39 protein-coding genes and 2 pseudogenes (2 of these 41 cut by a window edge) are annotated in these 57,671 nt (G+C 71.2%); 21 read left to right on the forward strand and 20 right to left on the reverse strand.

All coding sequences use genetic code 11. The features are described 5' to 3' along the window. The 3 genes from EKG83_RS13920 to EKG83_RS13930 form a co-directional block, all read right to left on the reverse strand. Positions 1-1,057 carry the 5' portion of an ATP-binding protein gene (locus tag EKG83_RS13920; RefSeq protein WP_051766760.1) on the reverse strand. 1,313 nt of this gene lie to the left of the window's left edge, so the window shows 1,057 of its 2,370 coding nt (coding positions 1-1,057); its start codon is at positions 1,055-1,057; its stop codon lies off the left edge, out of view. Positions 1,058-1,409: 352 nt separating this feature from the next. Beyond that, entirely contained in the window at positions 1,410-2,933 is a 1,524-nt protein-coding gene (locus EKG83_RS13925) for an alkaline phosphatase D family protein (RefSeq protein WP_153278064.1), read from the reverse strand. 13 nt (positions 2,934-2,946) lie between these two features. Next, entirely contained in the window at positions 2,947-4,584 is a 1,638-nt protein-coding gene (locus EKG83_RS13930) for an FG-GAP repeat protein (protein ID WP_153278065.1), read from the reverse strand. Between the two features lie 286 nt (positions 4,585-4,870). Here EKG83_RS13930 and EKG83_RS13935 point away from each other — a divergent pair, with 286 nt between their 5' ends. Further along, positions 4,871-5,839, forward strand: coding sequence for an ArsR/SmtB family transcription factor (locus tag EKG83_RS13935; protein ID WP_033434550.1), 969 nt, complete (start codon positions 4,871-4,873; stop codon positions 5,837-5,839). A gap of 211 nt (positions 5,840-6,050) precedes the next feature. On the opposite strand, the pseudogene EKG83_RS49980 reads toward EKG83_RS13935, so the two are convergent. Beyond that, positions 6,051-6,215, reverse strand: a pseudogene (locus EKG83_RS49980) (IS701 family transposase); the annotation flags it as partial. A gap of 378 nt (positions 6,216-6,593) precedes the next feature. On the opposite strand from EKG83_RS49980, the gene EKG83_RS13940 reads away from it, so the two are divergent. After that, the gene (locus EKG83_RS13940) at positions 6,594-8,360 is read left to right on the forward strand and encodes an alpha-L-fucosidase (RefSeq protein ID WP_033434549.1); all 1,767 of its coding nucleotides are present in this window, start codon (positions 6,594-6,596) and stop codon (positions 8,358-8,360) included. 51 nt (positions 8,361-8,411) lie between these two features. Here the strand turns inward: EKG83_RS13940 and EKG83_RS13945 are convergent, their stop codons facing one another. Further along, positions 8,412-14,588, reverse strand: coding sequence for an RHS repeat-associated core domain-containing protein (locus tag EKG83_RS13945; protein ID WP_153278066.1), 6,177 nt, complete (start codon positions 14,586-14,588; stop codon positions 8,412-8,414). 165 nt (positions 14,589-14,753) lie between these two features. Here EKG83_RS13945 and EKG83_RS13950 point away from each other — a divergent pair, with 165 nt between their 5' ends. From EKG83_RS13950 to EKG83_RS13960, 3 genes are read left to right on the forward strand one after another with little or no spacing between them, the layout of a single operon-like run. Beyond that, positions 14,754-18,272: an RICIN domain-containing protein gene (locus tag EKG83_RS13950; protein WP_084717001.1), complete on the forward strand. Its 3,519-nt coding sequence runs from the start codon at positions 14,754-14,756 to the stop codon at positions 18,270-18,272. A gap of 48 nt (positions 18,273-18,320) precedes the next feature. Further along, positions 18,321-19,481, forward strand: coding sequence for a sensor histidine kinase (locus EKG83_RS13955; RefSeq protein ID WP_033434579.1), 1,161 nt, complete (start codon positions 18,321-18,323; stop codon positions 19,479-19,481). 9 nt (positions 19,482-19,490) lie between these two features. After that, positions 19,491-20,177: a response regulator gene (locus EKG83_RS13960; protein ID WP_033434578.1), complete on the forward strand. Its 687-nt coding sequence runs from the start codon at positions 19,491-19,493 to the stop codon at positions 20,175-20,177. Between the two features lie 6 nt (positions 20,178-20,183). On the opposite strand, the gene EKG83_RS13965 is transcribed toward EKG83_RS13960, so the two are convergent. From EKG83_RS13965 to EKG83_RS13980, 4 genes are all read right to left on the reverse strand, one after another. Further along, positions 20,184-21,869 (reverse strand): RICIN domain-containing protein, encoded by a 1,686-nt coding sequence (locus EKG83_RS13965; RefSeq protein WP_051766757.1) that lies wholly within the window; start codon positions 21,867-21,869, stop codon positions 20,184-20,186. Positions 21,870-22,606: 737 nt separating this feature from the next. Next, positions 22,607-24,700 carry a tetratricopeptide repeat protein gene (locus EKG83_RS13970; protein ID WP_051766756.1) on the reverse strand — a complete coding sequence of 698 codons (2,094 nt, stop codon included), beginning with the start codon at positions 24,698-24,700 and terminating at the stop codon, positions 22,607-22,609. Between the two features lie 57 nt (positions 24,701-24,757). Then, a complete protein-coding gene (locus EKG83_RS13975; RefSeq protein WP_051766755.1) occupies positions 24,758-26,074 on the reverse strand; it encodes a TIR domain-containing protein in 1,317 nt (438 codons plus the stop codon). A 27-nt stretch (positions 26,075-26,101) separates the two neighbouring features. Continuing rightward, a complete protein-coding gene (locus tag EKG83_RS13980; RefSeq protein WP_153278067.1) occupies positions 26,102-28,069 on the reverse strand; it encodes a TIR domain-containing protein in 1,968 nt (655 codons plus the stop codon). 279 nt (positions 28,070-28,348) lie between these two features. Here EKG83_RS13980 and EKG83_RS13985 point away from each other — a divergent pair, with 279 nt between their 5' ends. The 3 genes from EKG83_RS13985 to EKG83_RS13995 are packed head-to-tail and all read left to right on the forward strand — an operon-like array spanning position 28,349 to position 33,483. Then, complete coding sequence (locus tag EKG83_RS13985; protein ID WP_153278068.1) at positions 28,349-29,347, forward strand: protein kinase family protein; 999 nt, start codon at positions 28,349-28,351, stop codon at positions 29,345-29,347. 9 nt (positions 29,348-29,356) lie between these two features. Further along, positions 29,357-32,269: a DEAD/DEAH box helicase gene (locus tag EKG83_RS13990; protein WP_051766754.1), complete on the forward strand. Its 2,913-nt coding sequence runs from the start codon at positions 29,357-29,359 to the stop codon at positions 32,267-32,269. Next, positions 32,266-33,483 (forward strand): hypothetical protein, encoded by a 1,218-nt coding sequence (locus tag EKG83_RS13995; RefSeq protein ID WP_153278069.1) that lies wholly within the window; start codon positions 32,266-32,268, stop codon positions 33,481-33,483. Before EKG83_RS13990 ends, EKG83_RS13995 begins: the two co-directional genes overlap by 4 nt. A gap of 697 nt (positions 33,484-34,180) precedes the next feature. Here EKG83_RS13995 and EKG83_RS14000 read toward each other — a convergent pair. Continuing rightward, a complete protein-coding gene (locus tag EKG83_RS14000) occupies positions 34,181-34,618 on the reverse strand; it encodes a MarR family winged helix-turn-helix transcriptional regulator (protein ID WP_211269242.1) in 438 nt (145 codons plus the stop codon). A 70-nt stretch (positions 34,619-34,688) separates the two neighbouring features. Here EKG83_RS14000 and EKG83_RS14005 point away from each other — a divergent pair, with 70 nt between their 5' ends. After that, positions 34,689-35,633 carry an NAD-dependent epimerase/dehydratase family protein gene (locus EKG83_RS14005; protein WP_033434544.1) on the forward strand — a complete coding sequence of 315 codons (945 nt, stop codon included), beginning with the start codon at positions 34,689-34,691 and terminating at the stop codon, positions 35,631-35,633. A 171-nt stretch (positions 35,634-35,804) separates the two neighbouring features. Here EKG83_RS14005 and EKG83_RS14010 read toward each other — a convergent pair whose 3' ends face one another. Beyond that, the gene (locus EKG83_RS14010) at positions 35,805-36,203 is read right to left on the reverse strand and encodes a MerR family transcriptional regulator (RefSeq protein ID WP_033434543.1); all 399 of its coding nucleotides are present in this window, start codon (positions 36,201-36,203) and stop codon (positions 35,805-35,807) included. A 150-nt stretch (positions 36,204-36,353) separates the two neighbouring features. On the opposite strand from EKG83_RS14010, the gene EKG83_RS14015 reads away from it, so the two are divergent. The 6 genes from EKG83_RS14015 to EKG83_RS14045 all read left to right on the forward strand — a co-directional run bounded on the left by EKG83_RS14015 (position 36,354) and on the right by EKG83_RS14045 (position 43,512). Then, positions 36,354-37,667, forward strand: coding sequence for a hemolysin family protein (locus EKG83_RS14015; RefSeq protein ID WP_033434572.1), 1,314 nt, complete (start codon positions 36,354-36,356; stop codon positions 37,665-37,667). Further along, a complete protein-coding gene (locus EKG83_RS14020) occupies positions 37,664-38,704 on the forward strand; it encodes a hemolysin family protein (RefSeq protein ID WP_033434542.1) in 1,041 nt (346 codons plus the stop codon). Before EKG83_RS14015 ends, EKG83_RS14020 begins: the two co-directional genes overlap by 4 nt. A 37-nt stretch (positions 38,705-38,741) precedes the next feature. After that, entirely contained in the window at positions 38,742-39,719 is a 978-nt protein-coding gene (locus EKG83_RS14025) for a sporulation protein (RefSeq protein ID WP_033434541.1), read from the forward strand. Between the two features lie 185 nt (positions 39,720-39,904). Next, the gene (locus EKG83_RS14030; RefSeq protein ID WP_033434540.1) at positions 39,905-40,177 is read left to right on the forward strand and encodes a GlsB/YeaQ/YmgE family stress response membrane protein; all 273 of its coding nucleotides are present in this window, start codon (positions 39,905-39,907) and stop codon (positions 40,175-40,177) included. Positions 40,178-41,036: 859 nt separating this feature from the next. After that, complete coding sequence (locus EKG83_RS14040; protein WP_153278070.1) at positions 41,037-43,163, forward strand: putative bifunctional diguanylate cyclase/phosphodiesterase; 2,127 nt, start codon at positions 41,037-41,039, stop codon at positions 43,161-43,163. 1 nt (position 43,164) lies between these two features. Further along, positions 43,165-43,512: an ATP-binding protein gene (locus tag EKG83_RS14045; protein ID WP_033434539.1), complete on the forward strand. Its 348-nt coding sequence runs from the start codon at positions 43,165-43,167 to the stop codon at positions 43,510-43,512. Here EKG83_RS14045 and EKG83_RS14050 read toward each other — a convergent pair. After that, the gene (locus EKG83_RS14050; RefSeq protein WP_228122607.1) at positions 43,424-44,581 is read right to left on the reverse strand and encodes an alcohol dehydrogenase catalytic domain-containing protein; all 1,158 of its coding nucleotides are present in this window, start codon (positions 44,579-44,581) and stop codon (positions 43,424-43,426) included. The genes EKG83_RS14045 and EKG83_RS14050 overlap by 89 nt on opposite strands. Before the next feature lie 92 nt (positions 44,582-44,673). Between EKG83_RS14050 and EKG83_RS14055 the strand changes: the two genes are divergently transcribed. After that, positions 44,674-45,573: a LysR family transcriptional regulator gene (locus EKG83_RS14055; RefSeq protein ID WP_033434569.1), complete on the forward strand. Its 900-nt coding sequence runs from the start codon at positions 44,674-44,676 to the stop codon at positions 45,571-45,573. Between the two features lie 137 nt (positions 45,574-45,710). On the opposite strand, the gene EKG83_RS14060 is transcribed toward EKG83_RS14055, so the two are convergent. Then, complete coding sequence (locus EKG83_RS14060) at positions 45,711-46,658, reverse strand: NAD-dependent epimerase/dehydratase family protein (RefSeq protein WP_033434538.1); 948 nt, start codon at positions 46,656-46,658, stop codon at positions 45,711-45,713. Positions 46,659-46,931: 273 nt separating this feature from the next. On the opposite strand from EKG83_RS14060, the gene EKG83_RS14065 reads away from it, so the two are divergent. Continuing rightward, the gene (locus EKG83_RS14065) at positions 46,932-47,534 is read left to right on the forward strand and encodes a TetR/AcrR family transcriptional regulator (protein ID WP_033434568.1); all 603 of its coding nucleotides are present in this window, start codon (positions 46,932-46,934) and stop codon (positions 47,532-47,534) included. Positions 47,535-47,635: 101 nt separating this feature from the next. Here EKG83_RS14065 and EKG83_RS14070 read toward each other — a convergent pair whose 3' ends face one another. After that, the gene (locus EKG83_RS14070; protein ID WP_033434537.1) at positions 47,636-48,511 is read right to left on the reverse strand and encodes an alpha/beta fold hydrolase; all 876 of its coding nucleotides are present in this window, start codon (positions 48,509-48,511) and stop codon (positions 47,636-47,638) included. Between the two features lie 95 nt (positions 48,512-48,606). On the opposite strand from EKG83_RS14070, the gene EKG83_RS14075 reads away from it, so the two are divergent. Both EKG83_RS14075 and EKG83_RS49005 read left to right on the forward strand, forming a co-directional pair. Next, entirely contained in the window at positions 48,607-49,062 is a 456-nt protein-coding gene (locus EKG83_RS14075) for a MarR family winged helix-turn-helix transcriptional regulator (RefSeq protein ID WP_228122608.1), read from the forward strand. Positions 49,063-49,235: 173 nt separating this feature from the next. Further along, positions 49,236-49,550: an integrase core domain-containing protein gene (locus EKG83_RS49005; protein WP_084716999.1), complete on the forward strand. Its 315-nt coding sequence runs from the start codon at positions 49,236-49,238 to the stop codon at positions 49,548-49,550. 623 nt (positions 49,551-50,173) lie between these two features. Here EKG83_RS49005 and EKG83_RS14085 read toward each other — a convergent pair. The 6 genes and pseudogenes from EKG83_RS14085 to EKG83_RS14110 form a co-directional block, all read right to left on the reverse strand. Next, positions 50,174-51,232 carry a terpene synthase family protein gene (locus EKG83_RS14085; protein WP_153278071.1) on the reverse strand — a complete coding sequence of 353 codons (1,059 nt, stop codon included), beginning with the start codon at positions 51,230-51,232 and terminating at the stop codon, positions 50,174-50,176. A gap of 38 nt (positions 51,233-51,270) precedes the next feature. Then, on the reverse strand, positions 51,271-51,441 hold the full coding sequence (locus EKG83_RS14090; protein WP_153278072.1) for a hypothetical protein: 171 nt from the start codon (positions 51,439-51,441) through the stop codon (positions 51,271-51,273). Continuing rightward, positions 51,438-52,595 (reverse strand): flavodoxin-dependent (E)-4-hydroxy-3-methylbut-2-enyl-diphosphate synthase, encoded by a 1,158-nt coding sequence (gene ispG, locus EKG83_RS14095; RefSeq protein WP_228122609.1) that lies wholly within the window; start codon positions 52,593-52,595, stop codon positions 51,438-51,440. The genes EKG83_RS14090 and ispG overlap by 4 nt, the downstream gene beginning before the upstream one ends. A 159-nt stretch (positions 52,596-52,754) precedes the next feature. Then, positions 52,755-54,089: a hypothetical protein gene (locus EKG83_RS14100; protein ID WP_033436063.1), complete on the reverse strand. Its 1,335-nt coding sequence runs from the start codon at positions 54,087-54,089 to the stop codon at positions 52,755-52,757. Between the two features lie 512 nt (positions 54,090-54,601). Then, positions 54,602-55,608, reverse strand: a pseudogene (locus EKG83_RS14105) (1-deoxy-D-xylulose-5-phosphate reductoisomerase); the annotation flags it as partial. 216 nt (positions 55,609-55,824) lie between these two features. Further along, positions 55,825-56,031 carry a hypothetical protein gene (locus tag EKG83_RS14110; protein WP_033435910.1) on the reverse strand — a complete coding sequence of 69 codons (207 nt, stop codon included), beginning with the start codon at positions 56,029-56,031 and terminating at the stop codon, positions 55,825-55,827. A 401-nt stretch (positions 56,032-56,432) separates the two neighbouring features. Here EKG83_RS14110 and EKG83_RS14115 point away from each other — a divergent pair, with 401 nt between their 5' ends. After that, positions 56,433-57,335, forward strand: a complete 903-nt coding sequence (locus EKG83_RS14115; RefSeq protein ID WP_153278074.1) for a polyprenyl synthetase family protein — start codon at positions 56,433-56,435, stop codon at positions 57,333-57,335. A 68-nt stretch (positions 57,336-57,403) separates the two neighbouring features. Beyond that, positions 57,404-57,671, forward strand: partial view of a 4-hydroxy-3-methylbut-2-enyl diphosphate reductase gene (gene ispH / locus EKG83_RS14120; protein ID WP_051767075.1) — the start only. 995 nt of this gene lie beyond the right edge of the window; the window shows 268 of its 1,263 coding nt (coding positions 1-268); its start codon is at positions 57,404-57,406; its stop codon lies off the right edge, out of view.

Consider the following 57,671-nt stretch of genomic DNA (forward strand, 5'->3'; position numbering starts at 1 on the left):
TGTCGGCGGTGGCCTGCGCCAAGGGCAGACTCGGACTGGTGTGGGCGCGCCCGGCCACGATCGCCAATGCCAGCGGAAGCCCGCGGCACTGCGCGAGCAGGCGCGAGGTGGCGGCCGGCTCCGCGTCCAGCCGCGCCTGCCCCAGCCGGAGCTCCAGCGCGGCGCGGGCCTCGTCGTCGGCGAGCACGTCGAGCGGGATGTGCCGGGCACCGTGCCTGGTCACCAGCCCGTTCAAGGTCCTGCGGCCGGTGATCACGACCACGCACGACCGGCCACCCGGCAGCAAGGGCTCCACCTGCGCCGCGGACAGGGCGTTGTCCAGCACGATCAGCATGCACCGGTCTGCGGTCAAGCTCCGGTACAGCGCAGCCTGCTCGTCCAGGTCGTGCGGAACGCGACCGGGCTCGACCCCCAGGGCGTCCAGGAACCCCCGGATCGCGGTAGTCGGCCCCACCGGCTCGGCATTCGGGGTGAACCCGCGCAGATCCACGAACAGCTGCCCATCGGGGAACCGGCCCAGCCGCCGATGGGCCCAGCACAGGGCCAGCCACGTCTTCCCGATCCCGCCCGTGCCGCCGATCGTCGAGATCGTCATCCCCGCCGGTACCTCGCCCGGCGTCCGGTGGTCCACCGCGGCGTCGAGGTCGGCCAGGGCACGCTCCCTCCCGACGAACACGGTCGGCATCGCGGGAAGCTGCCGCGGTGGACGTACCTCGGGCTGCCCGTGCACGTGCACCCCGCCCGCGATGACCCCGGCCTGCACCACCGTGCCGCCCACAACCGCGGTCACCTCGTTGCGCGTTCCGACGCCGTCACCGGACGCCTTCGTGGTGATCGGCTCGGACTCGCCGGGCACAGCACGCGTCCGGTTCGACTCACCGATTGCGGCCATGGCCCTGCCCTCCGCGTGCTCGACGTGTTCCCCGAGCGAACACCACGCCACGGGCGAACTCAACGACCACGCCTTGGGCATGCGCAGCACACCGGAGTCTTCCTCGGTGCCGCAGTCGGGCATCCGCGAACCCGTGTTCGTGCCGACCAGCGGGTACAACTCCATGCCGGGTGTTCCCGTGCCACCGACCGCATGGATGCCCGAGGGGTGCTCACCTTGCGGGTAGCGCGCGGATCTGTTCCGTGGCTGCCGAGTCGCGCAGGTCCTCGCAGATGGCGAGAGGCTCACACCAACAACCGCGGGCTCCCGCTCCCACGCGCTCCTCGGACCGCCGGGAATCTCGCCGCGACAACGAACCCCGGCGGAGGAACCACGCGATGGGCACCATGCCGGTGTGGTGCCCCTTCCGCACGAGAAGAACAACCGGTTCCGGAACGACCCGGTCGGTGGGCGCGGGGCGGGGCGGTCACGCCCGCGGATTCCGGTTCCGCTCGGCGTGACCGCCCCGCGTGGTCGGTCAGGGGTTCTGCAAGCCGGGCCGGCCCGCCTCGACGGCGAACGAGCGCAGCGTCACCGCGGGCTCGCCCGCCGTGGAGATCTTCTTGACCGCCCGGAAGTCCACGTCCATCCGGGTCGGGCTGATCGTGGTCCGCACGTAGCCGCGGTGGTTGGAGTAGAACTTCAGGTGCGGGTTGTAGGCGCTGCCGGGCACGCCGGTGGAGTCCGCGCCGTCGCCGCCGGAGGACACCGACGTGGTGACCAGCTCGGTGCCGACCACCGGGGACGCGGGGTTGGTGAAGTCGACCTTGAGGTCGTTGGCCCAGGACCGGTGCACGTCGCCGGTGAGCACGACCGGGTTGGGCCCCCCGCGCTGCACCCAGCCCTTCTGGATGCGGTCGCGCGAGGCCGGGTAGCCGTCCCAGCCGTCCAGCGCGAATGCGCCGTCGCCGTCCACCCGCCGGGCGAAGAACACCTGCTGGCCGATCACGTCCCAGGTCGCGTCGCGCTGCCCCAGCCCGTCGAGCAGCCAGTTCTCCTGGGTGACGCCGGGCAGGCTGCGAGCCGGGGCACCGGCCTCCGGGCAGTACTTCCAGCCGTCGCCGCACGCCTGGTCGTCGCGGTACTGGCGGGTGTCGAGCATGTGGAACGTGGCCAGCGTGCCCCACCGGACGCGCCGGTAGAGCTGGATGCCGCCGCCGTTGGGCCGGGCCCCGCCGCGCAGCGGCATGTTCTCGTAGTACGCCTGGTAGGCGGCGGCCCGCCGCTGCCTCCACTCGGCGTCGGTGAGCTCCGGGGCGTTGCGGTCGCGCACGTAGCCCGCGTAGTTGTTCTCCACCTCGTGGTCGTCCGGGACGACCAGCCACGGGGCCGCGGCGTGCGCGGCCTGCAGGTCGGCGTCCGACTTGTACTGCGCGTACCGCCGCCGGTAGTCCGCGACGTAGCGCAGCTCGTCGTCGCCGGCGTGGCGGCGCACCCTCCCGCTCACCGCGCCGCCCTCGTAGATGTAGTCCCCGAGGTGCAGGACGAGGCCGGGCCGGTCCTCGGCCATGCGGCGGTAGACGGTGTAGCGGCCCTCCTCGTAGTGCGCGCAGGACGCGAACGACATCAGCAGGTCGCGGCCGACGGCGTCGAGGGCGGGCGCGGTGCGGGTGCGGCCCACGGGCGAGAGGTGGCCCTGGGCGCGGAAGCGGTAGAAGTAGTCGTAGTCCGGTCGCAGGCCGACCAGCTCGACGTGCACCGAGTGGGCCGCGGCGTAGGTGGCGGTCGTGGTGCCGCGCTGGACGACGTCGGTGAAGCGGTCGTCGGTGGCCACCTCCCAGTCCACGGCGACGTCCTGGTCGGGCATCCCGCCGTGCCCGTCGGCGTTCAGCGGCGTCGGCGCCAGCCTCGTCCACAGCACCGCGCCGTCGGGCAGCGGGTCGCCGGAGGCGACGCCCAGGGTGAACGGGAAGGACGCCGCGGCGGCCCGGCCGCCCAGCGCCACCGTGCCCACGGCGGCCGCGCCGCCCAGGACGAAGATCCGTCGGTTGAATCGGCCCATGTCGTGCATCCCCCTACTTCGGCGTGTCCTGGTTGTCGTTGAGCACGAGGGAGTTGCCCGCGAACGGGGCTCCCGGCCCGTAGCCGGAGGCGGTGCCGAGGTCGGCGCGGGTGACGCGCCGCGCGGAGGTCACCGCCAGCGCCGAACCGGACAGACCGGTGCCGAGGACGAACAGGGTCCCGGTCTGCAGCGTGCCGTCCTCCCACGGCGCGGAGACCACCAGCTCGGCGCGCCCGTCCCCGGTGACGTCGAGGATCCGCAGCCCGTACCCGAAGCCCTCGCCGACGCCCTCGCCCGCGGCGATCGGCGCGGTGTTCTCGCCCACCAGCGCGACCGGGTGCGAGAGCGGGCCGGCGCCCCCGCCGCGCAGCAGGCACACGTAACCGGTGCGGTCGTTCTCCTTGATCGCGCCCACCGCCAGGTCGTCCACGGCGTCGCCGTCGAGGTCGCCCACGGCGAGCGATCCGCCGAAGTGGTCGCCCGCCTCCGGCGAGCCGGGCACGGCGTCGCCGGACTGGTCGATCACCTCGGTGGTGGTGGTCAGGCCGGCGGCGCCACCGCGCACCGTGACCAGCGCGCCCGAATCGGCGGGCGCGCCCCGCCTGCGGTCGGCCTGCACGACCAGGTCGGCGTGCGCGCCACCGCGGAAGCGCCCGATCACGAGGCCGCGCCACCTGCCCGCGGTGGCGGCGTTGCCCACGCTGACGTAGGACGACGCGGCGCCGGAGAGCCCGCCCGCGGCGCCGTGCAGCAGGTGCACGGCGCCCCACGCGTCGGTGATGTCGCCGATGACGTCGCCCGAGGACAGCACGGCGAGGTCGTCGCGCCGGTCACCGGTGACGTCGCCCGCGGCCAGCGCCCAGCCCATCAGGTCGTCCGCCTCGGCGGCGCCCGCGAGGTCGGGGTCGTCCTGGTTGAACGCCACGGCGCCGTTCCCGGTCAGCCCGGCGGCCCGGCCGTAGAGGATCCACACCGCGCCCGCGCGTGCCTTGGTCCCGATCGCCTCGCCGGGTGAGCCGATGGCCAGGTCGGCGTAGCCGTCGCCGTTGAAGTCGCCGGTGGCGAGGCTGCCGCCGAACAGGTCGCCCGCCTCCACCGCGCCGGGCAGGCCGCCGGTGTCCTGGGTGACGGTGCTCGGGGCCCCGGCGATGGTCCGCAGGTACGGTGCGGTGCGCTGGCCGTAGAGCACGGTCACCGCGCCGGCGTTCGCCAGGCCGCCCACGCGCTCGGTGGGGTTGCCGACGGCCACGTCGGCGAGGCCGTCGCCGTTGAAGTCACCGGTGGCCAGGGCGGTGCCGAACTTGTCGGTCGCCGTCATGCCGAGGCCGACACCGGGGCTGTTCTGGTTGACCAGGGCCGCCGCCGCGCCCGTCGCGCCACCGGGGACCACCAGCACCGAGCCGCCGAGGTCGTGGGGGCTCAGGGCGGTGTCGCCGAGGTAGGTCAGCCGGGCCCCGGAGGCCAGGACGAGGTCGGGGACCCCGTCGCCGGTGACGTCGGCCTGCGGCACCGCGGGCAGGGCCGCGGGCCGCACCGGCGTCGGGGAGACCGCACCGGCGTCCGGTGCCACGATCGACGACGCCGAGACGGCCGCCACGACGACCGCACGCGCCCAGGACCTGGTGGCCGTGGGGAATCTGCTGGTGAACACCGGGCAACGCTAGGAAGGCCGGTGAAACGCCGACAAGCGTTTCGGCGTGCGTGGAAAGGCCCGGGAGGCGGTGCGCGGACGAACGGCGCCGCGCGCGAACGGCCTCGCGCGAGCCCGGACCGGGGGAGTGCGCCGTTCGTCGTCAATCATTGGCGGTACACGCCTCAACTTTGGCGGTATTTCCCGGCTCGCCGATGCCGCCGACGTCCCGCCGTGCCCTAGCGTCGGACGCCGGGTGGGGGGATCACCCGACACGACGTTCGACGGACGTGCTTCGGGGGGAGCCGTGCTGCGCATCCACTTCACGCCGGAAGACCTCGCCAGGACGAGGATCAGCACCGCGCCGCACCCGATGTGGGAGACGCTGCTCAGCCTGTACCGGCTGCGCAGGCGGACGGGTGAGGTGGTCTTCGCGCAGTGGCGGAGGTCCGCGGGCCCCCAGGCGCCCGCGGACACCCGCCTGCTGACCGACCTGGTGCCGCCGTCCGGGTACGCGGCGGACTTCCTCACCCCGGTCACCGACGGGTTGACCCTGGCCGACGGGCTGGAAGCCCTGCGCCGCACGCCGAGGCGGAGGCTCAGCCAGGACCTGTCCGTCCTGGCGGGCGCGCGACGCCTGCCGTCGTGGACGACCGCGCTCGCCGAGGGCCGCCCGGAAGCGGTCACCCGCCTGGCCGACGCGGTCGAGCAGTACTTCGAAGCCTGCCTCGCGCCGTACTGGACCCGGATCACCGGCCACCTCGGCCGGGAACGGGCCAGGCAGACGGCGTTGGTGGCCGACGGCGGCTGGGAGCGCGTGCTCGAAGACCTGCACCCGACGGCGCGGTGGCACTACCCGGTGCTGGAGCTGGGCTACCCGGTCGACCAGGAGCTGCACCTGGGCGGCCGCGGTTTGCAACTGGTGCCGTCCTTCTTCTGCCAGGGCCTGCCGACCACGTTGTTCGACGGCGACCGCGAACCGGTCCTGGTGTACCCGGTCCGGCACGAACCGGGCTGGTCCGCCCCCGACGGCACGCGCACCTCGCTGGCGTCCCTGCTCGGCCGGACGCGGGCCAGGGTGCTGGCGGCCATCGGCGAAAGCCCCTGCACCACCAGCGAAGTGGCCCGCCGCACGGCGACCACCCTGCCGACCGCGAGCCAGCAGGCGTCGGCCCTGCGCGGCGCCGGCCTGGTCACCAGCCGCCAGAACGGGCAGTCGGTGCTGCACTCGATCACCTCGCTGGGCCTCGCCCTGCTGGCCGGCGGTCCCTCCTAGTGCTCCAGCCGCCGTTCGTGGTGCTGGGCCTGTCTTCGCTGGTAGTGGGCTTGTTCGGCGCGGTGTCGGTGGCCTGGGCCGACCTCGGGCCCGGCGGTCCGGAAGCAGCCCTCGACCGCCCATCGAGCACCGGCCACCCGGATCGGGTCCTCGTCGGTGGTTCCGGTTCGGGCGCAACACGAGTAGTAGGCCAACTCGTGCTCTTCCCGGGCTCGATCAGCGTCCAGCCGTTCTTGCCCGCGATCGGCGCCACCAGACCCCGCACGTGCGCACGAGCCCGCCGACGCGGCTCCGCCCGCAGAAACCGGCCCGCCACCCGCCCGAACAACTCGTCCAAGCCGCTCACCCAAGCCTGAACGTCCTCGTCGACCAACACAAGATCGACAAATTGGCAGGCCACGGCCACGAACCGCGGCTGGAGCGATTGACGCTGGTAGTGGGCTTGCTGGGCGCGATATTGATGGCACCGGCAAGAGCTGCGCGGAATGTGCTGGATGTTCCCGGCCGGAGTGACCGCTGGGCTATCGGACAACCAGCGACCCGTGCCGTGCGCGGCGACGCCCTGTGCGCGCGTGGGCTACTCGGCAGCGGAAAGCGCACACAAACGGCCGTTTCGGCGTTGCTTACCGGGTGGTAAAGTCCCGGCGAACTGTCGGTGCTGGGCGACAACGCGCGGATCCACGGTTACGCCTTTGTGCCGTCGCGCGGGTTACTGCTTTCTGTGTGCTCTTCAAGCGCACGAAAGGATTCGCTCATGTACCTGTCCGGCAGGCGGACGTCGGCGGGCGTGTTCATTCCGCTGGTGGCGCTGGTGGCGGTCCTCGTGGCGCCCTTGCAGGCGCTACGGGCCCATGCGGACGACGGAACGACCGACATCCTCGATCACAAGTACGGCCTGTTCGTCCACTACGTGCCCGGCCACACGGTGAACTCCGGCGGCGCGGTCGTCGACGACCCCAACACTCTGGCGAACAGCTTCGACGCGAACGGGTTCGCCGACGATCTGGCCGCCGCGAAGGTGCGGTACGTCATCTTCACCGCCTGGCACTCCAAGATGGTGGCCCTGTACCCGAGCCGGAAGATGCTGGACTGGGGCCTGCCCGACCACCGCGTCGACCGCGACCTCATCGCAGACATGATCACCGCGGTCAAGGCCAAGGGCATCCACGTCCACCTCTACACCCATCCCCGTGACGGCATGGAGTTCGGCGACGCGGACAAGCGCAAGACCGGTTGGGGCACACAGCCTTCGACGGGCGGGCAGTCCTCGGACCCGGGGCCGGACTTCGACCGCACCCGGTGGAACGATTTCATCAACGACGTCTACCGGGAGTTGATGCAGCGCTACGGGGCATCGATCGACGGGCTGTACATGGACGAGGGAAGCCCCCGGGGCGACAGCCAGACCGTCGTCGACTACCCACGACTGCGCGACACGATCAAAGGGGTCAGCCCGGGCGCGGTCCTCATCCAGAACGACTACGGCAACCTGTACGGCCTGGACGTGGGCATGAAGGAGTACTTCGGTCAGGCGGAGTTCGGGCAGACCAACGGAGACCTGTGGCCCGGCCACGCCGAGCCGGTGGCGGCGACCATGCGGGGAACCGGAACTTCTTGGTGGGCATCGCAGACCGGCGGCTGGGTCAAGTACTCGCCAGAGAGCATGTTCCGCTACACCGTCCTGCAGGCGGCCACCGACAGCGCCGGCGGCGGCATGGCCTGGGCGGCCGGCCCCTACGCCGGCGGCGGCTGGGAACCCGGCGTCATGCCGGCACTGCGGCAAGTCGGTACCTGGATCGACCGGATCAAGGTGTCTGTCGAGGGCACCCGGCCCAGCACCTCCTATCCCACCAAGGCCGGGACCCGCATCGCCGACCTGTCCTGGGGCGTAGCGACCAAGTCACCCCACGACCGCACCGAGTACCTCCACGTGCTCAAGCCACCGGCCGGGCGGACCCTCACCCTCCCGCTACCCCGGGACGGCAAGGTCTTCTCGGCGGCCTCCCTGGTCAAAGACGGCACGCCGGTGATGCTCACCCAGGACATCGGCCGGGTGAGGCTCACCATTCCGGGAGCCTGGGACGCCAACGACACCGCGATCGAACTGACCGTCTCAGGCCGTTCGGGCCCCGTCGCCCTCTACCGCTGTTTCAGCCCCGGCACCGGCGATCACCTGGTGACCACCGATTCCGGTTGCGAGGACCCGAGTCGCTACTCGCTGGACGGCCCCGTCGGCTACGCCCATCACGACCAGGTCGCGGGCACTGTTGCCCTGTACCGCTGTTTCAGCCCCAGCACCATGCGTCATCTGGTGACCACCGATTCCGGTTGCGAGGACCCGAGTCGCTACTTCCTGGAAGGTCCCCTCGGCTACGTCTACCACGACCAGGTCGCGGGCACTGTTCGCCTCTACCGCTGTTTCAGCCCCGGCACCGACGATCACCTGGTCACCACTGATCCCGGTTGCGAGGACCCGAGTCGCTACTTCCTGGAAGGTCCCCTCGGCTACATCATCGACTGAACCAGGCGAACGGGGTGGTCCCGGGCACCGCGGTGCCCGGGACCGCGGCCGTCAGACCTTCTGCGACCAGTGGTTGTCGTCGAACGACCAGCTCGCCCCGTAGACCATGGCGTCTTTGGACAGCAGGCTGCCGTCGATCAGGTTGTTCCTGAATTCCATTTTTTCCAGCCCCTGCACCTTGGACATCGCCTGCGTGTACAACCGCGAGGTGCCGGTGAAGGCGCTGCCCTGGACCCTGGCCGCGACCTTGGCCGTCTGCATGCCTTGACTGATCTTGGTGCCGACGCCGAAGGTGACGATGCCGGCGACCTCCAGGGCGGCCTTGCCCGTGTCCCCCTCCCGCGCGGCGATCACCGCGTCGACCGCACTCATGCCGGCGACCGCGGCGCCGCAGACCACGCAGCCGAAGAACATCGCCGCCACACCGAGCCCCAGCTTGAGCGCGCCCCACCCCTTCTCGCCGGGTTTGAACTGCGTTGCGACCTTGCCGGCGGCATCCCAGGCGTTGCCGATGTCGCGCCCGATGCGCTTCGTGGCCTTCTTGAGCCCGTTCGAGGCGGCCTTCTTGTACCGGTTGAAGGTCTTCTTCACCTTGTTCAGCTTCGGTTGGACGTGCTTCTTGTAGAAGCGCTTGACCGAGCTCTTGGTGTTCTTGACCACCTTCCTGATCGTCTGCGTGACCTTCTTGACACCGGGGATCTTCTTGACCACGTTCTTGATCACCGGCACGGTGACGGAGGCCAGCTTCTCCACGGCGTTGTGGATGATCGGCGTGTACTTCGTGACCCACGTCGTGACCGGCTGGACGACCGTCTTCACGAACGGCTTGAAGACGACCTTGGTGATCGTCTTGATGCTGAACCCCCACCGGCCGTCCGGGTCGGTGTAGGTGACCGGGCTGTTGTTGGCGTAGGCGTAGCCGTGCAGCTGCTGCGGGTCCTCGTGGTCGATCACCGGGTCGACGGAGGTGAACCGGCCGGTCGATTGGTCGTACTCCCGCGCCCCGAGGTGCACCAGGCCGGTCGTGGGGTCGTTGGTCCCGTTGACGAACCCCCGTTCACCCGGCCAGGGCGACGGTGCCGCGCCGCGCACCTCGCCGTACGGCGTGGTCCGCCGTCGCTGCACGGCCTGGGTCTCCGAGTCGATCGACAGCTGCGCGGTGCCGTGGTGGTCGGCGGTCTGCCAGGTCACCTTCCCGTCCGAGGTGCGGACGGCGACCACGTGCCCGGAGTGGGTGTAGTAGCGGGTGGCGGACAGGGCGCCGTTGCCGTCCACCCGCACTTCGGTCGCGCCGAGGTACAGGGTGGTCCCGGTCGCGTCGCGGCGGATCAGCCGCTCACCGGACGCGTCGTAGAGGAACGACGTGGTCTTGCCGCCCTCGGTCACCTTGGCCAGGTGGCCTTCGGCGTCCCAGTCGAGCACCTGCCCCTTGCGGGCGGTGGTGTTGCCGACCGCGTCGTAGCCGTACTGGTCCACCTTGTCGCCCGTGGTCACCTTGCGCAGCGCGTGCGGCTGCGGTTGGCCGGGAGCGGGGTAGGTGTAGTTCGACGTCGTCGACTTGCCGTCCGCGCCGGTCCTGGTCTCGCTCAGCCGGTTGCCGACCTTGTCGAACGTCCAGGACAGGCCGTACGGGGCCGGGCCGCCCAGTTCCCCGGACCCGCACACGCCGGACTTCGGCGTGTGCGCGTTCGTGAGCCGGCGCAGGTGGTCGTAGGCGAAGCACTGGGTGTCGGAGTCGGCCGCGTCGGACATCCGCCTGATGTTCCCGGCCGCGTCGTAGGTGTAGGACAGGTCGGACAGGTAGCTCGCGCTCGAATCGCTCTGCACGACCGTGCGGGACAACCGGCGGGTGCCGTCCTCGTACTGGAACGTCTGCTGCACCGCCTTGCCGCCGGTGGACAGCGTCGCGCTCTCGATTTCGCCGTACGGGGTGTACCTGGTCCCGGTGACGTAGGGGGTCTTGCCGCTCAACGTCGTCGGCAACCCGTAGTTGTCGTACCCGAACGTCAGCGTCTCCTCGGCGAATCCGGCCACGGCGGGCAGCTTCTGCGTCGCGATCTCGCCGTCGACGGTGTAGGTGCCGGCGAACTGGTACGTGCCGGCGAGCCTGCCCTCGGTCGCCGGGATGGTGAGCTTCGAGCCGGTGGGCCTGCCCGCCGGGTCGTACCCGGTCACCGCCGAGGTGTACGCCGCGCCGTCCACCCACCGGGTTGAGGTCGCCGGCATGCCCGGGGCCACCGTGTCGTACGTCCACTCCGCGCGCTTGCGGCCCGACGTCGACCCCTCGTACAACCCGGTCTGCCGGCCGAGGTCGTCGTAGGTGGAGGCGAGCGTGACGCCGCGGGCGTCCTTGGCGCTGGTCAGCTGGCCGGCCTCGTCGTAGGTGTACTCGGTCAGGCCGCGGTCCGGGTCGAGGCTGCTGGTCTTGCGGCCGCGCACGTCGTAGGTGTAGCGCCACACGTTCCCGGCCGGGTCGGTGACCGACAGCAGCTGCCCTTCCGGGTCGTAGGTGTAGGTGGTCCGGTCGTAGTCGCCGGTCGGCGCCTCGCCCTTGTACTGGCGCAGCTCGACCACGTTGCCGTCGGCGTCCAGGATCCTGGTCTCCGGCGTCTCGCCGGTCGGCGGGTCGACGTCCTGCCGGTCGGGGTTGTTGGTGTAGGTGGTGCGCCACTTCTCGACGCCCCTGACCTTGAAGATCGACACCGTCGGCCGGTCGCTGCCGTCGTACTCGGTGACGGTCTGCGAGGTCAGCAGGTCCTCGTCGGGGATCAGGACGTCGTAGCCGGGTGGTGCGTCGTTGAGGTAGGGGCCGTTCTGCTTCACCTCCAGGCCGCGCGCGTCGTAGACGTGGTCGATGACCGTGCGGCCACCGCCCGGCGCCGGCGCCTGGGTCTGCCGCAGGCGCATGTCGCCGTCGTAGAGCTCGTAGTCGGTGTCGTAGGAGCCGTCCGGCTGGAGGTCCTTGGTGGTGACCACGCTCGGGCCGTCGTTGCGGAACAGGTAGGCGTGCTCCCGGTCGGCCGGCCGGGTGTCCGGGTTCGCCCCCGGCAGCCACTCCTTGAGGACCCGGCCCAGGGCGTCGTAGGTGGTGCGGGAACGCCGGTCGCCGGGCAGGACGACCGAGGTCTCCTCGCCCCACGCGGGGTCCACCTCGGTGACGGTCCGGTGGCCCAGCGCGTTGGTGACCGCGATGCTCGTCGGCGCGCCGGTCGCCGGCGTGTACGTGGTCGTGCCCTTGCGGTTCTTGGCGTCGTAGACCTCGATCGGCCGGCCGTAGCCGTCGTGCTTGGCACGGGTCGTCGTCACGTAGGTCGGAGCACCGTCGACCCAGCCGGAGAGCTCCTCCATGCGGGTGACGTCACCGACGGTCGGCGGCGCGCCGAGGGTGTCGTTGCCGTCGTAGTAGAACCGGTCGTCGTCGATGACGTTCTCCGGCTTGACCGGCGCGTCGCAGCCGTCGGACACGGTCTGCTTGCGGTACGGCAGCTCCACCAGCGACCCCTGCGCCGCGTAGCTGTAGCGGGTACAGGTGTCGTCGTCCGCCGTGCTCGTGTCGTTCAGGTCGAACGTCTGCTGGAGCACGCCGCGGGTGTCGTAGGTGTTGTCGCTGCCGGTCTCCCGCCAGGTCCCGTCGGACAGCAGGTTGGTCTGCCGCGACTTCCTCTCGCCGGTCTGGAACGACTCGGTGGTGCCCCAGGAGGCCCTGCGGGTCGCCGTCGGCCCCTGCACCCAGTGGTCGGTGATCGACCGCGACATCACCGCCCCGCCCGCCCCGGTGTAGGTGATCTCCTCCAGCTCGTAGCCGGACAGCGGGTCGCTGTCGCGCCAGTGGCCGCTCTTCGAGTCGAGGACCTCGACCGACTTCCGGCCGCCCGCCGCGGTCTTGTCGCCGTCCATGCCGCGGTAGTACCGGGTCTCGGTCAGCGACTGCCCGCCGGCCGCGTCGCCCTTCTTGACCAGCACCTTCTCGTACCCGCGCCACTGCGACCAGGTCTTGCGCTCGGCCGGGACGAGGCCGTCCTCGTCGTCGTGCCGCCACGCGGGCGTGCCGCCGTACTCGACGGTGGTCTCCTCCGCGACGACGCCCGTGGTGAGGTCCTTCTCGGTGACGCCGCCGACCACGTACTTGTGGAACCAGTCGGTGCGTTCCTTCGCCACGCCGTCCGGCGTGTCCGGGCTCCACTTCAGCGGGTGGCACCGCAGCGTGTTGGTGTCGGGCGCGGGCCGCGTGCCGGTCGGGGCGCAGTTCGGCGGCTGGTAGGTGACGACCACCTGGCCGCCGGAGTCGGTGTTGATCTTCTTCATCCGCCACCAGTTCATCGGCGGCACCATGTCGTTGGCGGCGTCCACCCGGTTGTTCAGCTGGATGCCGTCGAACGTGGTCGGCGGCAGCTCGACCGGCGTGCCGGCCAGGCCGGTCTGCCTGATCGACGACAGCCACAGGCCGGCCCTGGTGCCGTCACCCGGGCTCGGGAAGGTGTGGGTGAGCTTCCAGGTGTTGACGTCGCGGAACGCCGAACCGGTCCACACCCTGGTGGTGACGCTCTCCAGCCGCTTCTGCGTCCAGAACGTCTGCGAGTGCTTGTTCTTGCAGTTCGTCGTGCTGGAGCACGCCTGGTCCCACGGCGTGTCCGGCCAGTTCGCGGGCTTGGCCGCGACGCAGTCGGCGGCGGGGGTGCCGGGGATGCACCGGTCCGCGGCCTTGAGCACGACCTGGCCGACCGGTTTGGTGGTGAAGATCCCGTCCTTGAGCTGGCCGTAGTCGATCCGGGTCAGGTACCCGGCGCGGACGTAGGACGAGACCTTGGTGGCGCTCAGCTCGCGGCCGTAGTTGTTGGTCTCGGTGTCGTAGAAGTAGCTGATCGTGTTGCCGTGCCGGTCGACCACGTAGTCGAGGTTCCACCGCCACGCCTGCATGCAGGACGAGTCGGCGAACGCGGTCTTGTGGCACGGCTCGTTCGCGTGGTTGCCGTACACCCGGTTGGTCCACACCGACTCGGTGACCTCCTTGCCGGTGCTCCAGCCGGGCAGCTGGTTGAGGCCGAAGTAGAACTCCGTGCCGTCGCGGCTGGTGATCTTCCAGTGCTCGCCGTTGTCGTCGGGGTTCTTCCCTCCGGTCAGGCGCTCGACCACGGTGCCGTCGTCCTTGCGCGGCCGCCACGTCCTGGTGGCGTCGTCGAGCACCAGCTCGCCGCCCTTGCCGTTGAGCGTGAACGTGGCGTTGTCGGAGCGCCAGCACGTGTCGCCGGTCTTCGTGGTGTTGTTGGCGTTGCCGTTGTTCACCGGCTTCATGTCCGTCGAGCAGGCGACGTACCGGCGTTCGATGTACCCGCCCGGCTCGAAGGAGAAGCCCTCGCCCGCCCAGGACGGCTGGTTGTTGGCCGCCGACGTGCGGCCGTCCATCGAGCCGGACGAGTAGGACAGGTTCAGCTGGGGCGCCGCGGCGTTCACGTTCGGCGGCACGTCCATCGGGTAGTTCCAGGTGAAGTCGCCGGAGGAGCCGCCGGCGACCCAGGTCGAGGACGGCGACAGCGACGACTCCTTGTAGTCGCCGGCGCCCGACGAGTCGCCCGCCATCACGCCGTACAGCCCGGACTTCGCCTCCGGCGCCGCGGTGGCCCGCGCGGTCAGCCGCCCGGAGCCGTTGTTCCGGGTGGCCAGCGGGGTCGCGCGGCACTCGTCGCGCTCCGGCGTGGTCAGGGCGCACTCCGGCAGCGCCACCAGCCGCAGGCGGACCGCCCAGTCGCCGCCGTGGGCGTGCGCGAAGCCGGAGTAGTCCACCTCCACCGCCACCGGCCCGGCCTGCCGGACGCCGTCGGCGCGGTTGATCCGCAGCACCGGGCCCTCCAGCCGCCGGTCGAGCACCTCGACGCGGACCTTGCCGGGCGCGGCGGCGGCCGTCGACACGTCGCCGTCCACCCGGCCGACGAAGACCGGCAGGTCGCCCGCGCGGGTGGTGGCGCCCGCCGCGCGCACCCCGTCCAGCGCCACTTCCGCGACGCCGGCCCCGGGCCACGACACCTCGGGCGCCTTCGTCACCGCCGCCGCGTCGGCGGCGTTCGGTTCGGGCGGCACGGCGCGGGCGTCGTGCCCCGGGACGGAGGGTTCGCGGTGCGGCTGGAACGCGGCGGCGCCCGGTCGGGCGAGCGCGGGTGCGGGCACCACCGCGGTCATCGCCAACGCCAAGCTCACCACGCCGGCCACCAGCCGGCGCGCGGGTCTTCTCATCAGTCGCCTCCTCGGCGTCGAAACGCGGAACCGAAAGCACAGCGACGGCCGAGATTAGGAACGGGCGTTTTCGCCGCGACAGCGTTTCAGCACTGCTGGAAACGCTTTCCGCCGCACGGCGCGCCCTCCTAGCGTGCACCCGGTCCCTTCCGCCTAGGAGCGCTGATGTCCTCACCCCGAAGATCGGCACCGCGCGGGTCGGCCACGACCCTCGCCCTGGTCGTCTGCCTCGCGGCCGCGGTGTGCACGCCGTCGCCGCGGGCGGCCGGAGCCGCCCCCGAGCCCGCCCGGGAGCCGGTCGAGCTGGTCGGGCTCCGCACCGAGACCTCCCGGGTGTTCGCGAACCCGTCCGGCACCAGGACGCTGGAGCAGTACGCGGCGCCCGTGCGCACCCGCAAGGCCGGGGAGTGGGTGCCGATCGACACCTCGCTCGCCCGTGCCGCCGACGGCTCGATCAGCCCGCGCGCGACGGTCACCGGGCTCCGGCTGTCCGGCGGCGGGACGGGTCCCCTGGCGACGGTCGAGCGCGACGGCCGGGAACTGGCGCTGTCGTGGCCGGACCCGCTGCCCGCGCCGCGACTGGACGGCGACACCGCGACCTACCCGGACGTGCTGCCCGGGGTGGACCTGCGGGTGCGGGCCGACTCCGACGGGTTCGCCCAGGTGCTGGTGGTCCGCGACGCCGCCGCGGCGGCGAACCCGGCGCTGCGGGCGATCCGGTACCGCACGGCGACCAGGGGGCTGACCGTCAAGCCCGGCGCCGACGGTGCGACGGCCGCCGTGGACGACACCGGGCGGGTGGTGTTCGCCTCGGGCACCCCGGTGATGTGGGACTCGCCCCGCCAGCGGGCCGCGGCGGCGGGGAACGCGCCGCAGGGCCGGGAACGCGCGATGGACCTCCGCGTCGGCGCGGACGAGCTGGTGGTCACACCGGACCCGGCGATGCTGACCGGCCCCGACACCACCTACCCGCTCTACATCGACCCGTCGTTCAGCGCCGGGCAGAACCGGTGGACCTACGTCAACAAGGACTCGCCGGGCACCTCCTACTGGACCACCAAGGACACCAACAAGGCGAAGGTCGGCAAGACCTGGGGCACGGCCGGGCTGTACCGGTCGCTGTTCCAGATGAACTCCGGCGCGATCGCCGGTTCGAAGGTCACCCGGGCCTGGTTCTCCATCACGATGGACCACTCCGCCGCCTGCGCGGCGACCTCGGTCGACCTGTGGCACACCAAGCCGATCGACCCCGAGGTCCCGCTGACCTGGACCAACTCCGGCGGCCACTGGCTGACCCGGCTGGCCTCGGCGAAGGGGACGGCCAACGAGTCGACCGCGTGCCCGAAGCCGGACTTCCCGATGGAGTTCTCCTCGGCCGCGCTCACCAAGGCGGTGCAGGACACCGCGACCGCCAACGGGGACACCGTGGCGTTCGGCCTCCGGATCGACCCGGACGTCGAGAGCAGCCAGGACCAGTGGAAGTACTTCTACGCGAACACGGCCAGGATCAACGTCGAGTACAACTCCCGGCCGCGCGTCCCGACCGGCGTCGGCACCGTGCCGCCCAAGCCGTGCGGCACGGCGACCGCGCCGACGCCGTTCACCACCGGCGCGCCGACGTTCTCCGGCGTCCTGTCCGACCCCGAGGGCGACAACGTCTCGGGCGTGCTGGAGGTCCTGGAGGGCGACACCGTGATCGCCACGTCGACCACGCCGGTGATCGGGTCCGGCGGCGCGGTCACCTGGCCGCCGCTGCCCACCGGCGCCGTGCCGGAGGACCGGCCCGGCGCGGTGTTCAGCTTCCGGGCCCGCGCCCGCGACGCCGCGTTGGCCGGTCCGGACACCGCGCGGTGCTACTTCACCGTCGACAAGGTCGAGCCCGGCGCGCCGGGCGTGACGTCGACCGACTTCCCGAACGGCACGGCGGTCCGCGCGGTGGGGGAGATGGGCGTGGTGACCTTCCACCGCGCCGCCGCCGACACCGACATCGCCGGGTACCGGTACGGCTTCCAGCCCGATCGCGTCACGTCGTGGGTCGGCGCCGGGGCCGACGGGCGCGCGAGCGTGCCGATCACGCTGTGGCCCGATTCGCCCGGGGGGACCATCGGGATCAACCGGACGCTGTACGTGCGCGCCGTCGACCGGGCGGGCCACCCCAGCCCCGAGCCGACCACCTGGAACCTCACCGCCACCCCCCGCGCGATCACGGCACCCCCGGTCCGCGGCGACACCAACGGCGACCGGCTCGCGGACGTGACGACCGTGTTCGACCAGGGCGAGGGCCGCACGGCCGCCTGGAACCTCGTCTCCACCGGCACCGGGTTCACCGCCGCGCACATCGGCTGGGACAGCGGCGTGAACGGCGGCTTCCCGGCGCACCGCACGATCAACGTCCGCGGTGACTTCACCGGCGACGGGCGCGGCGACGTCGCGGTGTTCCGGGAGGACCCCGACCGGAGGGTCCGGCTCTACGTGCTGCGCTCGGACGGCAACCGGTTCGTGGTGGAAGCCGAGTCCTGGTCGGGCACGACCTACCGGCTGTCGTACCTGAAGGTGGTCGCCGGCGACTTCGACGGTGACGGCGACGACGACATCGCGGCCTTCCAGGGCCAGCAGGGCGAGCAGACCAAACTCTGGGTGCACACCGCGAACGGCGGCCGGTTCGGCGAGCCGGTGCTGCGCTGGGACAGCGGCGCGGGCAACCTCGACGTGACCGCGACGAGCTTCGTCGCGGGCGACTTCGACGGCGACGGCCGCGCCGACCTCGGCCACCTGCGCGGTCACGACGGGGCGCGGACCGAGCTGTGGGTCCAGCACGGCTTCGCCGACCCGGTGCTGCGGTGGGACAGCGGCGCGGGCAACCTCAACCGCGCGAGCGCGACCTTCCTCGCCGCCGACGTGACCGGCGACGGCACGGGGCGCGACGAGGTCGTGGTCATGTCGGACCGCGGCGGCAACACCGCCCGGCTCGACGTGCTCGCCCCCGACGGCGGCACCTGGACCAGCCGGGTCTGGTGGACCGGCACGTCCTTCGACACCAACGCGGCGGTCGTGTCGGCCGGTGACTTCTCCGGCGACGGCAGGGCCGACGTCGCCGCGCTGTACGCGACGGGCGACGGCAACCGCCGGGTCTACACGTTCGTGTCGACCGGGACGTCCTTCGCGGACAAGCGCGCCGACTGGGAAGGCCGGATCGGCGACACCAGGACGCCGTTCTACGTCGAGCCCGACAAGGTGTACCGGATCCAGCCCAAGCACAGCGAGAAGTGCATCGGTGTCGCGAACACCGCCAAGGACACCGTGCTGACCCAGTCCGACTGCGTGACCGGCAACAAGAACCAGCAGTTCACGATCGAGCGGCAGGGCGCCACGGACTACTTCATGCTCAGGGTCGTCTCCTCGAAGCTGTGCGCGGACGTGAAGACGTGGCAGCACGCCGACGACGCGCCCGTGCTGCAGTGGACGTGCAACGGCGCCGGTTTCCCGCAGGCGAACCAGCAGTTCCTCTTCGACTACGTCGAGGGCGGCGGCGTGGACGTCGCGGTCCGGCCCCGGCCCGCGCACAGCGGGAAGTGCCTGGACATCAGCGGCGCGAGCCAGGGCAACGGCGCCGCCCTCATCCAGTGGGCGTGCGGCGACGCCACGAAGTCGAACCAGCTGTTCTACCTGCGCCCGGAACCGTGACGCGACCTCGTGGCCCGGGTGCTGCCGCGCGCCGCCTATGCTGGCCTCATGCGCTGGGGCGGCAGGGGGACCATCCCGGCGCTGGACCTCGCGGCGGCCCTCGCCATGGTCGCCACGGCGTGGCTGGTCGGCCGGCAGTACGCGCCGACGAGCTGGGGCGCGGACCCGGTGGCCTACGGGCTCACCGCGGTGGTCTTCCTGCCGTTCGCGCTGCGCAGGCGTGCGCCGGTGCTCGTCCTGGCGACGAGCACCGCGGCGCTGGCCGTGTTCCTGGCGCTCGGCTACGTCCAGCTCGCGCTCAACTTCTGGGGGCCGGTCCTCCTGCTCTACACGGTCGCGGCGCTGCGCCCGCCCAGGACCACCGCCGCGTGCACCGCGGCGGTGGCGCTGACGCTGCTGTGGGCGGCGCTGGTGACGGGCCTGCCCTGGTACATCGCGATGGCGGAGGCCGTGGTGATCCCGGCGGTGGCGTGGGCGATGGGCAACGTGGGCCGTGAGCTGGCGCTGCGCAACCGGCAGCTCGCCGTGCTGACCGAGCGGCTGCGCACCGAGCAGGAGCTGCGGACCGAGCGCGCGTTGACCGAGGAGCGGTTGCGCATCGCCCGGGAGCTGCACGACGTCGTCGCGCACCACATGTCGGTGATCGCCGTGCAGACCGGGTTGGCCAAGTACGTCTTCGACGACGACCCGCCGACCGCGCGGGCCGCCGTGGACACCATCGGCGCCACCAGCCGGGAGGCGCTGCGCGAGATGCGCAGGCTGCTGATGGTGCTGCGCACCGACGACGAGCCCGGCGACACCGCGCTGACCCTGGCGCACCTGCCCGAGCTGGTCGAGCGCACGCGCGCGGCGGGCCTGCCGGTCACCCTCGACCTGGCGCCGCCGGAGGTCGAGCGGTTGCCGCCGGGCCTGCAGCTGTGCGCCTACCGGGTCGTGCAGGAGGCGCTCACCAACGTGATCAAGCACGCCGGGCTGGCCGCCACCGCCGTGCGGGTGCGCCGCGAGGCCGACCGGCTCACCGTGCGCGTCGCGAACGAGCCGGGCCCGCCGTCGACGGGCGACGCCGGCACCGGGCACGGCCTGCTCACCATGACCGAGCGGGCCGCGCTCTACCAGGGGACCCTGTCCGCGGGCCCCCGCGCGGACGGCGGCTTCGTGGTCGAGCTCACGCTGCCGATCACCCCGGACGAGAAGGCGCCGACGATATAAGTGTCGGTGATGAGGGGATTGCCCGGAGCCACGGTCCTGGTCGTCGACGACGAGGTGCTGATCCGCGCCGGCCTGGCCGCGCTGCTGCGCGCCGCGCCCGGCCTGGAGGTCGTCGGCGAGGCGGCGGACGGCCACGAAGCCGTCGCGCTCGCCGCCGCGACCAGACCCGACGTGGTCCTGATGGACATCAGGATGCCCGGCCTGGACGGCATCGCGGCCACCGGCCGCATCCTGGCCGACGCGCCCGACCCCAAGCCGCGCGTCATCGTGCTGACCACGTTCGACCTGGACGAGTACGTCTACGCCGCGCTGCGCGCCGGCGCCTCGGGCTTCCTGCTGAAGGAGACCGAGCCGCACCAGGTGATCGCCGCGGTCGAGGCCGTCGCCGCCGGGGACGTGCTGTTCGCGCCGTCGGTCATGCAGCGGCTCGTCGAGGCGTACGTCCGGCAACCGCGCCGCGTGCCGACACCGGCCCCGCCCGGCCTCGGCCGGCTGACCCCGCGGGAGCTGGAGATCCTCCGGCTCGTGGCGACCGGTCGGACCAACCACGAGATCGCCGACGCGCTCACCGTCAGCGAGGCCACGATCAAGACGCACCTCAACCGCACCATGACCAAACTGGGCCTCACCAGCCGGGCGCAAGCCGTCGTGGTGGCCTACGAGACAGGTCTGGTCATCCCTCGTCACCAGGTCTGATCGGGTTCAGGAGTCCCCGCGGACCCGGAGGTGCCACAGCTGCGCCCCGACGCCGGTGCAGTTCCACAGCTGCGCCTGGACGCCGTTGTCGAGCGCGCCCCGCGGGAGGTCGAGGCAGAGGCCGTCGTCGTTCCCCGTCGCGAAAAGGTAGGTCGAACGGCCCACCCCGGACGGCTTCCAGTCCTGCGCCCCGGTGCTGTTGCAGCTCCAGAGCCGGACCAGGTCGCCGGGGGCCGCCGAGGTGTTGCCGTTGGGCACGTCGAGGCACTTCGAGGAGCCGGCCTTCGCGACGGAGAACAGGCCGCCTCCCCGGGCGACCGCCCTGAACTCCTGGGCCGGCCTGGCGCTGTCGCACGGCTGCTGCACGACCCGGGTCCCGTCCGCGGTCGAGTTCCCCTCCGCGGTGAGGCACTTCCCGCTCTTGAGGTTGGTGATCTGGTAGGTCACCGCGGTGCTGACGCCGCCGGCGTCCGACGAGCCGTAGGTCGGTCCCGTGGCGAAGAAGGCCGTGCAGTGGTCGCCGACCCGGTCGGTCGCGAGGTGCAGCACGCGCGAGCCGTCCGCGGAAGGCAGGAGCGGCGAGCTGTAGTTCTGGCACGTCGTGTGGGCTTCGTCGGTGCCGAAGCCCGTGATCCTCACCGGTGAGTCGAGCTCGTACCAGCGGCCGAGCCCGTTGCTGCTGTTGGCGAAGACCGTGCTCCCGCTCTGCGGGTGCAGGACCGGGGCCGGACCGGTGTCGGGATCGCCCTCGGTGTCGGCGGCGCGCACCAGCCGCCCGATCAGCAGCAGCCGTCCGTTGGGACTGCCGCCCGGCGCCCAGGCGAGCGTGGGCGCGTGGACGAAGTGCCTGCCGTCCGCGGTCTTCGCGACCGTCCCGCGATCCGTCACCGAGCCCCAGTCCCAGCCGTCCGGCGAGGTGCGGGTGTACACCCGGCAACCGTGACCCCCTTCCGCGACCGGTTCGAGGTTGCAGTACTCGTAGGCCATGACGGACGTGCCATTCGGCAGCCGACGCACGACGGCCATGCCCGGCGAGTCCTCCAGGTGCAGCTCGGCGTCGGCGCGGGCGTCCACCGCGACGGTGTTGACCGTCGGTCCCCAGGTCTGCCCACCGTCGACGGACTTCCGGCGGGCGAGCACCTGCCCGTACCGGGGTTGCTGGGTCTTGTCGGAGAAGTGGACCACGAGCTCGCCGGCGTCGGTCACCGCGAACTCCGGCTCCCAGACGCCGTGGCCCGCGGTCCCGGTCACGATCGGCGTGGGCACCCTCTGCCAGCCGCGGCCGTGGTCGGTGCTCTTCCACGCCACGATCCGGGAGTTCGGGTTCGGCCGATCACGCCCGCCGCGGACGGCGTTGATCGAGGTGGCCCAGATCAGCGTGCCCGCCGGGCTCGCGCCGAGCTGCCGGGGGAACTCGAACAGCGTCGAACTGCCGGACCACTCGCCCGGACCCGGTTCGGTCCGGATGGTCGCGATCGGGTGGAACGAGGCGCCGCCGTCGGTGCTCTCGTGGATCGTCCCGCTGTCGTCGGTGTTGGTCGAGGCGAGGATCCGGCCCTGGTGCGCGGCGTCGGCGTGCTCCAGCCGGATCACGCGCGGGTACGTCGACGTCCCGTCCGCGAGGGCGACACCGCCGACGACGTTCACCGGGGTCAGCAGCGCGGCCGTGACCAGCCCGACAAGTGCCAGCACCTCGACTCCGATCAGGGTCCGACTCGATCCTCCAGCCGAGGCTAGTGCGGCCGCCACACCGCGCAGAACCCTTTCCGGCAGCGTGGAAACGCCCCTGGTCACGTGCCGTGCGTGGTCCCGTGCCCTGGGCTGCGCGCCGGTGTCGCAGCGGCGCTCGACCGACCTGCTCCGCCGCACCGGTTCCGGGTGGACCTCTATCCACAGCCCGGGCCGGACGGCGAGGTGCGGGTGCTGGAGACCAACGCGAACCGCCCGAGCGGACTCGATATCGCCGGCGGTCCGGTGTGAGCGTGGCGCCCACTGCTGGAACGGCCAGGGGCGTCACCGCCGGCACCGCCCCGACACGTGGGACCAAGCCGTGGACACCACCTCGCGCGAGGCACGGCTGGTGCAGCGGTACTGCCCGACCACCTGCCGGCCAGGCGAGAGGTAGTGCCACTTACCCCGATAGGGGGACGCGGGTCGGGCCGCTGGCACCTCGGTAGGCGTTGTCCGTCCAGCACGGGTGCCGGTTCCGGCGAGGGCGCCGATGATGCCGTGGGTGCGGGCCGCGGTGAAATCGTGGGTCGAGCCGTGCAGTGGGGGCGAGGCATGCCGACCGGACAGGTCGATCGCGGATGGGTGGAAGGGACTCGATGCCCCTGGTGCCGGCCTCGCTCTTGGTCGAGAAGTCGTCTACCGGGAACTCCGCCATGTCTCCACCACGGCCACAGTCCACGTCGCCAGGTCGGAAGGGCTTACTGACTGGTAGGCAACCGCGCGAGTGCTTCCGCCACGGTGCTTCCCTCGGTGGACCCCGATGCGCGGTACAACTCCAGTGCGGCGTTCCACCGGCGCCGCGCTTCGTCGAGATCACCTGCCGACGCGGCGAGCGCACCGAGTTCTTGAAGTGCGCGTGCCTCCTCGTGCTTGCTGCCGCAAGACCTCGCGTGCAGAGCGGCCTGGCGGAACGCGATCTCGGCCAGGAGGTGGTCACCTGCGCGGTGCCGGATCCGACCGAGCCTGCCGAACCCCTCGGCCGCGTCCAGTTCCGAGCCGAGTCCGATCGCGATGTCGACAGCCTCCTCGATGTGCTCGACCGCGTCGTCGAAGTGGCCCAGTTCCGTCTCCACGAGGGCCATGCTGCGCAACGTGATCCCGACGTTCCGGTGCGCGCCGCTGCCGCGGTACCAGTCGAGCGCGAGCTTCTGGTTGCGCAGCGCGGCCGCGAATTCGCCGCGCCGGCGGAGTACGGCCGCCTCGTTGGCGAGTGCGTTGCTTCTCCCATGCCCATCGCCGAGTTCTTCGAACAGCTCCAGCGCCCGCCGGTAGTGCTCCACCGCTTCGTCCAGTTCGTTCATCTCGACCAGCACCATGCCGAGGTTGTTGCGGGTGCGTGCTTCGGCGAGCGGGTCATTCGCGCGAACGCACGCGAGGAGCGCTTGTCGATGGGTGGTCAACCAGCCGTCGAGAGCTTTGGTCAGGAAGTAGTAGTCCCGCAGCGCATATGCGAGCTGCCAGCGCCGCCCGTCCAGCATCGGGTCGTCGATGGCGCACATCGCTTCGAGGTTCCGACGTTCGAGGTCGAGCCACCGCAGCGCGTCCTGGCGATCCCGGATGTCGAGAAGGGCTGCTGCTCGTCCGCTGAGCGGGAAGCGGAGCCGGTGTGGCATGACGATCCGCCCGACGCGGTCCGCCATGTGCAGGTAGTGGTCGAACAACCGCACGACCGCGGCTTGTCGGTCCTCGACGGTGTCGACCAGGTCGCACGTCTCCCGCGCGTAGATGCGCAGCAGGTCGTGCAGGCCGAAGCGGTCGGATCCCAGGTCGAGGACGAGGTGCCTGCGCGCCAACGACCGCAGTAGCGTGGTGGCGGTGAGGTGCGAGTCGTCGAGAAGCGCGGCCACGGCGTTCGCGCTGAACTCCGCACCGGGGTGCAACCCGAGTAATCGGAATGCCCTGGCCTCCGGTGCCGGCAGTGATCGAACGGACCAGGAGAACACGGTTCGCACCGCGGAACGGGCGTCGTCGTCGTGGGTGTCGAGCACATCGAGGCGCGCGTGTTCATCGGCGAGGTCGGCCACGACGCCGTCGAGGTCGGTGGACGGGAAGCGGCTGATCCGCTCGGACACGATGCGCAACGCCAGCGGCAGTCCGGCGCACAACCGCACCAACGTGCCTGCGATGGGGTGACGGGCCCGATCGCCGATCTGTGCGCGCAGGAGCGTCATGCCGGCGTCTTCGGCCAGTGGCTCGACCCGGAGCGCGGTGGCCGCGTGCTGGACCACGAGTCCGCTGAGCTGATGGCGGCTGATCACGACCACCACACCCCCGGCGGGACCCGGCAGCAGTGGCCGGACGTGGTCCGCGGACAGCGCGTTGTCCAGCACGACGAGTGCCCGGCGTCCGCTCATCAACGTCCGGAAGTGCGCGGCGCGTTCTTCGACCGTGGCCAGTTCTTCCGGTCGCGCATACCCGAGCGCGCGCAGGAAGGCCGCCAACGCGTCCTGCGGGCGCAGCGGCTCGCCTCCTCCGAAACCGTGCAGGTCGACGTAGAGCTGCCCGTCGGGGAACTCGTGGATCACGCGGTTCGCCCAGTGCAGCACGAGTGCCGTCTTGCCGACACCGGCCATGCCGGACAGGACGACGAGCCCGCTGGGCGGCAGCGCGTCCAGCCGGGCGAGCAGATCCTCACGGCCGGTCAGCCCGCCGCCGTCAGCCGGGAGCTGACGGGGTACGGTCCTCGTGGAGGCGTGCGTCGTGATGTGCACATCACCGTGGATGGCGCCGGCTTGCACGGCGACCGTCGCATCACCGGTGAGGCTGTTGTGCGCGTTGTGCCCAGGAGTCATGACCCGATTGTCGACTCGTCCGGCTGTGGGCACGACCGTCCGAAGAGTGCGGGCAGGTCAGAACGCGCTCTCGACTTCGACCTTGTAGTCCTGGTAGCCGCCGACCGCGTCCGACGTCGTCAAGGTGAAGGTCTTCGTCTGCTGCGGCGCGAGGTCGTTCACCGCACCGCTCCCCGTGCCGAGAATCCTGCGGTTCGCGTCGTAGAAGGTGACTTTGAGGACCAAGTGCTGGGGGGAAGACCCGGTGTTGTGCGCCTCGCCGTACACCTTGTGGTCGGGAGTGACGGTGAAGTTGCCCAGTTGGACGCCGTCGTCACCCGTTTGCCTCAGGCCGGTGACCGGAGGTGTCGAAGCAACCCCGGTGTTCGTCGTCACGACCGGTGGGGTGAGGTCGCCCGCCTCGAGCCAGTCGCTCCCGCGCAGGTCGACCGCGCACCCGACGTCGGACAGGCGCTGGGCGAGGAGCTTGCGCGGTGCGGGGTCGTTGTTCAACCGCACCACGAAATGCCCGTCGAGGTCCGTGAACCTCCGCACCTTGCCGAGTTCGACCAGGATCGTGCGCTCCGGGATCAACATCATCGCCATGCCGGTCTCGTAGATGACGTTCGGACGGGCCTGTCCCGCGGGCTGCGTCTCCGGGTCGTGTTCGTCGTCGGCGTGTTCGGCCTTGAGCTGCACGACGTCGTCCGGCGTGGCGAGCACGATCACGGCGCGGCCCTTGCCCAGGACGGCTTGGAGGGCATCGCCGATCTTCGGTGAGCCCTGCCGGACCTCGGCCAGCACCTGGGACCACTCCAGCGGCTGCAGGCCGATCGCCCGCAGGAAGTCGAACAGCGCACGTCGCGCTTTCTTGTCGCGTCCGTGGATCACGAAGACCGTGCGATCCCTGTCCGGCTCGGGCACCGGCTCCTCCTGGACTTCGCGGTAGGACAGCGCTTCGGCGGACGAAGCCTGTTGGTCGAGCCTGGCGCGGGCCTCCAGCAGCAGTTGCTTCTGCGTCGTGAGAGGACCCTTGAACCGGTCGGTGTAGGGGTGCTGCCAGTAACTGAGCAGACCTTGGTGCTCACTCGGCCGCTTCTGCCGACCACCGAAGAACTTCGGCCGGGGCTTCACGGGCTCGTGGAGGAAGTGCTTGATGCGGTATTGCAGCGTGCGGACGCTGCCTTCGTACTCGAAGCGGAACTTCTCGCGCAAGTCGCTCGGCAGCAGCAAGAGGCAGCTCGTGAACCATTCGTCGTAAGCGTCACCGAGCTGCTTCGCCGTGCGCGCCCCTGCGGCGACGTCGTCGATCTGCACCTGCTGGGCCAACCGGTCGAGCACCGGGATCCGGTCGATGAGCTCGTCCAGCCTGCTCGACCGGGCCTTCGCCTCCACGTGGCGAGTCTATCCAACGAGCCCGCGTCACGAACGGAGGACTTCGATCAACCGATCGATGCTGGCCGGTCCCAGGTACTCGACCCGCTGCTTGATCCGGATGCTCCCGGGCAGGTCGTCCACGTCGAAGTCCTGGTCGATCACCAGGATCTGGATCGCCCGGTCGACGGGATTCTTGACCTGGAGATGCGTGAAGATCGCCGTTTCCAGCGCCGTCCAGGCGGATTTCGAGTACGAGCGGCTGGCGAAGATGAGTATTCGCCGGCTGTGCTTGACCCCGTACTCGATGGTGCTCAGGGTCGTGTCGCCCGGCCACATGTCCTTGTCGTCGTACCAGCACTCCAGGCGCGCTTCCTCCAAGCGCTTCAGCACCTCGAGGACGACGGGTTTGTCCTCGCTGGAGTGGCACAGGAACACGTCGTACCGGTAGTCGTCCTCGGACCGTCGGCCGACGCGGGACAGCACCTTGAACAGGGCGTCCTTCTGCCGGCCGGTCAGTTCGTCGACGTCCTTGGGGTCGATGCGCAGGATTTTCGGTGATGCGAGGGGTGATGCGAGGTTGGTGTAGGTGCGCGGCGGGACCTGCAGGTCGTGCAGGTCGATCCAGATGATCGGGAACTCCCGCCCGTCCAGCTCGTGGTTGGTCTCGGTGCGCAGCGTGCCGGCGACGAGGATGCACAGGCCCTTGGGCCGATCCTGCGGAGCGATGTTGTCCAGGGAGACCCGGAACGTGGTGAGCGGCACGAGCTCGCAATACCTGCGCAGGGGCTGGAGCGGGTCGTCCGGGGAGTCCGGCCCGACCGTGAGGGGACCGATCGGGTTGCCCTTGGGACCCGCCAGGTACGAGACGTTGTCGCTGACGTGTTCGAGGATGCGTTCGCTGATGTACGCGTAGAACTGGGTGGCCGCGGCCTTGCCCACGTCGTCGTCCCCGAGCAGCTTCGACTGGACGTCGAGGTTGTTGAACGACAGCAACGACACGTCCGTCAGCGCCACCAGGTCGGCGGTGCGGTGGCGCCCCAGCGCGAAGGCGAAGTCGCCGACGATCTCGCCCACGTCGTAGGGGTACATCGGTGCGGCGTCGCCGTGGTAGCCCTTGCCCTCGGAGTTGTACACGCCGACCTGGCCGCGCAGGATGACGAACAGGGAGTCACCGGGTTCGTCGAAACGGCAGATGAACTCGCCCTCGGTCCGCTCCACGAGCTGGCCCAGCTTCAGCATGCTCTCCAGTTCGTCGTCCTTGAAGCGGTTCAACAGCGGATTCGACTTGAGCTCATTGCTGCTGCGGTCGCGGTACTGGAGGTTCAGGGACGCTCTTTTGAGTTCACTGGTGGCGATCTTCGAAGACGAGTGCGTCTGCCAGATCCGCTTGGTGAAGTACAGTGCGTCCCAGTGTTTCCGGTAGTCGTTCGCCGGTGCTGACGGGTTCTTCAATCGGGCCAGATCTCCCAGGTTCTCCACCGGCCAGGAGGGAACGGTGTCGTCCAGGGAGAGCAGGTAGAGCAGCAGTGTCGGAAAGTCGCGGCCGGGAAAGGGCAAGGGGGAGTGGAAAGTCACGGCCGGATCGGTTGCCGACGATTCCATCTCACGTCGGAAATCCTCCGAGGCGACTACGTCGTCCGCGACGACCTGCCCCAGCAGCCACCCCGCGTAGTTGATGCCGCTGCCGACGAGTTGGACCCGGTCGTCGGCGCCGAGGACGTCGCAGACCTCGCCGAAGTGGCAGGTGATGCGCAGCGGCACGCGCTCCGCCTTCGCCCACGAGATCAACTCGACGAGCAGGGTGACGGCAGGCTGCTGCCAGGCGGCCCGCCGGAAGGCCACGTGACCGCCGTCGCCCCCGGACGACCAGACGACCGCTCCCGGCTCGCATGATCCGATCGTTGCCGCCACGATCCGGTTGATCTTCTCGACCCGGTGGACCTGGTCGCGCGCACTCGTCGCCGAATGGCCACGGATGTCACACGACACGATCGCCACCTTGTAGAAGTCCACCTCGCGGGACGACTGCACAGGGCTCCTCCATGGTGCCTGTCGACCACTCCGGGCGCGATAACGCGCATGCGCTGCGCCCGGTCCGGTTCGAACCGAGGTGCGAGCATATCTTCGGCGCCATGCGCATGCCCACGGTTGTTGCACGGCCGGTAACGCGCTTCACCCGGAGATGGTGGCACGCGAGTTGGTGCGGGCCGCAAATCTACGGTTTGCGTTCGGCGGGTTGCGGCTACGGTGTGCGTTCTCGAACGAAGTGTCCGGCCGGCTGTGAGTGGTGGAGTGGAAGAACGGGACGCGGCACCTCCGGTGGCCGGTGGTATCTCCAACGCGGTGCACGGGCCGGTCAACGGGTTCCTGATCCAGGCCGCGAACGTTTACGGCGGCGTGCACCACTACCCGCAGGTCGTCGCGCCGGCCGAGCCCGCGACGCCACCCGACCGGGCGGACCGGCAGCGGTCCGGGCTGGAACCCGAGGTCGACGTCGGGGACACCACGTACCTGGTGCACGAGCAGCCCGCGGGTGCTCGGCCCACTGCCGACGGCGGCGCGGTCGTGCGGCAGGCCAGGTGCTCGGAACTGGGGCCCCGTGGCGGGTTCGGCTGGTTGCGCCGGGTCGACGTGCGGGTGGCCACACCGCTCGCCCGACAGGTGCGGCAGGCGTTGGCCGCGGAGCACGACCTCCTGCGCCGGCTGACGGGCAAGGTGCCGGCACTGCCCGAGGTGCTCCGGTTCGCCGAAGGGCCGGGTGGCGCCATCACGTTGGTGACCGCGTGGCCGGGAACGCGGTCGCGCCGGCCTTGTGACCCGCTCGACGCCTTGCTGCTCAACGGACCGGTGCGCGATCCGGGTGTGCTGGCGCGGGCGCGCCGGGCGCTGGCCTGGCTGTGCGCCACGCTCGACGCGCTGCACTCCCATCGAGTCGTGCACGGTGCGCTCACCCCGGCCGGGCTGCTGATGCGCGACGACGGCGCGCTCCTGCTGCGGGACCTCGGCCGGACCGATCCGGCGCCGCCCGAGTACCCCGCACCCGAACAACTCGAACGCGCCGCCGCGGGACCGTGGACGGACGTGCACCAGGTCGGAGCCATCGCCCACCACCTGCTCACCGGCCGACCCCCGAGCCCTCGCGCGCCGTTGCCCGTCCGGCGCTGGGAACCCGGCATCCCCGCCGACCTCGCCGAGGCGGTCGACGCGGCCCTGGTCGTGGAACCAGCGAAGCGGCCGAGCGCCGCGGTACTCGGGGCGCGGTTGCGCGGCCTCGCACATCCCACCCGCTGAAGGAGCACGGTGCGTTCCGTCCAGCTGCCCCTCAACGGGGTGATCCACCTCGTCGCGTCCGCGGAAGACGACCACCGGCTGCGGGAGAAGACGCGCAACCACCCCGGGCTGCCGCTGAGCGTCGCACAGGTGGTGGCCGAGCTGTCGGCCTCCCGCGGCGGCGTGCCCGCGACGGTGGACGAGCCCAACCGGCGGAACGGCAGGCGCACGCTGCTGGTCTACGGCACGGCCTGGTCGGTCCGGCTCGAACCCACCCACTCCGGACGCGGGTACAAGGTCAGGTGGGTCGACCCGCTCCGGATCAGGGACCACCACCGGCTCGCCCGGCACTTCCTGTCGCTGTGCGCGATCGGCTGGCGGCACGTGGACAGCCTGCACGAACTGCGCGAGGGCGTGCACTCGTTCTGGCCGCAGATCGAGCAGCAGTGGGAACGGCTCGTGCGGTCGCAGGCCGACGCGTCGACGGCCCCCGCCCTCCCGCCCCACCACGCCGCGTTCCTCGACACCGTCGAACAGGTCGTCGACGCGGGCGAGCGGGTCGCCGTGGCGGCCGCGAGCGGCGAGCGGCCCTACCCGTACCGCGACGTCGCACCGGTCGGCGAACAGCGGCAGGGCACGCATGCCGTGTACGGCTTCACGATCGGCGGGACCGGCGTGCCGGAGGAGGGCGCGTTCGTCCAGGTGAAGGGCTACGACGAGCACCGCGGCCAGGTGGTGCGGCTGGACGGCCGGGTGGCGACCGTCCGGTTCGACGAAGCCGTGGACTGGAAGCTGCTGCCGAAGACCGGCGAGCTGGAGACCACCACGAGCACGGTGGTGTTCAAGAAGCAGCGAGAGGCGATCACCGCCCTGCGCGACCGGCTGACGCGCAACCCGCACCTGCTGACCGCCCTGGTCGACGCGCGCACCCGGCCGCTCGGCGAGGCGCCGGACACCCCGACCGAAGACCTGGACCCGGACCAGCTCCGGGCGTTCCGCAGGGCCCTGGCCGTCGAGGACCTGATGCTGGTGCTCGGCCCGCCGGGCACCGGCAAGACGCGGGTGATCAGCCAGGTCGCGCACGCGGCGGCACGCGGGGACGGGTGGACGCGACCGCCGCAGCGGGTGCTGGTCACCTCGCACTCCAACCGGGCTGTGGACAACATCCTGCCCAGGCTGTCACCGGACCTCGTGGTGGTGCGGGTCGGCAACGCCGGCACGGTCACCGAGGAAGGCCGCCCCTACCTGCTGGACGAGCAGGCGCGGCAGTTGCGCGGCCAGGTGCTCGCGGGCGTCGACCGAGGACTGCGCGAGTTCGCCGACCTGGAGATCGCGCAGAAGTGGACCGACGAGCTGGCCGACCGCGTGCACGCCCTGCTGGCCGTGTACGCCCGCGTGGACGAGGCACACGCCGGCGTCGCGGCGGCCCGACGCGACGCCGGGGGCCCCGCCCAGGCCCGTGTGGACGGGCTGGAGGCCGTGCTGGCCGATCTCGACCGGCGGTCGGCACGCGTGCACCGGGCGGGCGAACGCGTCACGCGAGTCGGCCGGATCCCGCTGCTCGGCTGGTGGGCCCGGTGGCGGGGCGCCGCGCTCTGGTCGCAGGCCCGGCAACTCGATGCGGCCCGGCACGGCCATGGCGAGGAACTGCGTCACGCCCGGCAGCACTTGGAGGCCGTCACCGAGCACGCGCCCGCGGTGCGCCACGCGGGTTCGGTGCTGGCGCAGTGGTGGGAACAGGCGGAGAAGGCGCGGGAATCCGCGTTCCTCGCCGCTCATGCGTCGCGTGCGGCGATCGGCGGCTCCGAGCCGCCACCCGTGGTCCGCGACACCACGGACCCGGTGGCGGTCCGGCACGACCTGACGGCCCTCGTGTCGTGGCTGCGAGCGCGACTGCCGCTGCTCCAGGCCCGTGCGCGCCTGCTCGCGGACTGGCACCGGGAGGTTTCCGGGGCCACCACGCAACTGCACCCCGAGCTGATCCGCTACGCCCACGTCGTGGCGGCCACCACGATCGGCACGGCGTCCCGCCCGGAGCTGTCGGACGTGGGCTTCGACCTGGCGATCGTCGACGAGGCCGGGCAGATCGGCACCGCCGACCTGCTGGTGCCGCTGGTGCGGGCCCGGCGGGCGGTGCTGGTCGGGGACCAGCAGCAGCTACCACCGTTCCTCGACTCCGAGGTCGAGACCTGGGGGCGGGATGTGGGAGACCCGCGCATTCGCGCCCTGCTCGCGCAGAGCGCGCTGGAACACCTGGTGGACCGCCTGCCGCAGGTGAACGTCGTGCCGCTGACGTGGCAGCGGCGGATGCCCGCGGTCATCGCCGAGTTCAGCTCGCGGGTCTTCTACGGCGGCAGGTTGCGCACCGCCGGCACGCGCGTGCACGACGACTCCCTGTTCGGCAGCCCGCTGGTGTTCGTCGACACCGCGCGGCTGCCCGCGCAGCAGCGGCGTGAACGACCGGCCGGCCGGCGGGAGCACCGGCAGAACGGCTACCACAACCCGGCCGAATCGCTGTTGCTGTCGCGGTTGGCCGCGCACTACGACGCGACGGGCCGCGAGTGGGCGGTGATCGTGCCCTACAGCGCGCAGGTCAAGGCGGTCACCGCCGCGATCGTGGAGCTGATCGGCAAGGAGGCCCACGTGCGGCTGAACGTGGGCTCCGTCGACTCGTTCCAGGGTGGCGAGCGCCAGGTGGTCCTCTACGGCTTCACCCGCAGCAACCCGGACGGCAACGTGGGCTTCCTGCGCGAGCTGCGGCGCGCCAACGTCGCGTTCACCCGTGCCAAGGAGCAGCTCGTGCTCGTCGGTGACCTGGACACGTTGACGATGGCGCGGGACGCCGGGTTCCGCGACCTGGCGCGGGCGCTGCGCGATCACGTGGCGACGGCGGGCGAGATCAGGCAGTACGCGGAAGTCCTCAACCGGATCGGTGGGCGATGAGCAGCAGGGCGAGGTTGTTCCCCTACCCCGAACCGCGGGCGCTGGAGGACGCCGCGTTCGAGCACGAGGTCGTCCCGACGCGCATCCACTCGCTGCTCCTGCCGGTGTGGAAGGTGACCGTGCGGGCGACGGTGGTCGTCGCCGAGGACTACGACCTCATCGACCGCCACCTGTCGCGCGGCATCGCCGAGGCAGGTCTGACCACCACGGCCGAGCTGGCGGCGTTCTTCTCGCTGGACCCGCTGCTGGTGGACCGGGCATTGCGGGCGCTGGAGGCGATCGGCCACGTCGGGACGACCGACGGCCGCTGGTGGCTGACGGAGGTCGGCCTGAGGTCCGTGCGGGACGGGAGGCGGTACGCGGTCGCCAACGAGGACCGTCGCGTGCTGTACTTCGACGGCTTCGCCAGCCGGCCCCTGACGAAGGTCTGCTACGACCCGCGCAAGGTGACCCTGCTGCCGTGGGACGAGCTGCCGACCGGGGGACGTTTCCAGAGGCTGTTCACGCGGTGGAGCTTCGACCCGGCGGCACTGACGGCCCTGTCGGGCAACCCCGAGCGCGCCAGGTTCAACCTGCCCGAGCGGATCGACAACCCGCGTCCGCTCGGCCCGCCGGAACTGGTGTACCTGCCGCTGATCGTGGTGCGCGGGCTGTCGCGAACCGGCCGAACGCGCTACTTGGCCTACACCCAGGCGGTCGGTGAGGCCGACTCCGATCTGGGCGCGCTCGTCGAGGCGACTCCCGACATCACCGCCATCCTGGAGCACGAGCAGCGCGCCGCGGACCCGGAGCACGAGGAGAAGCGGGCGCGGGAGTGGGCCGACCGGTACAACCTCACCGGACACCGCCTGGTCCGACTGCCCACCGGCTTGCTGCGCGTCGTGCTGCCCGGCCGCAGCTTCGGCGCGGACGACGGGCTGCCGCTGTACCAGCTCGGGTCGTTCGTGGTGCGCGGCGACAGCTTCTTCCAGCCGTGGTGCGACGACGTGCGGTTGCGACAAAAGGCCCTGCTCAGCCGGGCGCGTTCACTGCTGGGCGCTCGCTCGCGGCTCGAGACCGGGCAGGCTTGGCCGCGGATCGAGCAGGTCGCCCGCCAGCTCGACGTGGGAGGGGTTGATGTGGGCACGCTGCGCGCTCTGGCCGTGCGGTTGGGTGAGAAGGTGCTCGTGACGCAGCTGGACGAGCTGGCACACGCTGAGCCTGCCCCGTTTTGACGGACATCCCGATCCCCGCCTAGTGCCGCCCATGTTGCGCGGACCTCGACATCGGCGACCAGACGACTTACGCCCGGCGCCGCCAGGAGCGCATCGACAGCGCACAGGTTCCCGGGACGACCAGCGCCGACAACGCCGAACTGGTGGCCATGCGTCGACGGATCGCTGACCTGCTCGAGCAGGGGGTCTTCACCCAAGGCCAGGTGGTTGTTTAGAGGGTGTCTGAAAGACTATGTGGAGGGTTTGCCGAGGCGGTGGAGCATGATCATGGCGAGGTGGATCGTGTTGTTCGAGGCGTCGAGGCTGTACTCGTAGTCCTTTTCGCTCCCACAGCCCTTCCCGCCGCCAGGTCGTGACCGTGGAGACGGCGCTTTCGCCCAGGACGGGATGCCCACCGCGGTGAGGGTGTCGATGATGCCGTGGGCGCGACCGCGGCCAGGTCGTAGGTCGAGGCGGGCGCCCCGGTCGATCGGGGGGCTGTCGAGGATGGCACAGGCCCTGCGGGGGCGCCCCGGATCGCCTCGGCCGGATTCGGGTCGAGGTCGGCCGGGAACCGGACCGCTTCTCGGGTTTGGGGTGGGGATGACCTGGCCCCTGTCGGCGGATCGGGCTCGCGACAACGTCCCGCACCGGGTCGTCCTGCCGGCCCGGTCGATGCGTGTCGACGGGGCGGGGTCACCGGTGATCCGGGCCCGGGTCAGTTCTCCAGGAGGGTGCGCAGCGTCCGGCGAAACTGACTCGTCGCATTCGGACTGAGCGCGGCCAGGAACGCGCTCTCGGCCTTCCCGTACGCCACCCGCGCCGCGTCGTAGGTCCGCATCCCCTGTTCGGTGAGCTCGACGACGTTCCTGCGCCGGTCCGCGGGGTCCGGTCGCCGCGTGACGATGCCCTTGCGCTCTAGCACGTCCAGCAACGCCACCATCGTGGTGCGGTCGATGCCGAGCGTCTGCGCCACCTGCAGCTGCGACGTCGGTTCCCGGTGGGCCAGGACCCGGAGCGCCCCGAAGTCCTTGCTGTCGATCCCCAGCGGTCCGAGCGCCGCGTCCGTCAACGCCGTGAGCTTCAGGGTCGCGTGCTTGAGGAGGTACCCCAGGACCTCGTGCGGGTCGGCGCTGGTGCTCGGCTCGGTGGACACGACCCCCATCTTAGGCTTACTCTGATCGTCAGTAGTACTGACGATCAGAACCACTGCGAAAGGCGCGACCATGATCCTCGTCACCGGAGGGCTCGGCTTCATCGGCTCCCACACCGTCCGCGCCCTCACCGACGCCGGCGAGGAGTGCGTCCTGCTCCAGCGCCGCACCCCGCAGATCCCCCCGCACCTGGCCGACCTGCCCGTCCACGTCGCCCAGGCCGACGTCGCCGACCTCGACGCCCTGCTCGCCGTGGGCCGGCAGTACCCGATCACCGGGATCGTGCACCTCGCCGTCGCCCTGCCGTGGCCGGTGACCGACACCGACTCGGTCGAGGCCACCGCGGGAGCGCTGGACGCGTTCCTCAACATCGTCCGCGCCGCGCGGACCTGGGGTGTGCGCCGTGTCGTGACCGCGAGCACCATCGGCGTCTACGGCTTCGCCACCGAAGGCGCGCTGACCGAGGACGTGCCGATCCCCCTGGGGCACTCCCACGCCATCCCGACGTTCAAGAAGATCACCGAACTCCTCGCCGGCCACCTCTCGGACGTGACCGACGTGGACATCGTCAACGCGCGCATCTCCGGCACCTGGGGTCCCGGCGGCCACCTGCCCGACCCGTTCTTCGCCGCCCCCTCCCTGGCCCACGCCGCGGCCCGGCGCGGCGAACCCGACCTGTCCGGGCTCATCGCACCGCCGCACGCCGAAGACGCCCTCGACCTGCTCTACGTCAAGGACACCGGTCGCGCGCTCGCGCTGCTGCAACTCGCCGACAAGCTGAACCACTCCACGTACAACGTCGCCTCCGGCCGTGCCACCAGCAACACCGACGTCGTCACCGCGATCAACTCCGTCGAGCCCGACTTCCGGTGCGAACTCCCCTCGGCCGGGGACCGCCCGGTGAGCTGGCTCGACATCACGCGCCTGCGCGAGGACACCGGGTTCGAGCCCCGGTACGACACCGCCGCGGCCGCCGCCGACTACATCGCCTGGCTGCGCGCGGGGAACCAGCGGTAACCCCCGGCCGCCCCCGGTCGCCCTCGGCTGCCGTCGAGCGGATCCGATCGTCGCCTCGCCGGAGACGGCTCCCGTCGTCTCCGGCGAGGGCCCTGACGGCCCTCGGGAGGTCGACCGGTGCTGATGCCCTCCTGCGGGGCGGCCACCGGCCGTGTCCCGCGCCGTGGGGCGTCAGGGGACGAGCAGGTCCGGGGGGATCTGGAGGGCGACGGTGATCAGCGAGTGGACGCGGGCGGCGATCGCGGCGAGCAGGCCGTGGACCTCGGGGGAGGCGTTCTCGGCCGCGGCCTGGAGGGTGCGCAGGTCGGTGTTGATCAGGTCGAGGATGGCCGTGACGTCGGCCTGCCGGGTGGTCAGCGCGGTGGAGATCTCCTCCAGGGGAACACCCTGGACCTCCAGGCGTTGTACGAGGTGGATGCGGTCGACGTCGGTGGGGTGGTAGAGGCGGTAGTTGCCCGCGGTGCGCTTGGCCGGGGAGATCAGGCCGAGGTTGGTGTAGTAGTCGACGGTGCGGGGGCTGACCCCGGCCTTGGCGGCCAGTTCGCCGATCCTGAGCAGGACCTCGGTCACTCTCGCCCCTCTCGCCGAACAGTCATCGTCAACCCTACAGTCGCACGTGCTAGTGTTAAGTATGCCTGATGAGACCGACACAGACGGTTGTAGTACTCGGCCGGGCCAGGCCCGGCTGATCTTCGGTTGTGGCTCCGCGGCGGTCGCGCCGTGTTGATCCTCTTCGGTTTGCTGGCGATCGTGGCCCTCACCGCGGCCACCGGGTACTTCGTGGCCCAGGAATTCGCCTACATGGCGGTGGACCGGGGCCGGTTGACGCAGATGGCCGAGGCGGGCGACAAGTCCGCCGAGCGGGCCCTGCGGGTCACCCAGCGGCTGTCGTTCATGCTCTCCGGCGCCCAGTTCGGCATCACGGTGACCGCGCTGCTGGTGGGCTACGTGGCCGAGCCGCTGCTCGGCTCCGGCCTGACCGGCCTGGTGGGGTTGACCGGCCTGCCCGAGGCGGTCACGGTGTCGCTGTCCATGGTCGTGGCGCTGGTGTTCGCCACCGCGGTGCAGATGGTGCTGGGCGAGCTGTTCCCGAAGAACCTGGCCATCGCCAAGCCCGAGGCCCTGGCCACGGCCCTGGCCTCCTCGACCCTGGTCTACCTGAAGGTCGCGGGTCCGGTGATCCGGCTGTTCGACGCCGCGGCCAACCGGCTGCTGCGCGCGGTCGGCATCGAGCCGGTGGAGGAGCTGCCGCAGGGCGCCACCCCGGAGGACCTCAAGCAGATCATCGGCGACGCCGGCGAGCAGGGTCACCTGGACCCGGAGCTGTCTCGGCTGCTGGACCGGGGCCTGGGGTTCCGCGAGCTGGTGGCCGAGCAGGCGATGACGCCGCGCGTGTCGGTGCACACCGTGCGCGCCGACGAGCCCGTCTCGCGGGTGGCGGAACTGCTGGACACCGGCCACTCCCGCTTCCCGGTCACCGGCGAGGACCTGGACGACCTGCGCGGTGTGGTCGGGTTGGCCGAGGTGCTGACCGTGGCGCCCGAGCAGCGCGCCACCACCGCGATCGGCGGGATCGCCTCGCCCGCGCTGGTGCTCCCGGCGACGCTGCCGCTGCCCGCCGTGCTGGAACGGCTGCGCGCCGAGCACCGGCAGCTGGCCTGCGTGGTCGACGAGTTCGGCGGGTTCGCCGGGGTGGTGTCGCTGGAGGACCTGGCCGAGGAGCTGGTGGGCGAGATCCACGACGAGGACGACCTGGTCGAGGACGTGATCGAGGAGGTCGGGGACGGGGTGTGGCGGGTGCCGGGCCGGATGCGCGTGGACGAGATCGCCGAGGCGACCGGTGTGGAGCTGCCCGTCCACGACAGCTACGACACCGTCTCCGGGCTCGTGCTGCACCGGTTGGGCCGCACCGCCCTCGTGGACGACGAGGTCACCGTCGACGGCGTGTCGATCAGGGTCACCGAAGTCGCCCGCAACGTCCCGGCCCGCGTCGTGATCGGCGCGCCGGTCAGGCAGCGGGAGGAGGTCCGATGAGCACCACCTGGGCACTGCTCGTCTCGCTGTTCTTGCTGGTGTTCAACGCCTTCTTCGTCGCCGCCGAGTTCGCGCTGATCGCCGCCAAGCGGCACCGGCTGGAGCAGGAAGCGGAGACCAGCCGCGCGGCCCGTGCCGCCGTGGCCGGTGTCCGCGAGCTGTCGGTGATGCTCGCGGGCGCGCAGTTGGGCATCACGCTGTGCACGCTGGGGCTGGGCGCGCTGGCCAAGCCCGCCGTGGCGGACCTGCTCGACCCGCTGCTGGGCGCCTGGCTGCCCGACGCGGCGGCCTACGCGATCGCCTTCGCCATCAGCCTGGTGCTGGTGGTCTTCCTGCACATGGTCGTGGGGGAGATGGCGCCCAAGTCGTGGGCCATCACCCACCCCGAGCGGTCGGCGAAGCTGCTGGCCATCCCGTTCCGGGGCTTCGCCCGCACCGTCCGCTGGGTGCTCACCGGGCTCAACGGCCTGACCAACGCGCTGCTGCGCGCGTTGAAGGTGACCCCGCAGGACGAGCTGGCCCAGGCCCACCGCCCCGACGACCTGCGGATGCTGGTGCGCCAGTCCGGCGAGCACGGCCTGATCCCCGAGGGCCAGCAGCGCCTGCTGACCCGGATGCTCCAGGTGCAGAACACCACCCTGGCCCAGGTCATGGTGCCCGTCGACCGGGCCGTCAGCGTCACCGAGCACACCCGTGCGCGGGCGATCGAGCGCCGCAGCCGCGAGTCCGGCCGCTCCCGCTTCCCGGTCGTGGACACCCACGGCCGCTTCGTCGGCCTGGTCCACATCCGCGACGCCGTCCGCGACGCCGCGGACGGGGTGGACAGGACCGCCCGGGAGCTGATGACCCCGCCGCTGACGCTGCCGGCGACGCTGCCGGTCGCGCAGGCGGTGACCGCCATGCGTGCCGACCGGGCGCAGCTGGCCCTGGTGGCCGACGCCGACCGGGTGGTGGGCATCGCCGCGCTGGAGGACCTGCTGGAAGAGCTGATCGGCGACTTCGAGGACGAGACCGACCCCCTGCTGCGCGCCACCTGAGGTTTCCCCGCACACCCTTTCGGAGGAATGAAGCCCGATGTTCAAACGGATGCTCAGCGCGTTCGGCGTCGGCGGCCCGTCCGTCGACACCGTCCTGGACACCCCGCACGCCCAGCCCGGCCAGGTCATCACCGGCCAGGTCCGCATCCAGGGCGGCAGCAACGACGCCCACATCGACCAGATCCTGCTGTCCCTGGTCACCCGCGTCGAGGTCGAGCACGGCGACCACGAGTTCAACGGCGTCTCGGAGTTCCTGCGCGCCTCCGTGGCCCAGGGCGTGCGCGTGGCGGCCGGGCAACCGGTCACCGTGCCCTTCCAGCTGCCCATCCCCTGGGAGACCCCGATCACCGCGGTCGGCGGGCAGCCGCTGCCCGGCATGACCGTGGGCGTGCGCACCGAACTGGTCATCTCCGGCGCCCCCGACAAGGGCGACCTGGACCCCGTCCTGGTCGGCCCGCTGCCCTCCCAGGACCGCGTGCTCCAGGCGTTCGGCCAGCTCGGCTTCCAGTTCCGCAGCGCCGACGTGGAGGCTGGGCGCATCCACGGCGTCAACCAGGAGCTGGGCTTCTACCAGGAGATCGAGTTCTACCCGCCGCCGCAGTTCGCCGGCGCGGTCAACCAGGTCGAGCTGACCTTCGTGACCAACCCGCACGAACTGGTCGTCGTCCTGGAGGCCGACAAGCGCGGCGGCCTGTTCTCCTCCGGCTCCGACGCCTTCGGCCGCTTCCACACCACCCACCACGACGCGCTGGGCACCGACTGGGCGGGCGCGATCAACCAGTGGCTGGCCCAGGTCGCCCAGCGCGGCGGCCACGCCGCCTACGGCCAGCCCGGCTACGGGCACCACGGCTACGACCAGCACGGCTACGGCCACCACGGCCACCACCGCGGCCCGGGCATGGGCGGCGTCGTCGCCGGCGCGGCGGCCGGCGTGGTCGGCGGCATGATCCTCGGCGAGGCGATGGAAGAGGTCTTCGAGGACGACGGCGGCGAGGCGTTCGGCTTCGACGAGTGACCCGGTGACACCTCGGCTCCCGCGCCTCCCACGCGCGGGAGCCGAGGTGTGGCGGATCGACCGGGGGGCGGCGGGGGCGTTGCCAAGAATTCGCCCGGTGGCGGTGTCCGGGGAGGCCCGGTTCGGGGAAGGATCCGATCCGTCATCGGACACCAGTCACCCATCTGACGCCCCGGGGAGTGGACGTGGAGGTTTCCGGCTTTTTCAGTGCCCTGTTCGTGGGACTGATCATCGGCGCGCTGGGCAGGCTGGTGCTGCCCGGCAAGCAGCACATCCCGATCTGGCTCACCATCGTCGTCGGCGTCGTGGCCGCGGTCGTGGGCACCTTCGTCGCCACCGCGCTCGGCGTGGACGACACCCGCGGCTTCGACTGGATCGAGATCGCCATCCAGGTCGGTCTCGCCGCGGGCGGGGTGGCACTCGTGACCGGCTTCTACGGTCGCAGGTCCATGCACTGATCGAGCCGCACGTGCCGGTGGCGGCCACCGGGCCGTTGCCGCGGCGGCCCGGGTAACGCGACATGCCCGCACGTTCCGACAGCTCGGTGGTCGCACCTGTCGTCGAGGGCCATGGCGGCCAGCGTGCGCAGCGGTCGGACGGCGCCGTCGGCGAGCAGACCGCGCGCGGTGGCCGCGGCGGCCCGGACGTCGACCAGGCGCGCCGGTGGGCCGCCGACGCCGGGCCGGCGGGGTGCGCCGCGCCAGGCCCGGACGTCGTGTCGTCGCGGGTCACCCCGAGCGTGCAGCGGTTGCTCGACCGGCTCTCGCGCACCCCGCTGGTCGTCCACGACGCCGACCGCCTGGCCCTCGCCGTCGGGACGGAGGCGGCGGAAACGCCGAGCGGCGGCGCACCCCCGCCCCGGACCGGCGGAGGCCATCCGATTTCGGACTGCGCGAACAGGCCCCCGAATTGGCGCAATCGACACCCACCGGTACATCACGGAGGTCGGCGTTCGTGCGACTGACGCGGGAATTCGTGGCGGGCGCGGTGCACGATCAGGTGAACCGGTTCGTCGCACTCGCACGAGTTCATGCTCGTGCGACCGCGTCAATGTCGACCTGCTTCGAACGGCTCGCCGAAATCGCCACGCGGTGAGCACCGGTTGACCTGCGGCCGATAAGGCGAGCAGTTCTCGAACGCGGCGCTTGTTCAAGGACGATTGCTCTACCGGCAGGATCGATACCGCGGCGGAGATCCGCATAGTATGGTCCGCTCCGATCAAGACGTGATCTGCGGCCATGTCGTTGAGGGAGGACCGTGACTCGTCCGACCCGGTTATTCACCTCGCTTCCCGATCCTGACGGGGCATCGTCGCCGATGACGGGTGCTGGTGTGCGGCGGGTGCGGCGCTGGACCGCCGTCTTCGCCTGGATCGGTGGCGTCGTCTTCGCGGTCCAGCTCGCCGCGGCCGGCGGGGCGGTCGGCGCGGTGGTCGCCGGTGTGGTGGCGGGGGTGTTGGGCACGTGGGTCCTGCGGCCCGGCCACGACGGCGTGGGCCTCGTGCTCGCGGAGGTCGCGGCGATCACCGCGGGCGTCCTGGTGCTGCCCGGTCCCCAGCCGGTGCTCGGGTTCCTGTTCGGCGCGACGGTCCGCAGGGCGCTGGTGGACGGCGCGGACCGGTTCCCGGCCAAGGCGACGTGCGCCGTGGCGGGGTACCTGGTGGGCATCGGCGCGTCCGTCGCGCTCGGCCCCGGGCCGACGGCCACGGAGCTGGTTCCGGCGTTGCTGCCCCTGGTCGGGCTGGTCGTGGGCTCCGCCTCCCTGTACGAGACCACTCGCGCCGTGCACCTGGCGGAGGCGACCCTGCGCCGGCTCGACGAGGCCACCAGGACCACCGCGGCGGTGGTGCGCGCCAGTCCGGTCGGGCTGGTCCTGTTGGACGGCGACGGTCGACCGGAGCTGTTCAACGACCGCGCCGCCGACCTGCTCGGCTGGGACGGGACCGGCGCGGTGCCGTGCCCGCACGGGCCGGACATCACCCGCTGCGGTGACGGCTGCCGCGGGAAGGCGGGGGAGCCGGTGGAGGTGCGGCTCGACCGCGCCGACACCGCCGCGAGCCTGACCCTGCACCCCGTGGACCTCGACCCCGGCACGCGGTCGGGCCGCCTGCTCGTCGCGGTCGCGGACTCCACCGCCCGCCAGGTCCGCGAGGACGTGCTGCGCGAGCGGGCCGACCACGACGAGCTGACGGGACTGGTCGGCCGCCGCCGCTTCCTCGAACTGGTCGACCGGGCGCTGGCCGCCGACCAGGGGCCGGTCGGGTTGCTGCTGGTCGACCTGGACAGGTTCAAGGAGGTCAACGACCTCGAAGGCCATCGGGCCGGTGACCGGCGGCTGGTGGCGGCCGCCCGGCGCCTGCGCGCCGCGACCGGGGCGGACGGGGTGGTCGCGCGCCTGGGCGGTGACGAGTTCGCCGTGCTGACCACCGCCCGGGACGACCGCTCACGGCTGGCCGAGCGGCTGCTGACCGCGTTGGCGACCCCCTCGGCGGATCCCGCGGACTCCCACGTGATCCGGGCGAGCATCGGCGTCGCGGTGTCCCACGGGGGCGGCACCACCTCGACCGACCTGCTGCACGACGCCGACATCGCGATGTACGTGGCCAAGCGCGAGGGCGGGGGCCGGGTGCGGCTGTTCGAGCCCGCGATGGGCGAGGAGGTCCTGGTCAAGCAGAAGGACAAGGTCGACCTGCGCGACGCGCTGACCCGCCGGCAGTTGGTCTTGCACTACCAGCCGATCATCGACGCGGCGTCGGGACGCGCCTCGCACGCCGAGGCGCTCGTGCGGTGGGCGCACCCCACCCGCGGTCTGCTCGGCCCCGACAAGTTCATCGGCCTGGCCGAGGAGACGGGGCTCATCGTGCCCCTGGGCGTGCACGTGCTCCGCACGGCCTGCCTGCGGGCCGTGCGGTGGCGGCGGGACGGTCGGCGGTTGGGCGTGGCCGTCAACGTCTCGCCCGGGCAGCTGTCCGGGGAGGTCTTCCCGCGGGAGGTCGCGGAGCTGCTGTCGGCCACCGGCCTGGCACCGGCCGACCTGACCGTGGAGGTCACCGAGGCGGTGTGGGCCGACGAGACCGCCATGCGGGTGCTGATGGCGGTCCGCGAACTGGGGGTGCGCATCGCGCTGGACGACTTCGGCACCGGGTACTCGTCGCTGAGCTACCTGCGCCGCTACCCGTTCGACCTGGTGAAGATCGACAAGTCGTTCACCGCCGGGTTGGGCGGGGACCCGCGCAACGAGGGCGTGGTGCGGTGCATCATCGGGCTCGCCGCCGTGCTCGGGGCCCGCACCGTGGCGGAGGGCGTCGAGACCGAAGCCCAGGCCGACTGGCTGCGCCGCGAGGGCTGCGACTACCTCCAGGGCTACCTGTTCGGCCGACCCGACCTGCTGGAGAACTGGCGCCCGGAACTGCTCGCCGACCCCGTTCCGCTGCCGCACAGCTGAGATGCGGCTGCTCGTCGACGCCCGGATCGTCGGCGCCGACCGGGCCATCACCGTGGTCGAGGTGCGGGACGACGGTGACGGGATCGCGCCGGAGCACCTGCCGCACGTCTTCGAGCGCTTCTACCGCGTCGACCCCGGCCGCAGCCGCGACGGCGGTGGTTCGTCGGGCCTCGGCCTGGCCATCGTCGAGGCGATCGTGACCGCGCACGGCGGCACGCTCGACGTCACCTCGGCGCCCCGGCGGGGCACCACCGTCCGGGTCACTTCCCCCGTCGACAGCTCTCCACGACCGGTCGGTCCGCTCTCCGGGAGCCGACCGGTCCCCGGTGACCGCGGGCCCTCGGCATGAGGACGGTGCGGTCGAAGGGGCCGCCGTGCGCGGCCGCGTGGGCGACGGCGTCGTTGACCTGGTCGAGGTCGAACCGGGTGATGCGTTCGGGGGCGAGGTCCAGGGCGCCCGTCGCGATGAGGCGGATCATGCCGACGTTCGCCGCCCGCGGGTACATCCACTGGCCTCGGACGGTCACCGAGTTGCGCATGATCCAGGGGTAGGGCAGGGCGAGATCCGCACCGCCGAGCATGCCGACGCCACCCATCAGCACGACCCGCCCGTACTCGCGCACGGTCATGGCCGCCGCACGTGCCACCGAGCTGGGCGCCCGGGGCGGCAGGAGGTCGAGCACCACGTCGATCGGGCTGTCGGTGGCCGCCGCCATGGTCGCGCGGTCGGTGTCCTCGTCCCCGCTGAGCTCGACCGGGCTCACCCGTGCGCCGAACCGGTCGGCGAGCAGGTCGAGGACGGCCCGGTTGCGGCCCGGGGCCACCACGTGCCCGGCACCCATGGCGAGCGCGACGGCCACCGCGCTGCTGCCGAGGTTGCCGGTCGCCCCGCTGACCAGCACCGTCTCACCGGCCGCGAGTCCGCCTGCCAGCAGCCCCCCGTAGGGAATGGTGTGCACGCCCAGCACGGACCAGCGCGCGGGATCGGCCGCCGCCCCGGCGGGCAGGGGGTGCACGTTCTCCGTGGGCACCCGCATGAGTTCGGCGAAGGGTCCGTCGTGCAGGTATCGGGCCAGCTCGGCGCCGCCCTCGCCGCGGGAGCTCCACCCCTGCAGCGTGATGTCCGGTGTCAGGGCGTCGTCGCGGGCGCGGACCGTGGGGTCGCACCACACCACGTCCCCCACCTCGAGCTTGGTCGCGTCCGGTCCCACGCCGACCACCCGGCCGATACCGCCGACACCCGGCACGACCGGTGGTTCCAGCGGGTAGCGCCGTTCACCGCTGAACACCTCGGCCGCGTACGGGGGCACACAGGTCGCCAGGACCTCGACCAGCACCTCACCGGTGCCGGTTCGCGGGTCGGGTACGTCGTGCACCGCGAGCGGGGAGCCGAACGCCGTGAGTGTCGCTGCACGCATGGGAAACCTTCCTGTCTCGTCCCACGCCACGCTAAGCGCGGCAGGGACATGCGGGAAGCGGTGATCAGGCATGTCTGGTATGCGTAGTGGGCATGGACGTGTCGAGCGCGAGCCTCCGGGTGCTGTGCCGGATCGCCGAGGCGGGCAGCTTCACCGCCGCCGCCGCGCAGCTGGGCTACACGCAGTCCGCGGTCTCGCGCCAGGCGATCGCCCTCGAACGCAGCGTCGGGGCCACCCTGTTCGAGCGGCAGACCGACGGGGTGCGGCTCACCGAGCGCGGATTGACGCTGCTGCGCCACGCCCGGACGATCCTGGAGTCGGTCGACGCGGCCGAGCGCGACCTGACCGGCGAGGCCCCTCGTGCGGAGCTGGTGCGACTCGGGCTGGTCCTCAGCGCCGGACCGGTGATCCTGCCCGCCGCGCTCGCCCGACTCGCCAGCACCGCGCCACGGGTCCGGGTCACCACCCGCGAAGGCACCACGCCCGGCATGACCCGGGCGTTGCGCACCGGTTCGATCGACGTCGCCGTGCTCACCTCCCGCCCACCGCACCGGCCACCGGACGGCGAGTCGCCACGGCTGCACATCACGGCCGTCCAGGACACCGAGCTCCTCGTGGCGGCGTCGGCTGCCGGCACGTTCGCGGGCCGCACGTCCGTGCACGTCGACGAACTGGTCGACGCACCCTGGATCGCCGGCCCCTCGTCGAGCGCGGAGCCACTGCTCGGTATCTGGCCGGGCCTGCCGGGACGAGCGCGCATCGTCCACAGCGCACGGGACTGGCTGACGAAACTGCACCTGGTCGCCGGTGGTTTCGGCGTCACCACGATCCCGGAGGGCTTGTCGCCGGTCGTCCCGCCCGGGGTGATCTCCCTGCGGGTCCAGGGCGCGCCACCCGAGATCCGCAGGGTTCTCGTGGCCCGGCTCCCCGGCACCGCCACCCCGGCGGTCACAGCGGTCACCCGGGCGATCACCTCGGCCGTCCAACCGTGACTGATCGGGGACGGTGTGCCCGAGGTGTTGCAGCACAAGCGCATCGGCCACGAGTTCCGCGGTGGTGAAGCCGGGCCTGCACGACACCTACAACCGGTGGCGGTGAGATCCACCTGTCGGCATGGGCGACGAGCTGGTCACGTGTTCGACCGCTGACCCCCGTCGGCGTGTTCCCCCCTGATCGCGCCGACCTGGTCGCGGATGGCGGTGTCGAGGTCGGTGGCGGCCAGGCCGAAGGTGTCCGCCGTCTCTGTCGCGTCCATGTGGAACGGCGCGTACCACTGGTAGTCCATCTCGGCCACCTCGCGGGCGATCGGCACGACCAACCCGGCCGCGCGCATCGCCAAGCGCGGCAACTGGATCAGTGTGATCGGCGGCCTGCCCGCGGCGACGGCGCAGCGTCGTGCGAACTCGCGGACGGTGACGGCCGGTGGGGATGGCACGTGCCAGGCCCGACCCCACGCGCGTTCGTCCTGGGCGAGCGTGACCAGGGCTTTGGCCATGTCGCCGTTGAAGGTGAAGGTGTGCGGCATGTCCAGGTGGCCGGTGATCCACGCGGCACGGCCCTTCGCCAATGCCGGTGCGATCAGCATGGAGTAGATGCCGACGGCGTCCTTGCCGATGTAGTCGGAGCCGCGGACCTCGACGGTGCGGATGCCGGCGGCGAGGGCCTGTTCCCACATCCGCTTGCGCAGGCGGCCCTTGCGCCCGGTGGCGGCCATGGGAGTGCGCTCGTTCATCCGGCCGCCGGGCTGCGGCCCGTAGGCGTAGAGGCTGCCGGTGAGCGCCAGGACCGCGTCGTTGGCCTTCGCGGCGGCGATCACCGCGGTCTGCAGGGGCGGCAACAGGCGCTCCCACATCGTGTACGAGGGCGGGTTCGCGCAGTGGTAGATCACCTTCGCGCCGTGGGAGAGCCGGGTCATCCGTGACGGGTCGGAGGCGTCCGCGGCGACCCGCTCGATCAGCGGGTGCTCGGGGCCGGAGCCGCTGCGCGTGACGATCCGGACGCGGTCGCCGCGCTCGACCAGCAGGCGGGCGACGTTCGTGCCGATGGAACCGGCGCCGATGATGACGTGTTCGGCCATGGCGGGCTTCTCCTTGGGGTCTCGGGTTGAGGTCGCTGTGGCGCCGGTGCGGTTGCTGGATCTTGGCGTTCAGCTCCGGGTCGTCGTCACCGACGTCGGAAATCTCGCGGCGCTCGACCGTCGTGGCCCGATCGATGTGGTGGCTCGGGCCGCGCGCCTCAGGATCTAACAGCGTTAGACTTTCTAACAACGTTAACTTAGCCGGGTCGAGATGTCGTCGTCAAGGCTCGGCGGCTAGTGTCCGAGGACACCACCGAGGCGAAGTGGCGGAGCATGCCGACCAGCACGAGACGGGCCCGGGAACGGGCGAGCACCCGCGAACGGATCATCGAGGCCGCGCTGCACGTCCTCGAGGCGGAGGGCGTCGCGGCGCTGACGATCCGGCGCATCGCGACCGACATCGAATACTCCGCACCCGTCGTCTACCAGTACTTCGCCAACAAGGACGCGCTCGTGCTGGAGCTGGTCGCGCACGGCCACCGCCTGATGCTGGCCGAGTTCCGGCAGGCCGCCGAGGAGCCCGGTATCGACCGGCGCATGACGCGCATGGCGTCCGAGTACGTCCGGTTCGCCGGCGAGCACCCGCACCTCTACGAGGTCATGAACAGCGCCGCGGTCGACGCGGACGAGCGCCGGCACGCCGCGGAACCGGCCATCGCCGTCCTGAGGGAACTGCTCGCCGCCTGGTCGGACGCACACGACGTGGTCCTGGCCGACCCCGACGAGGCTTGCGAGATCATCTGGGGCGCGCTCCACGGCATAGCCTCGCTCGGCCATCTCGGCACCGTCGGCACCGAGCGCGCCCGGCGGCTCGCCGAGCAGGCGCTCCGCGCGATCCTCCTCGGCTGGCGAACCGAGGTACCGGGGAACGGGTAGTCGGCGTCAACGGCTGCGGCCGGAGCCGGACGACATCCCGGTGCATCGACAGGATCGGATGTCCAACGAGGAGGCACGCGGGCGCGCCGTGGATCGAGGCGTCACTCCCGGTCGATGTCCGCGTAGAAGGACCGGAGGGCGGCCGCGAGCCGGTCGGGGGCTTCCATCGCCACGTAGTGCCCGATGCCCTCGATGCGCACGGCGGTCACGGTGGTGGCGACCTGCCGCAACGTCGCGGGTGTGAAGTCCCCCGAAGAGCCCGCGACCGCGAGTACGGGCATGCCCAGCTTGCGAACCGCGAGTTCGCGGAGCTCGTCACCCTCCGCGAGCAGCGATCGGTACAGGCCGGCGGCCCCGGCGAACGCGTCGGGCCGCGCGTAGGAGCGGACGAGTTCGTCGATGTCGGTGTCGGTGAACGCCTCGGGGCTCGCGGCGAGCGAGGGGATCGCGTAGTCGGCCAGGAACGCGCGCTCGCGTCCGGTGAGGAGCATCTCCGGGATGCCCGGGGCGGCGAGAACGCCGATGTGCCAGGCACCGCCGCGGGCGACGTCGGCGAGCGTTTCCGCGCCGAACCCCGGAAGTGCGGTCTCGATCCCGGTGTAGCTGCGGACGAGTTCCGGGTGGTCGGCGGCGACGCGGAACGTCGTGGGGCCGCTGATGTCCTGGCCGACGAGGTGGACGGGCCCGACGTCCAGGCGTGCGATCAGTTCGCCGAGGTCTTCCGCCGCGGTCGCGCTGTCGTGCTCCGGGGCGGCGGTGGCGGAGTCGCCGAACCCGCGCAGATCGACGGCGAACACCCGGTGGTGCTCGCTCAGCAGGGGGATCAGCTTGTGGAAGACCCACCAGGTCTCCGGGAAGCCGTGCACCAGCAGCACCGGAGACCCCGCGGTACCCGCTGTCACGTAGTGCAGCTCGGTGCCGTTGAGGCCGAGGCGGTGGTGGTCGACCTCGGGGAGGGTGGCGGCGTGGGGGTTCATCGGGTTCCTTCCAGCAGATAGACAAGCTACTTGTCGAACACTAGGGGAAAGACAAGCGCCTTGTCTATCTCGACGGGCCTCGTATGATCGACCACATGGCGCAGTCCAGCGGCGCCGAGCTCGCGCTCCTGCTGCTCGGCGGGTTCCACACGATGGTCGACGAGGTGACCGCCGAACTCGCGAAACGGGGCCACGAAGGCGTGCGCCCCGTGCACGAGTTCGCCTTGCGCGCCGTGGACGCGGGTGCCGACACCGCCTCCGAGCTCGGTCGCCGGCTGTCGGTCACCAAGCAGGCCGCCGCGCAGACCATCGCCACGCTGGAGGGGTTCGGCTACGTCGATCGCGAGCCCGACCCGGTCGACGCACGCCGCAAGCGCGTTCGGGTCACCCGTCGGGGCCACGAGCTGATGACCATCGGCGGTGCCCTGTTCGACGACGTGCGCAGCCGCTGGGCGGCACGAATCGGGCCCGAGCAGCTCCAGACCCTGGAGGCGCACCTGGCCCGGCTCACCGAGCGCCGCTCATTCACCGCCGAGGACCTGCAGGACTGATCCCCCGCGAAGCCGCTCATCACCTCCGCGACGACCGCGCCCTTGAACGGACCCCTCCGCACCGCGGTTCCAGGTCGGTGACAGGACCGTCGACCCAACGCCGTCCCGCTACTGCGCATCCCGCACATCGACATGAGCGCGCTTGAGCAACGCGATCAGCGGCGGAAGCGGCAGTGGGTCGTGCGGGCCGAACGTGGCTCCGGCACCCGCACCGACGGGCTGGCCACCGACGAGCGGGAGGAACCGGTCCGGCTGCGGCGGGAGAACCGCCCACTGGCCGAGGGCGTGGAAATCCTCAAGCGCGCCACCTCGGAACCCTCAAGACCGAGATCGGCACCAGCGTGTGGGACACCCGCGACGACGTCCGCCGGGACGTTTTCACCTACCCGGGCTACTACAACCACGACCGTCTACATTCGACACTGGGCTACCGCACCCCGCACGAAGCCCGCGTCGGCTATCGTCAAGGTCTCGCCCTCGTGTCATGAAATCCGGTGTCCGGTCCCCGGGGACAACCTCACAGCGAGGCAGCAAGGGCGACCTGATGCTGCCCTCGGTGTCATCCGCCTACCTGCCTCCACCACGGCCCAGGCAGGCGGCACCACCTCGTAGCCGCGCCCGACCCGGCCGACGGACCCCGCCGGCGCGCCGACCGCCAAGCCGTCGTCGTGCTGTGTGGACTGGGGCATCTACGGGCCGGCGATCCGCCGCTGGGAAACCGTGCTCGGCCGTCCGGCGCCATGCCCGATCCAACCCGGCAACCACGGCCGCCCCGTGCTCCCGCCCGCCTTCGTCGAGCACCCCAAGCCACCCACGCGGTATCGCTGCTGCTGGCCTGCGAAGGCGAAATCCGCGCTTCGACGCCGCCCTGTTCGCCGACACCGCAGACGTGGCGGCAGTGGATCGACGTCGGGGTGCGCGGTCATGGCGTGGAGGCGGGCGGCTGGTGGTGGGCATCCGGTCGGTGCACTGCTCACCTGGGGAAGACACCGCATCCGCGGTGGCGGGGTGTTCGAGTACGCCCGGCGCGCATCACCGGAACGACAACGTGTTCCGGTAGACCTCGGTCAGGCCCGGCTCCCCGCTCTTCGTGCCCGCATTCAGCGAGGGATCATCCCCGCACTACGGACGGGTTGGTTGCGCCGGTCAGGTCTTCGAGGTATCCGAGTACGGCGGTGGGCCGGAGGTCGTCCCGCTGGTAGCGGAACGTCGTGTTGCCCCACGCGTCCTGGCCTGCCAGGCTCAACTTGAGACCTTCGACGTACAGCTCGATCACCTTCCCGTAGGTTTCCGCGCCCAGCGCCTGGATGATGCGGGGAAGTTCGTCCTCAAGCCTGGCGAATTCCTGTAGCCGCCGGTGGGCCTCGGCGCGTACCCGGTCCGCGGCCTCCGGGATGGGAATGCCCGATGTGCGGCTGACGACGAAGACCAGGTTGTCCGAATCGTTCTTCGCGTTCAGCTCCTTTTCGTATGACTGGAGATCATTGGACATCCACGTCGTCTCGGCGATTATCTCCCTCATCAACCACAGTTGCGGGTAGAGCAGGACGTGCTCCGGAACCTCGTACCCGCCGATGCGCTCGATCAGGTCGATCGAGGTCTTGGGGCCCGCGCTGGAAAGTCGGCCTTGCTTGTACGAGGCCAAGTCGTGAACCAGGTTGCCTTTTCGTCCAACTGCTTCGAAGAAGTGTCCGTAGAAGTAGTCGCGCCAGTGGTGCGCGGCTCGGTACCGCCAGGTGGGGGACATGTTCTGAATGGCCCTCGACCAGATGTCGGCGAACGCTACGAAGAGGGGGTTCCGCTGGTCCGTGCGGCCATCCGTGAGCGTGATCTCGGCCAGGTGTCCGAGCACGTCGAGCGCTTTGTCGGGGTTGTACCCGAGTTCGCCGTCGAACTGGTCGTCGAAGAAGAAGTAGAACGTCATGACGTCTACTGCGAGGTCGATGTTCTGTTCGGGGGCCTGCGGCCAGTACCGGCAGGCGAACCCGTCCATTTGGATGGCGGTCCAGTACGCCACGGCCTTGTCGCTCTTTACCATACCTGTTTCACGGGCCCATCGGAGGCCGTGATCGTGGGCGCGGTCCAGGAACGGGGAGAGTCGGGCTTCGAATGGGATTTCGAGTCCTGAGACAGGCATGAGATCTCCAATCGGGTGCGGCGCGCCGGGCATGGCGGGTTCCACGGACGGTCGGATCGAGTTGTGCAAAGCTAACGTTTTTGTGCGCAGATGCTGTGCAGGACCCAGGCCGCGAAGAGCATGCTTGCCGCCACCCAACCGGCCGTGGCGGGCCACCAGGGCGGGTCCACGAGGGACAACACCACCAAGCCGGCGGTTCCGAACGCGAAAGGCGCATGAGCGGACAAGTCGGTGCTGTTCACGGGTTCACCTGTGTCGACTCATGCCCAGGCGGATTCGGGTCGTCCTGTCGGTGTGTGTCCTGATCCATCTCCTCGGCGATGCGCATGGCCTCCTCGATCAGGGTCTCCACGATCTGGTGCTCCGGCACGGTCTTGACGACCTGGCCCTTGACGAAGATCTGGCCCTTGCCGTTGCCCGAGGCCACCCCGAGGTCGGCCTCCCGCGCCTCGCCCGGCCCGTTCACGACGCAGCCCATCACCGCCACCCGCAGCGGCACCTCCAGGCCCTCCAGGCCCGCGGTGACCTGCTCGGCCAGCGTGTAGACGTCCACCTGGGCGCGTCCGCACGACGGGCAGGAGACGATCTCCAGCTTGCGCGGGCGCAGGTTGAGCGACTGCAGGATCTGGTGCCCGACCTTGACCTCTTCGACGGGCGGCGCGGACAGCGAGACCCGGATCGTGTCGCCGATGCCCTGCCGCAGCAGCGCGCCGAACGCCACCGCCGACTTGATCGTGCCCTGGAACGCCGGACCCGCCTCGGTCACGCCCAGGTGCAGCGGGTAGTCGCACTGCTCGGCCAGCAGCTCGTAGGCCCGGATCATCACCACCGGGTCGTTGTGCTTCACGCTGATCTTCAGGTCGTGGAAGTCGTGCTCGGCGAACAGCGACGCCTCCCACAACGCCGACTCCGCCAACGCCTCCGGCGTGGCCTTGCCGTACTTGGCCAGCAACCGCGGGTCCAGCGACCCGGCGTTGACCCCGATCCGGATCGGCGTGCCGTGGTCGCGGGCCGCCCGGGCGATCTCGCGGACCTTGTCGTCGAAGCGCTTGATGTTGCCCGGGTTGACCCGCACCGCCGCGCAGCCGGCCTCGATCGCGGCGAAGACGTACTTGGGCTGGAAGTGGATGTCCGCGATCACCGGGATCTGCGACTTGCGCGCGATCGCCGACAGGGCGTCCGCGTCGTCCTGCGACGGGCACGCCACCCGCACGATGTCGCAGCCCGCCGCGGTCAACTCCGCGATCTGCTGCAACGTCGCGTTCACGTCCGCCGTGACCGTCGTGGTCATCGACTGCACCGACACCGGGAACTCCGACCCGACCCCCACCGACCCCACCGTCAACTGACGCGTTCGCCGGCGTTTCGCGAGCACCGCAGCCGGAACGACCGGCATGGGAACAGGCACAGGCACCATCAGCAACCCTCCACGACGCGCCGGACCGGCTTCGCGATGCTCGCCGCGCATCTTCTTTGCCCACAGTAAGTTCGTCGTCACCGCCGTGTCAGCAACGTGATGTTGAACCGGTTGAAAGCAGCGCGGCTGGTGGACTTCTCAGTCGCCCGACTGTCGCGATTGGTGCAGGACTCGGCTCGCGGCGGGATGTGCCTGGTAGGCGCCGAGCTTGCGCCTGAAGGAGCGGAAGGCGCAGTCGACGCGTTCGGAGTGCATGTAGGGGTAGTCGTCCAGGAAGCTTTCCCAAGTAGCACAAGCCTGTTCCAGGTTCCCCCGGCGCAGTTGCAGGTCTGCCAACGCGTGGACGGTCAGCATCCGGGAGCGCCGTTCGCCTTCGGGGCGGTGCCGCAACGATGTGTGCAACCAAGGCTCGGCGCGGGAGGCGTCCCGCAGGAGGGTCAGCACCAGGCCCGTCCGGTGCGCGAGGTCCGCCTGAGCGGCCTGTGCGTCCGGCGTCCGAACGTCATCGACTTCGGACAGGTAGCGCTCGGCTTGGGCCAGGTGGCTGAGCGCGGTCCTGTGGTTCGCCGACATCGCGTGGGCGACGGCGGTGTGCCCCAGCAACAGCGCGCGGATTCGGGCGGGTGCTCGCCCCGAGGCGTGGCCGACCGCCGTGTCGGCCAACTGGACCGCCTGCGCGTGATGTCCCAGGAAACTTGCCTGCGCGCTCATGCCGCACAGGGTTCGGGCGTACCCGAGGTGATCACCGGCCTCTGTCGAGAGTCGTAGCGACATCCGGTAGTACCGCTGGGCGAGGTTGTGCTGAAGGCTGTCGAAGCACTTGAAGGCCATCAGCCGGGTCAGCTCGGCTGCCGCGGTGAGCAGCTCACGACGGGCCCGGGTGTCCGAACAGCGGGTCGTGACGTCGTTGGCGAGGTATGTCGCGAGCGCCAGTCGCGCGGCGCCGCCGCCGAATGCCCGGTCGAGGGAGAGGAAGGCCGACAGCGCCATCTCGATCGCCGCCGTCGCCTCGGTCCCGTGCCGGCCGGTCTCCGCCGGGCACGACCACGCGCCCGGCTCGTCACCCGGAGGACTGACGGCTCCCCAGGTCACCCGGAACGGCTGTGCGCACAGCCAGGCCCGGCGCGCCGGGTCCAGATCGGCCGTCGCGAGGTCGTGCAGCGCCGTGACGCACGGAGACATGTCGGACGCGGGCATCGGCGCGTCCGGGACGGCGTCGGCCCATCCGAGGTCCGTCGCGGACACGAACCGACCGAGACGTCGCGAGAACGCCTCGGCGACGAAAACGGGGACGGGTGGTCGCGGTTTGCTCCCCGACAACCAGTGGGAAACCGAAGTCCGGTCATATCGGGCGATTACCCCTGCCTCCGCCGCCGCCCGGTTGACCGCGAGGGACAGGTTCTGGTTGGTCCACTTGGATTCCTTCATCAACGTGCGAAGGATGTGGTTGTCGATGCGGTTCCGCGCTGCCATGGATCTCCTACCACGTCCCGCGCATCGCAGGGGACGAACCGTCGGCCTCGGCGTCGGTGTCGTGCCACGAGAAGAAGTGCCGTGACTCTACGTAAAGTAGTTCTTGCAGTCAGTGAAGGTGACCGTGCGCCGTGTCACAACCCGACAACGGGGTGAACCTCATGTTTCCACCCCCGGGGGAACATGGCTGCGAATGGGCGTCATCGACGTGGAACGCCGCCGGCCGACCAGCGGGTCGGCGGCTAGGCCGAAGCGACGCCGTCTCTACGGCACGGGGCGGTACGGATTGATGGGCGTCATGCGGAAGTCGCCGCCCATCGGTTCGCCGCGCAGGAACGGATGAGGGGCCGAGGTGGTCCGACCGCGTTCAACGTGTTCAACACCGGACGGTGCGATTTCTCGCGGTTGCGGTTTGCCTGCTGCTCCGTCGGGTATGTGCGTGTATTTGGGCGGCGGGCGTGCAAGCCTTCGTCATCGGCGGCGGAACGGGTTCATCCGCAGCCGTGGTCGTCCGTGTCCACGATGGAGGTGAACGGCGTGCCACCGGCGAGGAAGACCGCTACGGCCTCCTCGTTGGCGGCGTTGTAGACGGCCGGCAGGCAACCCCCGCCGGAGCCCGCCTGCCTGGCCAGCCGCACCGCCGGGAAGGTCTCGTCGTCCAGCGGGCCAGGGCGATCGGCAGGCGCATGTCGGGCGGGCTGGCCTGGGCCAGCGTGGAGCCGTCGGTGAAGGTCACCATCGAGTGGATCACCGACTGCGGGTGCACGACCACGTCGATGCGGTCGTACGGCACCCCGAAGAGCAGGTGCGCCTCGATCAGCTCCAGGCCCTTGTTGACCAGGGTGGCCGAGTTGACCGTGATGACCGGGCCCATCGACCACGTGGGGTGGGCCAGGGCCTCGCCCGCGGTCACGCCGGCCAGCCCGTCGCGGGTGCGGCCGCGGAACGGGCCGCCGGAGGCGGTGAGCACCAGCCGGGCGACCTCGTCGGACCGGCCGCCGCGCAGGCGCTGGGCCAGCGCGGAGTGCTCGGAGTCCACCGGCACCAGCTGCCCCGGCTTCGCGGCCCTGAGCACCAGCGGCCCGCCCGCGATCAGCGACTCCTTGTTGGCCAGGGCCAGGGTCGCGCCGGTGGCCAGCGCGTGCAGCGTCGGCTCCAGCCCGATGGAGCCGGTGATGCCGTTGAGCACCACGTCCGCCGGGGTGGAGTCGACCAGGTCGGTCATCGCGGTGGGACCCGCCAGCACGCGCGGCAGCTCGAACCGCCCGGTGGGGTGCCCGCGCCGGTGCGCCTCCGAGCGCAGAGCCGACGTCACGTTCTCCGCGGCCGTCGCCCTGGCCACCGCCACGACCCGCGCGCCGGTCTCCAGCGCCTGGGCGGCCGGCAGTCCCGGGTCGGAGCCGCCCGAGGCGAGCCCGGCGACGGCGAAGCGGTCCCGGTTGGCGGCGATGACGTCGAGGGCCTGGGCGCCGATCGAACCGGTCGACCCCGGCACCAGGACCGTGCGTGGTGCGCTCATCACCGGCCTCGCGCCGGTGATCGCGGTCTTCCCGCTCGACACGATGTGCGGTCCGCTCGACGAAACCGACCGGACGGATCCGGAGAAACGGCCGCCGGGGGATTCCGCCAACCGGCGGCGTGGCCGGCGGTGACGGATTCACCCGGCACGTGGCCCGGTCGGGTCGTCACGTGCCCGTGCCGACACGTGCTCATGTCGACGGCGGTGATCCGGAGGTCACTTGGACGTCCGCTGGGGTGCACGGGCGCCGTCCGAGGCGAGGTGTTTGGTCAGCAGTGCGATCTGCTCGGTGAGGGCCTCCAACTGCTCGTTGTTCCGCCTGGCCCACTTGCGCGCGCTGCCCTTCTTCCTCTTCTTGCTCTTGAAGGTGCGCCTGCCGGCCTTCCGGAAATCCTTGCTGACGTCGTCGAGACGGTCGAACATGTTGTCGACGAGATTCTTCCTCCGTCTGGCCATATGCCCTCCCTCGATAATTTTCCTTATCCCAGTAGATACCCCGGGTGCGGGGAGGGCAACCCCGGCCCGTTGTTCCCGTGTTGAACACGATGAACGCCGGGGTGCGCACCGCGTTCAACACTCTCAACCTCGACCAGGGGTGCTGTCTTGCTTCCGGAAGGCTATTCCCCTCTAATCGGAGTATTGCCTTCCCCGGCAATGACGGGGCGGCAGTCGGATGAGGAGGCGTTGACTTGGCCACGAGCAGTGTCTCGACCCATGAGGCAGCGTTGTCGGTCCTGGCCTGGGCGGGGGAGGCGATCCAGCGGCGGTCGCGTGCGTCGTTGAACGAGTTCTGCCCGGCGTTCCGAACCGTTGCCGGATACCACATGGGCTGGTGCGACGCCGCCGGTGAACCGTTGTCGGCCGGTGGCGGCAAGGCGGTCCGCCCCGCATTGGTGCTGCTGGCGGCGAAGGCCGTGAGCCGCGTCGACGACGCGGTGACCGACGCGGCGGTGGCGGTGGAGCTGGTGCACAACTTCTCACTCATCCACGACGACGTGATGGACGGCGACGAATACCGCCGGCACCGCCCCACGGTGTGGTCCCTGTTCGGAGTGCCGACCGCGGTCCTGGTGGGCGACGCGCTGCTGACCGCGGCTCAACAGGTGCTCATGGCCGCGGGCCATCCCGCTGCGACGCGTGCGCTGGCCGAATTGTCCTCGGCCGTGCAGCACATGTTGCACGGCCAGGCGATGGACGTCAGCTTCGAATCCCGGCAGGACGTCGGACCGGACGAGTCCGTGGCGATGACGGAGGGCAAGACGGCGGCCCTCATGCGCTGCGCGTGCGTTCTGGGTGCGTTGTACGCGGGAGCTGATCCGCCCCGGACCGCGGCCCTGGGGGACTTCGGCCGGCACCTGGGCATGGCGTTCCAGTACGTCGACGACCTGCTGGGGATCTGGGGCGATCCCGCTCGGACGGGCAAACCGGTGTGGTCGGACCTGCGGGCGCGCAAGAAGTCCCTCCCGGTGGTCGCGGCGCTGTCCAGCGGCACGGCGGCGGGACGCGAGCTGGAACAGCTGTACCACGCTCAGGGCGCCTTGTCCGACGACCAGTTGGCCACCGCCGCCGAACTGGTGGCGCTCGCCGGCGGCAGGGACTGGGCGCGCGACCGCGCCGAGCGGCACCTGGAGGACGCGTTGTCGTGCCTGGACGCGGTCGACGCCGAGCCGCAGGCCCGGCGGAACCTGGTCGCGGTCGCGCGCCTGGTCGCCGACCGGGAGCTGTGACCGAAGCCCGAGCGGGCGCCGATCCGGACGGACATCCCCTGCGGGAGCGAGAGAGGAACGGTGGTTCCATGAGCGTCGAGCCTTCTTCCCACCACATCGCGGACACGGCGATCGGAGGTTCGGCGCCCGGCGAGGTCGTGGTGGCGTCGGAAGTCCTCCTGGACGGCGGTGAGCGGATCCGTTGCCCGGCCGCCCCCCTCCTGCGGGGTGCCTTGCGCGGGCGGGGGCTCGACGCCCGCCTGGCCCCGGTGACCGCACGCCGAAGCCGCGACGGGGAACCGGCCACCCTGCTGGTGACCGGTTCCCCCACCGAGGGGTGCGGCCTCGCCGTTGCCG

Source organism: Saccharothrix syringae (assembly GCF_009498035.1).
In the GTDB taxonomy this organism is placed as follows: Bacteria; Actinomycetota; Actinomycetes; order Mycobacteriales; family Pseudonocardiaceae; genus Actinosynnema; species Actinosynnema syringae.

What these genes read in the sequence shown, in the direction of transcription:
- EKG83_RS13925 (WP_153278064.1), bottom strand. Translation starts at nt 2,933, where the DNA reads ATGGGCCGATTCAACCGACGGATCTTCGTCCTGGGCGGCGCGGCCGCC.
- EKG83_RS13940 (WP_033434549.1), top strand. Translation starts at nt 6,594, where the DNA reads ATGTACCTGTCCGGCAGGCGGACGTCGGCGGGCGTGTTCATTCCGCTG.
- EKG83_RS13945 (WP_153278066.1), bottom strand. Translation starts at nt 14,588, where the DNA reads ATGAGAAGACCCGCGCGCCGGCTGGTGGCCGGCGTGGTGAGCTTGGCG.
- EKG83_RS13950 (WP_084717001.1), top strand. Translation starts at nt 14,754, where the DNA reads ATGTCCTCACCCCGAAGATCGGCACCGCGCGGGTCGGCCACGACCCTC.
- EKG83_RS13955 (WP_033434579.1), top strand. Translation starts at nt 18,321, where the DNA reads ATGCGCTGGGGCGGCAGGGGGACCATCCCGGCGCTGGACCTCGCGGCG.
- EKG83_RS13960 (WP_033434578.1), top strand. Translation starts at nt 19,491, where the DNA reads ATGAGGGGATTGCCCGGAGCCACGGTCCTGGTCGTCGACGACGAGGTG.
- EKG83_RS13970 (WP_051766756.1), bottom strand. Translation starts at nt 24,700, where the DNA reads ATGACTCCTGGGCACAACGCGCACAACAGCCTCACCGGTGATGCGACG.
- EKG83_RS13995 (WP_153278069.1), top strand. Translation starts at nt 32,266, where the DNA reads ATGAGCAGCAGGGCGAGGTTGTTCCCCTACCCCGAACCGCGGGCGCTG.
- EKG83_RS14005 (WP_033434544.1), top strand. Translation starts at nt 34,689, where the DNA reads ATGATCCTCGTCACCGGAGGGCTCGGCTTCATCGGCTCCCACACCGTC.
- EKG83_RS14020 (WP_033434542.1), top strand. Translation starts at nt 37,664, where the DNA reads ATGAGCACCACCTGGGCACTGCTCGTCTCGCTGTTCTTGCTGGTGTTC.
- EKG83_RS14025 (WP_033434541.1), top strand. Translation starts at nt 38,742, where the DNA reads ATGTTCAAACGGATGCTCAGCGCGTTCGGCGTCGGCGGCCCGTCCGTC.
- EKG83_RS14040 (WP_153278070.1), top strand. Translation starts at nt 41,037, where the DNA reads ATGACGGGTGCTGGTGTGCGGCGGGTGCGGCGCTGGACCGCCGTCTTC.
- EKG83_RS14045 (WP_033434539.1), top strand. Translation starts at nt 43,165, where the DNA reads ATGCGGCTGCTCGTCGACGCCCGGATCGTCGGCGCCGACCGGGCCATC.
- EKG83_RS14050 (WP_228122607.1), bottom strand. Translation starts at nt 44,581, where the DNA reads ATGCGTGCAGCGACACTCACGGCGTTCGGCTCCCCGCTCGCGGTGCAC.
- EKG83_RS14055 (WP_033434569.1), top strand. Translation starts at nt 44,674, where the DNA reads ATGGACGTGTCGAGCGCGAGCCTCCGGGTGCTGTGCCGGATCGCCGAG.
- EKG83_RS14060 (WP_033434538.1), bottom strand. Translation starts at nt 46,658, where the DNA reads ATGGCCGAACACGTCATCATCGGCGCCGGTTCCATCGGCACGAACGTC.
- EKG83_RS14065 (WP_033434568.1), top strand. Translation starts at nt 46,932, where the DNA reads ATGCCGACCAGCACGAGACGGGCCCGGGAACGGGCGAGCACCCGCGAA.
- EKG83_RS14070 (WP_033434537.1), bottom strand. Translation starts at nt 48,511, where the DNA reads ATGAACCCCCACGCCGCCACCCTCCCCGAGGTCGACCACCACCGCCTC.
- EKG83_RS14075 (WP_228122608.1), top strand. Translation starts at nt 48,607, where the DNA reads ATGGCGCAGTCCAGCGGCGCCGAGCTCGCGCTCCTGCTGCTCGGCGGG.
- EKG83_RS14085 (WP_153278071.1), bottom strand. Translation starts at nt 51,232, where the DNA reads ATGCCCGGCGCGCCGCACCCGATTGGAGATCTCATGCCTGTCTCAGGA.
- ispG (WP_228122609.1), bottom strand. Translation starts at nt 52,595, where the DNA reads ATGCCGGTCGTTCCGGCTGCGGTGCTCGCGAAACGCCGGCGAACGCGT.
- EKG83_RS14100 (WP_033436063.1), bottom strand. Translation starts at nt 54,089, where the DNA reads ATGGCAGCGCGGAACCGCATCGACAACCACATCCTTCGCACGTTGATG.
- EKG83_RS14110 (WP_033435910.1), bottom strand. Translation starts at nt 56,031, where the DNA reads ATGTTCGACCGTCTCGACGACGTCAGCAAGGATTTCCGGAAGGCCGGC.
- EKG83_RS14115 (WP_153278074.1), top strand. Translation starts at nt 56,433, where the DNA reads ATGGGCTGGTGCGACGCCGCCGGTGAACCGTTGTCGGCCGGTGGCGGC.